This window comes from Halpernia frigidisoli, assembly GCF_900113805.1.
GTDB classification, from domain to species: Bacteria; Bacteroidota; Bacteroidia; order Flavobacteriales; family Weeksellaceae; genus Halpernia; species Halpernia frigidisoli.
In genome coordinates, this window is sequence record NZ_FOQT01000004.1 from 230,687 (window position 1) to 288,357 (window position 57,671).

Consider the following 57,671-nt stretch of genomic DNA (forward strand, 5'->3'; position numbering starts at 1 on the left):
AAAAGATTTAAAAAACCGTTGCAGCAGTTTTTTTATTGTCATAAAAAAATCTTTCAAGTTCTGAAAAGATTATTTTATCGAGAAGATAAATTATTAATGCCAAAATTACTGAGAATAAAGTAGATAAACGTGGCCAACAAAGTTTGTATTTGTTAAAATTTTTGTAAAATCATCTTCATCAAAAACTAGTTCTCTGTAGTTCGGATTTGCTTTAAGGATTGTTTTAAATTTTTTCTCACTTATTTCTTTGCCATCAAAATAATAAAAATCTGGAGGAGTCGGCGAAACTATTACAACTGCACCAATTTGAGTAGTACTTTCACGTAATGTTAAAGTTTTATTTAAAAATAGATCAGTTTTTTGTATTATTAAATGTTGCGAAATTGTGTCTCGAAATCTTTTTGAGGTTGAAAGGTTTTTTGAACTAAAAATGAGAATGTTTTTCTTTTCTATTTTTGTTAATGGAATTTCCATAGAAAAATCACCCAATTGATCTGAAGTTGTAGAAAATAATTTTCCAAGAGTTACAAATTCAACTGATGTATTTTTAATAATTGCTCCGTTTCCCGCCTTTAAATTTCCTTTAAATATCACATTTTGGTTTATTGATATTTCAGAATTTTTATTATTTTTAAAGTTTGTGGAACTAGCGCATGATACTAAACTTAAACTTGCAGAAAATGCTAAACTCGCAGCAAAATTAATTTTTGAATTTGAGATTCTACCGCATATATTTTTATTTGTTTTTAATATTTCTGATATTTCTAAATCATCTTTTTCAGTTAAATCCCAAACTTTTTTTTCACAAAATTGACAAAATTTTCCTCCAAAATCTTCGTTCATGGATTCCCAAGATTTTGAACAAGGTTTATCTATTTTAAAAGAAGAACGCATAATATTTAATTTAATATTTAACCAAAATATCCTTATTAAATGTAAATTTTCTAAAATCTAAAATCTAAAATCTAAAATTTAAAATCTGCTTTACATATTCCGTCTATATCTTCCGCCAACTTCAAAAAGTGCATTCGTAATTTCACCTAAAGAGCAATATTTCCCAGCTTCCATCATTACGGCAAACAAATTTTCTTGATTTACCGCCGCGTGTTGCAATTCTTTTAAGATTGCTGTGGATTTTTCTGCGTGCGCTTGTTGGTAATTTTTAACATTAGCGATCTGAATTTTCTTCTCTTCATCAGTAGAACGAATTACTTCTTTTGGCAAAACTGTTGGCGAACCATCTTTTCCTAAAAACGTATTTACACCGATGATCGGAAATTCACCCGTATGTTTCAGCCATTCGTAATGCATCGATTCTTCCTGAATTTTTGAGCGTTGGTACATCGTTTCCATTGCACCTAAAACGCCGCCACGTTCGGTAATTTTATCAAATTCTGCATAAACTGCCTCTTCAACTAAATCTGTCAATTCTTCAATAACAAAAGAACCTTGCAAAGGATTTTCATTTTTTGCTAAACCTAATTCTTTATTTATGATCAACTGAATTGCCATTGCGCGACGAACAGACGCTTCAGTTGGCGTCGTGATCGCTTCATCATAAGCGTTGGTGTGAAGCGAATTACAATTGTCATAAATCGCATAAAGTGCTTGAAGTGTTGTTCTAATGTCATTAAAATCAATTTCCTGTGCGTGCAAAGAACGCCCGGAAGTTTGAATATGGTATTTCAACATTTGGCTTCTTTCGTCTGCACCATATTTTATTTTCATGGCTTTTGCCCAGATTCTTCGCGCAACACGCCCAATTACCGCGTATTCCGGATCAACGCCGTTTGAGAAAAAGAAAGATAAATTGGGGGCAAAATCATTGATATCCATTCCGCGACTCAAATAATATTCCACATAAGTGAAACCATTGGAAAGCGTGAAAGCCAATTGCGAGATCGGATTTGCGCCCGCTTCCGCAATGTGATAACCGGAAATTGAAACAGAATAAAAATTCCGCACTTTTTCGTCAATGAAATATTGCTGCACGTCGCCCATTAATCTCAAGGCAAATTCTGTAGAAAAAATGCAGGTATTTTGCGCCTGATCTTCTTTTAAAATATCTGCTTGAACCGTTCCACGAACTGTTGCGATTGTTTTGGCTTTAATTTCTGAATATATATTTGAAGGTAAAATTTCATCGCCTGTTAAGCCTAACAATTTTAAACCTAAACCATCATTACTTGGTGGTAATTCGCCGGTGTAAGTTGGTCTTATTAAGTTTTTATCGTCGTATTTTTCTTTTAATTTTGCTTCAATTAAATGATCTAAATTATTTTCACTGATATATTTTTCGCAATTTTGATCGATCGCCGCATTCATAAAATACGCAAGTAACATTGGCGCAGGTCCATTGATCGTCATTGAAACCGAACACATCGCATTAACCAGATCAAAACCGGAATACAATTTTTTGGCATCATCCAAAGTGGCAATTGAAACTCCTGCATTTCCAATTTTACCGTAAATATCTGGCGGAAGCGCAGGATCTTGTCCGTAAAGCGTCACAGAATCAAACGCCGTCGAAAGCCTTTTTGCCGGAGTATCTGCGGAAACATAATGAAATCTTCGGTTGGTTCTTTCCGGTCCGCCTTCGCCTGCAAACATTCTCGTCGGATCTTCGCCGGTTCTTTTAAAAGGAAAAAGTCCAGCCGTAAAAGGAAATTGTCCGGGAACATTTTCCTGTCCTTTCCATTGAATTAAATCGCCCCAATCCTGAAATTTTGGCAAAGAAATTTTTGGAATTGCCAAACCTGATAAACTTTTAGAAGAAGTTTCCACTTTAATTTCTTTTCCACGTACGAAATAAGAAAAAGTATCTTCTTTCATTTCTTCTTTAAAACCTTTCCAGCCTTTTAAAAACCGCATGTTATCTTCGGAAAGTTCCTTTTTTGTTTTGATGAAAACTTTATCTAATTTTTCGGTAACCGCTTTATCATCTGTAATTAACTTTTTTGTCCCGTCGATGAGGTACATTTTTTTTGCGATCAGCGCCTGGTTTTTTACATCTTCATCATATTCGCGGTTATTATCCACAATTTCAGATAGATAACGAACTCTTCTTGGTGGAATAATGGTTGTTTCTTCCTGGTGATTTTGCTCAACATATTCATTAAAACCAAGTTCCGAGAATTTTAAATTTAATTTTTGAATTAAAATATTAAATAATTCCGTCGTTCCCCAATCGTTGAACTGACTTGCTTTTGTGGAAAAAACAGGCATTTCTTCCAGTTTTTTATCGAAAAATAAATGATTTCTCTGGTATTGTTTTCGAACGGCCTGAACGGCATCCAAAGCGCCCATTTTATCAGATTTATTTAAAGCAATCAAATCTGCATAATCAAGCATATCAATTTTTTCCAACTGCGTGGAAGCGCCATATTCCGGCGTCATCACATACATTGAAAGATCTGCGATTTCAGTAATTTCTGAACCGGATTGTCCAATTCCTGATGTTTCTAAAATAATAGCGTCCGGTTTTGCTAGTTTTAAAATATTTAAAGCCGAATGAATGTATGGCGAAACGGAACGGTTATTTTCTCTTGTCGCCATAGAACGCATGTAAACGCGTTTATGATTGATGGAATTCATGCGGATTCTGTCGCCTAAAAGTGCGCCGCCCGTTTTTTTCTTGGATGGATCGATGGAAATAATCGCAATCTTTCGGTCTGGATTTGAACGTAAAAATCGACGAACCAATTCATCTGTTAAAGAAGATTTTCCTGCGCCACCGGTTCCTGTAATCCCAATAATTGGAATTTTTGAATATTCTTGATTATCGGAAATTCTTTTATCAATTTCTTTTACTAAATCCTGTTTTTCATCAGAGAAATTTTCAACTGCGGAAATAACTTCTGCGATAGTTTTGGAATCGTCATAACTAATTTTATCAATGTCAGAAATTTGGATATCTCGTCCAGTTGGGAAATCAGATTTTTGCACCAAATCATCGATCATTCCTTGTAAACCCATTTCACGACCATCGTCTGGGGAATAAATTCGGTCGATGCCGTAATCCATTAAATCCTTGATTTCTTCGGGCAAAATTACACCGCCACCGCCGCCAAAAATCTTGATTTGAGGCGCGTTTTTTTCACGTAAAAGATCATAGATATATTTAAAATATTCATTGTGACCACCTTGATAAGAAGTTAAAGCAATTGCATTTGCATCTTCCTGAATCGCACAATTCACTACTTCTTCGGCAGATTTATCGTGCCCAAGATGAATAACTTCACAACCTGTTGCCTGAATAACGCGACGCATCACATTGATCGCGGCATCATGACCGTCGAAAAGTGCGGCTGCCGTTACGATTCTTACTTTATTTTTGGGAATATAATTTTCTTTTGACATAATTAATTTGGATAAAGCTCAAAGATAATGATTATATAAAAGACACTAAAGTATTTTCAGGCTTCATTTCCACGGCAGTTAAACTTTGAATAATCTTTTAATAAGTAATTGAATTAGTGGGTAAAACCAATCAAATCTTAGAATCTTACCTTTGTAAAATAATTTTCAAAAAAAAACCTGATGTTAAAAATAGAAACTTATACGCCCAGCGACAAACCTACAACTTCAGAAAAAGAAGCCATCGCTGAATTTTTATTTAGAAGCCTGGAGCAATATGGTGATCCAAAAGCAGACATTTTAAAATGTATGAATTATGCATTAAAGGAAACCAGCGATATTGGTGGTTTTATTTTCGTGGCTTTTTTAGGAGATGAAATAGTTGGCGCGACAATTATTAACCAAACAGGAATGAAAGATTATATTCCGGAAAATATTTTAGTATATATCGCAACGGACGCAGAAAAACGTGGACAGGGAATCGGGCGCCAATTAATGGAAAAAGCGATTGCAACAACAGAAGGAAATATTGCCTTACATGTGGAAGCCGATAATCCTGCAAAAAAATTATATGAAAAGTTGGGTTTTACCAATAAATATCTGGAAATGAGACTAGTAAAATAATGGCAACAATTACTTTACACCGCGAGAGATTGCGCTACAATTTTGAAAGACTGGATTATTTATTTAAAACTAAATATATCCATTGGTCAGTTGTGACCAAAATTCTCTGTGGAAACGAACTTTTTTTAAAGGAAATATTGGCTTTAAATCCAGCTCAGGTATGTGATTCACGCGTTAGTAACTTAAAGGTTATTAAAAAATTGAATCCTGAAATGGAAACAATTTATATAAAGCCAACGCCCGCCAGATCTGTTTCTTCTGTCGTAAAATATGCCGATATAAGTATGAATACGAACATCGAAACGATAAAATCTTTATCTGAAGAAGCAGTAAAACAAGAAAAAATTCATAAGATCATCATTATGATCGAACTTGGTGAATTGCGTGAAGGTGTTATGCGCGAAGATGTGCTAAATTTTTACAAAGAGGTTTTTGAGCTGCCAAATATTAAAGTCGTGGGACTTGGCGCCAATCTTTCCTGCTTATTCGGCGTTTTACCCAATACAGACAAATTGATCCAGCTTTGTCTTTATAAACAATTGATAGAGGCAACTTTCAATAAAATGATTCCGTATGTTTCCGGTGGTTCTTCTGTAACAATTCCTTTAATATTTAAAAAAATGTTACCTACAGGGATTAATCATTTTCGTGTGGGAGAAACGCTTTACCAGGGAACAGATGTTTATAAAGATGAAATAAGCAATCTTTTGAAACAGGATGTTTTTACTTTGCAGGCAGAAATTATTGAATTAATAGAAAAACCGATGGTTCCGGATGGTGATTTTGGAACCAATCTGGAAGGCGAAAGTTATCAGATTAAAGAAAATTTAATCGGAAAAACTTCTTTCCGCGCGATTCTAGATTTAGGAATTCTGGATCTGGACCGCGTTAATATTTTTCCGAAAGATGAAAGCATAGGTTATTTTGGTTCGAGTTCTGACATGATTATTTTGGATCTCGGTGAAAATAATCAAAACTATAAGGTTGGAGATTTGCTTGATTTTTCTATCAATTATATGGGCGCACTTCGAGCTATGAATTCTAATTATATAGAAAAAAGAGTAGTTTAAGTTTATAGCTTTTTTATCGTCCAGGTTCCTTTGAAATTATTTTGAACCCAGTTGCCGGAAAATGTTGTGTTTTGTGAAACCAAATTTCCGAGTAGTCTGAAGCCGGAATTTGGCGATGCTGTTCCGCTGAGAAGAGAACCGTTTAAAGTATCAATAAAAATATCGTCAGTATTGCTGACATTCGAATGCTTTGTTATTGTAACACCATCTTTGGAAGAAATTTCAACTTTTAAATTGCCGTTGTCATCGCCAGAAAATGAACCAACATAAGATCCTTTATATGGAGAAATGTAGCTGTCGTTTTTATGATTTTCGTAATAATTATTTGCGATTTGTTGACAGGACAACAAAGACAGTATGATAATTAGTAAAAGAGGTGTTTTTAGTTTCATATATAAATTCAAAAATAAATAAAATATTTAAAAATTCAATTTGTTATTTTTGTAAAAATATTTTTAATGAAGCGTGCAATTATATACTTTGTTTCAGGAACTTTACTCAGTTTTATTTTATACTACTTATTTGTAGATACACAAAATTTAGCGTTAAATCTTTACTACTCGCTAGCTTATGGTTCGGCGTGGGGACTGGCTTATTACCTTGATAATCCTAAATTTTCTTTGCCGTTAAAACTGGGAATTTCACTTTTGGCAATGGTCGTATTAGTTGTAGTAGGCTTCTTTATTTTTGATCTTAAACTTGCGGTTCCTTCAGTGATCAAGTTTTCAATTATTTTTGTAGCTTATTATTTAATGGCAAGTTTCAGAAGTTCCAAATCTTTGCGGGAATAAACTATTTTACCATTAAAAAACTTAATCCTATTAAGCAGACCAGAACGAAGCTAAATGCAAAAAAGTTGAGGATAAATAAAACGATCCCGATCAAAACACTAAATTTTCTGCCGGAATTATAAACACGGTGATGCGCCAAAAAGAAATAAATCAATGTGTAAATGGTAATCAAAAATATTGATAATCTTCTGATAAACTGAAAAAAACCAACACCTGAAAATGGTCTGAAGATTTTATCAATCACCCAAAATAGGGTGATAATTAGTAGAAGGTAAGAAAAATAGTGAAGTGTAAAAATCCCGTGGTCAAAATACCACCATTTCTTTTTATTATGAAAAATCCAGAGAAAAAAGGCGAAAAGGGGTAAATAAATGAAAAGTGCTTTTGGCAAATTGTGAAATGCGGTTTCAAGAAACCTGACAAGAATTTCTTTTTGGGGAATTCCCAATTCTTTTAATTCAAAAAATTTATCAGCAAATGGTCTTTTCAGGAAATTGGTCCATGAAGGATGTGATTTTTGATATTTATCGAATTCAACTTTTGTTTTTGCGCCGTAAATATTAGATTCTTCGCTCAATTTTTTACTTATATCTGCAGCTTCCAAAAGATTGTTAACTTTCGCAGAATCTCCAATAATTTTTCTTGCTTTTATCAGAGCCAATGAATCTTTCTTTGTTAAATGATTACTTCCAGCATTTACATTTCCAAGAACATCATTAGTTCTTATTGCATCCATGATCTCTTTTTGAGCCTCTTTTTTTGCTGCTTTGTTATCTAAAACTGATGGTGAAGAGATTGGTGATGACAATGAAAAAAGAAAAAAAGTAATAAAACTCATAAAAATATAGAGTTTCACAGGGACAACGTATTGCTGTCTTTTTCCGGCTAAATATTCGTTTGTTAATTTGCCGGGTTTGAAAAGCAGGTATTTTATGGTTTTCCAGAACTGGCCGTCGTAATGTGTGAAATCTTCTATGAAATGAGTGAAGAGATAGTGGAATTTTTGTTTCGGTTCGATATTTTCCTGGCCGCAATTTGGGCAGAATTTTTCTTCTACAATGCGCCCGCAATTGAGACAGTTATTGTCAAGGCGTAATTTTCCGTGGCTCATTAGTTTTTTTTCAAAAATAAAGAAATATTGATAATGTTTTCAGCAATTTTTTAATTAAATAAAAATTTAATGGTTTTTTTATTTGTCATTCTGAATTGAATAAAGTGAAATGAAGAATCTCAATTTTCAAATTTAGAGATTCTTCCTTCGTCAGAATGACAAACGAACTTTTCCCCTTTTATGAATTTTGAGGAGAACACTTATTTTATATTTTGGAAGTGTTGCTCTAGATCTTCGGACGAAAAAATAATCTTGAACCTAGCCCGGATTGCAGCGGCATCCTTTTTTGTTATTGCGATGAGATAAACCTTTCAACCGATTTCTCCTCTTTAATCGCAATGACGAAAAAGATATAGCGGAAAGCCGGACCATATTTGGAAAAAAGCGGTAAATTTGTTGCTTCTAAGATTTTATAAGTCGCTGAAACACAAAATCTTTTCAACTAGTTTATTTGTTTTTGCTTAAGACTTTGGTATTAATTTTCAGATTTCTCAATTATACTTTTTTGTCCCAAAAAATATTCCTACCTTTGCACACCCGTATTGGGGAAAATTATGTTTAATCGTAAACGATAAATTGTGAATACATTAAGTTACAAAACCGTTTCGGCTAATAAAGCTACTGCAAATAAAGAATGGGTTGTGGTAGACGCTGAAAATCAACCTTTAGGAAGGTTAGCTTCCAAGGTTGCAAAGATTTTGAGAGGTAAGCACAAAACGAATTTCACGCCTCACGCAGATTGCGGAGATAATGTGATCGTTTTGAACGCTGGAAAGATTACTCTTTCAGGAAACAAATGGGCAGACAAAACCTACATTTGGCATACTGGTTATCCAGGTGGTCAAAAGTCGATGACTGCTGAAGAGTTAAAAGCTAAAGACAGCTTAAAAGTTTTGGAAAAATCCGTAAAAGGTATGCTTCCTAAAAACAGATTGGGCAGTCAGTTATTCAGAAATCTTTATTTATATGAAGGTACTGATCACAAGCACGAAGCTCAGCAGCCAAAGGAAATCAATATTAACGAATTCAAATAATTAATATGTCTATAACTCATAAAATAGGAAGAAGAAAAACTTCTGTAGCTAGAGTTTACCTTAAGCCAGGTTCTGGTGTTATCACGGTAAACCGCAAAGATGTTACTGATTATTTCTCCACGGATGTGATGGTTTACAAAGTAAATCAGCCATTTTTATTAACTGAAACTGTTGGTCAATATGACGTAACTGTGAATGTTTTTGGTGGTGGAAACACAGGTCAATGTGAAGCGATCAGATTAGGAATCTCCCGCGCTCTTTGCGAAATTAACGCAGAATTCCGTTTGTTGTTGAAGCCAGAAGGTTTATTAACAAGAGATGCTAGAATGGTTGAAAGAAAAAAACCAGGACAGAAAAAAGCGAGAAAGAAATTCCAATTCTCAAAACGTTAATCAAAAAGATTCAAGATGCAAGATTCAAGATGCAAGACTTTACGAAGTTTTTATTTCTTGGTTCTCGGTTCTTGGCTCTATTTATCTAATCAAAAAATTGCCCGTTTAGTTTAGCACCCAAACTTTTCTCCCATCTAAAGAATTGTTGATTGCGTAACAGCGGAATGTAAACTAAAAAACAAAAACATGGCAAAAGCAAATGTAAAAGACCTTTTAGAGGCAGGCGTTCATTTCGGTCACATGACTAGAAAATGGAATCCAAACATGGCTCCATACATTTTTATGGAGAAAAACGGTATTCACATCGTAGATTTACATAAGACAGCGGTAAAATTAGAAGAAGCTTGTACAGCTTTAGAAAAATTAACTTCTGCTGGCAAAAAAGTTCTTTTCGTAGCAACAAAGAAACAAGCGAAAGAAATTGTAGCAAAACACGCTGCAGAACTTAATATGCCTTATATTACTGAAAGATGGCCTGGAGGAATGTTAACGAATTTCGTTACGATCCGTAAAGCTGTTAAGAAAATGAACCATATTGATAAAATGAAGAAAGATGGTACTTTCGAAACTTTATCTAAAAAAGAAAGATTGCAAGTTGACAGACAAAGAGCTAATTTAGAAAAGAATTTAGGTTCTATTTCTGACATGGTTCGTCTTCCTTCTGCACTTTTTGTGGTAGATATTATGCGTGAGCACATTGCAGTTACTGAAGCGAAAAGTTTAGGTATTCCTGTATTTGCTATCGTTGATACGAATTCTGACCCAAGAAAAGTGGATTACGTTATTCCAGGGAATGATGATGCTTCAAAATCTGTAGATTTGTTACTTACTAAAGTTGCAGAAGCAGTAAAAGAAGGACAATCTCAAAGAAAAGCAGACAAAGAAAAATCTAAAGAAGAAGGCGAAAAAGTATCAGCAGAAACTGATGCAGATTTTGACGAAAAATAAGATTTTTTCTTAAATATAAAATCCGGCTCAAATTTATTTGAGCCGGATTTTTTTTTGGAAAAGTAGTTTTAAAGATCTATTTTAAATTTAAAATCTTTTAATGTCATCAATTTTGCTCTTCTTTTAAGCCAATCTGAAACGCTTTCATTTTTATTTAGTAAATTATTTTTAATAAAACTATATAAATCTTCATCAGTTTTTACATTCGTAAGCGTTTCTTTTAAAAGTGTTAAGCCACCTTTTTCCAAGATAGCATCATCGATAATAGCACCTATTAAATAGTCAATTTGAATATCTTTTTCAAAATTATTTAAGTTAAAAAGATCAAGTGTGACGTTGGAATTTTGAATATAATAATTATTAAACTTCTGAAGTAAGGTTTTAAAATTATAATCTTTATGGACGTTTTCGCCTCCATTATAAATACTTAATCCAGTGTTTAAAAGATAGTGAGCCTGAGGATATTTTTTGTTTATTAGATGAATTAATTCGTGTTTATGAAATTCACCATAGAATTTTGAGGTGTAAACAATGTCATTTTTGATGTCATAAAATGCGCATTTTTCAGTATTTATATTTGGTGCAAAATCAAATCCTGAGATTTTAAAAACCTCCGCACACTTTTCTGCAATGAAATAATTTATTGAATTTGTTTTATCTAAATCAAAGGTTTTATTTAAGTTATTTAAAAATTTTGATGCTTCTTCTGCATTTTTAGACCTAAAATTGTATGTTTTAGGAAAATAGTAATTAATCAGACCAACTTTTTTACTTTCCCAATTTTTAGTATTTCTATTCAAATTGTCTTTAAAGTAATAATTGTCGCCAATTTTTTCTACATAAACTTTAACTATTGCAAAAGGATTTAATTCAGATTTTTCATTTATCATGTAAAAAATGGAGGATAATTCGAAACATTCATCTTCATTTTTTAAAATACTTAAAATCTGATTTTTAAAAGGTAATTTAAATAAAGAAGGATTATAGAAGCCTTGCGTTTGTAAAAGATTACAACCGGTTTTATTTAAATCTGATGTTTTCCAATATATGCAATTTCCGTCCGAATTTTCTCTAAATGAATTTACATAATCTTCCCAGTTTTGAGCGATCGTATTCTGTTCAGTAGTATAGGTTTTTTCGTATGGACTATTTTCAAAAGAAACTTGGGAATAAATAATGTTACTAATAAGAAAAAATATTAAAACTTTAATTTTCATTTAAATTTTGTCTGTGTAAAATTCTACTTCCTGTTCTCAAATTTATTTTCAGCAAAAGCTGAATAACCCAGACTGATAATTTGATTTTCAGTAAAAGATTTGGCACTATTATAAGGCGCGTCACAAACGTTTGCTGAAAGGTTATAATCTCCTTTTTTAATGATGATAAAATCTTCGCCGTGCGATGAAATGGCTAATTTTCCAGCTGAATTTCCGGTGTAATTTAAAATTAAATTGCAGTCTGATTGATTTTGGATCATTACAATTCTTTCGTCACTTTTCAGATCGGGATTGAAAAGGGCATTAAGCAAATTGACAGTTTTGGTCGTGTGTTTTGCTAAACTTTCCTGTTGTAAAGCTTTAAACTCTGCTTCATCCAAAAAGATCTTTGTTACTTCTACGATTGGTCTTGCTGTCATAAAATCTGCTGGATTTTTGCGCGTCATCCAACTTCTATTTTTTAATTCTACCAATCTTTTTTTACAAAGCTGAAATCTTGGATCTTCATGATTTGCCGTATCTAAAAATTCCTGAATTTCATCCATATTATTGGTCGTAATAATATAGCTGTATTTCTTTTTATCGGGGGATGTTTTTTTTTGGAGTAACCGGAGAATCCGATGGTAAAAATTAAAATAAAAAATAACTTATTGCTGTTTTTCATTTAGTTTAAACGGAATTTAATATACGTTATTGTTTTTCCTTTACTTGAAAAAAGATCTTCATAATAAGTCTGGATTTCTCTTAAAAGTGGCGTGTTTGCATCAAATTCCGGTGCGCCGTAAATATCGTGGTGTGCGGTAATTATTTCATGTCCTGCACCTTGAAGTAAACCTAAAGTATAGCCATGAAGAAATTCAGAATCGGTTTTTAAATGAATTATACCGTCTTTTTTAAGGAATTTTTTATAGCGTGCTAAAAATTCCGGATGCGTCATTCTGTGTTTCGTTCGTCGGTATTTTATTTGTGGATCCGGAAACGTGATCCAGATTTCGTCAATTTCATTTTCTGCGAAGAAATGGTCAACAAGTTCAATTTGAGTTCTGATAAAAACCACATTTTCCATTCCCGTTTCGTGTGCCTCTTTTGCACCAAACCAAAAACGTGCGCCTTTAATATCAATTCCAATAAAATTTTTTTCCGGGAAAGCTTTCGCCAAACCAACAGAATATTCGCCTTTTCCGCAACCCAATTCCAAAACAATCGGATTGTCATTTTTAAAAACCTCAGCGTTCCATTTTCCTTTTAAAGGATAGTCTGCCAAAGCTTCCGCTCTTGTTGGTTGAAAAACATTCGGCAATATTTTATTTTCGTCGAAACGTTTCTGTTTATTTTTTCCCATAATTTTTTGTGCGTGGCAAAAATAATTCTAATAAATCAGAATCCAAACTTATCAGAGAAAAAAATTAGTCTTAAAATTATTTTAAGCTAATATTTTGTGAAATGAGATCAGCCAGTTTTGAATATTCATTATTATACCGATGATTTCCAGGTAAATGTATCATCGAAAAGTGATCTAATTTTATTAATTTGTAGGGAAATCTGATCCCGATATTACTTAAAACCGCAAAAGTTTTGGGCACTTTCATCTTATTTATTTCCGGTAAAACTTCGTAATCACCTCGTGCGCCATCGAAAAGCATTCCCTGTAAGCTGACTTCGAAATCTGCAGTTTTGGAAGGATCTAATAATATGACAGATTCTATTTTATTTTGTAAATTTTGCGGTAATCTGTTGACAATAAATGATGTAACATCCGCACCAAAACTGTAACCCAGAATAACAATTTTCTGATTTTTTCTGCCTTTTAATTTTTGATTTAAATAATCAGCAATTCTTTTTGCAGTTTGTTCAGGCGTTTTTAGTTTCCAGAAATAAGCTTTAGAATTTAAAGCGGTGATGTCATAATTTCTTGCGAATATTTCATCACTTAGACTTTTTGAAAACGTATTAAAACCGGCATCACCACTGATATAAAATATTAAAGGACTGTCATTTTTTGCGTCCAGCTCGCGCACGGGAAAATCCTGTTCAGAAGAATTTTTGCAGGCGAAAAAAAATGCAAGAGAAAACAACAGTAAAATATTTAACTTCAAAGGTACTTTCATCATTCCTTCATTACTTTATTTAAGGCCGTTGGGATTTGAAGCAACTCAAAATCATTATTATAAACTAGATATTTGTTTTCCCAGACCGTTGCATATTTTTCTTTAAAAAATCTCAAAGTCTGAAAGTGTTTTAGACTTCCAACGCGGTGATAAGCGTATTTCATGATCTGTTCCACAGGATTGTCGGGTTCGTCAATTCCGCTCATTGGCGTAAGACCCATATTTAAATATTTTAAATTTTTCTCTTTAGAATATTCAATCAGTCTTACAATTAAAACATCCAAACAACCGCCTGGCGCGTCTTTTCGCTTTCTTATTAGATCGTAAGTACTTTCTTCGGGCGCAAAATCCGGGATAATATTTAAAAAAGCCTGAAGATTTCCATTTTCGTCTTTTATGGCAATGATCGGTTGGGTTTCTAATTCGTTTTCTTCAAAACTTCCCTGTGAAAAAACGCTTTCTTTTTTATCAAATTCCGTGAGCCATTCATCAGAGATACTTTTTAATTCTGACATTAATTCTAAAGAATGAGGCGGCAAAAAAACCTCAGAATTGTATCCTTTCTTCTGAATACTGTTAATTCCGTTTCTTAAAGATTTTCGGTCTTTTCCCTGCAAAGTGAAATTCTGAACATCCACCAAAGCTTCCTGACCGATCAGTAATTTTTGCTTTTTTAAAGTTTTAAATAAAAATAAATTATTTTCCGGAGCGCGGTAGTAAATCGGTTTTAAGCCTTTATTCCTGCAAAATTCTTCAAACTCTTTAATAATAAAAAACTGATCTTCTTCGTCACAAACTGGCTGCTCTAAAACGACAGCAAAATTATTAGCGATTTTAAACGAAACAAAACCTTCACGGCTTTCTGAAAAATAAATACTTTTATCCTTGCTAATCTTAAAGAAATCCAAAGCAGAATTTCCGTATTTTTCCAATAATTCCCTAGCAGAATTTTTTTCGTTTTCTTCATTTTTAAAATTAAATTTAAAAGGAATTAGAAGTGCGAAAATTAATAGTATCCAGGAAATAAAACCAAGAAACTTTGTGATACTAATAAAATCCCGACCAAAAGCTGTTGCTGGTTTTGGCAAATCTGTGTAAAAAAGCAGAAAACTTTGGAAGGTATAATAAATGGACTGACTCCAGGTAAAATCAATGCCAAAATGAGTAACATCGATAAGATAAAAACTGAAAAAATCGAAGACTAATATTGTTGAAAGGACTAAAATAATTGTGCCTAATCCGAGACGCAAATATTTAAAATTAGTCTTAATTAAGTATTGTTTTCTGGTAAAAATAAGAAGTAATATCGTTATTAAGGCGAATGAGGCTTCTTCATAATCAAACGCTTTAAAAACATTACCAATGATTGAAAAAAGAGAAAAAATAAGAGCTAAAAACCAGGCGCTTTTCAAGCCTTTTAGCAGTTGTGCTGAAATGATCAACAAACCAATTCCTAATACCAGAACAGCCAGTTTGGAAATATGGCGTGTTTCAAAAGGCAGATAATTTTTAATTATAGTGATTCGATCTGCCAATGGTGGCGTAATGACTGATATCAAATTAATTATCCCAAGAAAAAAAATGACAATAGCGGGAAATATTCTTGCAAAAAGTTTTCTGCCATTGTAAAGAAAAGCGAAAATTCCAAAAAATAAGGGCAGCCAAAATTCAAATATTCGGTAGAGTAGTGTAATCCCTAAACTCGTGCTGTTATTAAAACCAAACGAATTAAAAATATAAAGCATTGTAACTTCTACGGCGCCCAAACCTCTTAAAAAAGGTGAAATGATCATCAACAAAACAGAAACTGTGTAGCCAATTGCCGCAGCGCTGAAAGACGGTGATGCGCCAAGTGCAGCCATTGCAATAAATACATGAAAAATACCTACAAATTCCATAATAACGGAATAAAATACAACTCTGTAAAAATATTTTTTTTGTAGTTCTGCAGAAAAAATGGAATCCAAATAGGAAATGACTGTTGGAAATTTCTTATCTAAAAATTTATAAACAGATCCTTCATTCTTAATATCTTTAAATAATACAAAGAAAAGTAATAAAACAGCCCCAAGAATAACGATCGCGATCCAGGAATTTCCAATGTTTTTATGAGTAAATGCGCTGTAGGCCAAAACCGGAATTCCTACTAAAAATAAGGTGAAAAGGCCGACAAACCCGTAGATAACGCCGGTTTGATGAATTTTTCCGGTGTCATAATTTTTTCTTTTTAGCTCTGTTGGAAGATATGCTAAAGAAGTGACGCCGCCAGCAGGCAGGAAAACGCTGAGAAAATTTCGTTTTAAATATAAAGTGATCGCCTCAGAAATTTTAATTTTTAAACCAACAGCTTTAAAACTTTCAAAATACATTAAGGCCTGCAGAAATATGTATAGGAAAGTGGTCAAAACGCCGATAATGATCCAAAAAGAGTCTGCTTGTTTTAATTGCGGAATGATCTGGCGCATCTCATGTCTTTCACTACGGAAAAATACAAAAGCAAGCAGAATTACGAACACAGCTAATATTTCTTTCCAGTGCGAACGCGGTGAAAATTTTAAGAAATAGTGGTTGAGTTTCAACTTCATGACTTATGCAAAATTCTAAAAATTTAGCTTAGAAAATTACCAACAAAAGTACGTAAAAGTCCGAAATTTAAAATCCGAATACATGGTTTTGTTTATTTGGAAACTGGTTGAGAAATGATGTTCTGAAGATTGGAATTTTTTAATCTTGCGAGATAAATCGGTAAATATTTTTCAAAATAGATCTGTGTTGCTTCGTAATTATTGGAAAGCAAATAGGGCTTAAGATTATCGGAGCTGTAAACAAACTGCAGAAAATTTGGTATCAGGTTTTTTGGAATTTTCAGCCTTATAAAATACTCATCACCAAAATATTTCTGAATATTTGCCACATCTTTCGTCATAGATTCATATTCCTGAGCGCGTTCTTTCTTTTTTCGCTCGCCGGAAATAATATCAAAAATACTATCTAAACCAAAAGTAAGTCCGCCACCTGAAAATCCTGCTACCGGCAATTGCGTCGGCAATCCATCACCTTTTGGTTTTGGCAAACCTATCGCTTTTTGTAGTTGCTCTTTTTTCATGTCTGTTCGCAACGCTAAAACATCTTTCCGGAGATTTCCTGAAACTTTAAAATTTGGAATAATAACTTCCTCAATATCGGTATAGGATACCTTTAATTCAATTAAGTTACGGAAAGACTGCATCATATTTTCCGTGATCTGCACGTCTTTTCTATCTGTAACAATTGAGGTAAATCTGATTGTCTCACCAGTTTTAGCATCCAGTTTAAAGTTTCCGTTAAAATCTGCTAATACCGTTTTTTGTGTACTAAGGTTTGTAACGTAAACCTGATTCAAGTAAAGATTGGAATTGTCTTTTAGAAAGATCTCTCCGCCAAAAACCTGCGCGTTAACCTGCGAAATAATTGAAAGTAAAAAAAGGAAATACAGTTTCTTCATATTAACAGCAAAAGTAAAGAGAATTTGCGTATTCCTGCGGTAGAATTCTCTTTACTGGCGTTAAACTTATATTAAAGTTAAAGCATTAATTTCCTGTTTTAATTAAATGTTGTTAAAAATCCGAGTTTTTCAATAAAACCCATCCGGAAAACGTCCTTGTTGTTGATGTACCGAATTCCTGCCATTCCAAAATATACCAGTAAGATGAGGTTTCTAATTTTCTGTTGCTTAAAGTGCCGTCCCAGGTGTAATTATTATTTGCAGAACCATTAAATACCATTTTTCCATATCTGTCGTAGATTTGAAATTTTGGGTTGTCTTTTGTTTTAAGATCAGAATAATTAAAAGTATCATTAACGCTGTCACCGTTCGGCGTGATTACATTTGTTATGATGATCAATGCAAATTCTTTCGTAACCGGCGCACACTGATCGGCAGAAGTTACAGATATTGTATTTTTTCCGCTTTTTACATCATAAAATACATTGGATGTTTGTGGTGCTGAACCATTTAATGAATAGTAATACGGTGCATTTCCGCCTGCAACAGTAATTGTGACAGTTGATCCTTTGATATCAATTGCAGTAATTTTAGGCAAATCAACTTCTTTTACGGAAACTTTTTGACGGTAAATACAACCGTTTCCAGTTTCGAGATCTACATAATAATCACCTGCCGCTACATTGTCGATCGATGATGTTTTTTCACCAGCTCTGCTCCAGGTGTAAGACGTAAAGCCAGCGCCAGCATCAAGCGTTGTTGTGGTTCCCGGACAAACAGTCTTATCCTGCAAGACAGCAGAAACCCTGGCAACATCGATATTTACTGTTAAGGTTGCAATGACGGGACAAAATCCGTTTTCTGACAATCTTAAGTAATATGTTCCGGTTTTATTAACCGATACTGGATTTGCAATTGCATTTTGGGAATTTTGGGCGTTATTTAAATTACCATAATAACTAACTGTAATAGTGGGATCTGTTGTAAATTGGCTTAAATATTTAGACAAATCAACGCTTTTAATATTATCCAGATCATCATCACATTCTGAAACAGAAGTTTTAGTTTTCGTTAAAGGCAATAAAGTTCCCACCTTTAAAAGTAATGGTTGCACGATTGGCGGACAATACTGGGATTCTACCCGAACATAAACTGTTGTGTTCGTTTGATAAGAAAAATTATCGGCTAAAGGAGTGGCGCCTGTAGTATTTGCTGAAATTTGATCAGCAAAATATTTAACGGTAAATCCTGTACTGATCGGCAAAATAACCGGTGTGATATCTGAAAATTTCACATAAATATTTCCGTCAAAATTTGTATCACAATTTTCCGCTGTATAATCTGAGGTATTTAAAATTGCTTTCGGCGCTTCTTTTACTTCAACGGTCTGAACTAAAGAACAGCCATTTGTTGAGGTTAAAGTCACCGTGTAAATTCTAACGCCGGCATTTTGAATAGATGAAGTTGTTTCACCTGCTCTGCTCCACAAATAAGATGAAAAGCCCGGTCCAGCGTCCAGAGTTGTCGTAGATCCTTCACAAATAGTTACAGTTGAAGGTAAAACCGTTGATCTTGACGGTTGTAAAAATGTTAAATTTAAAAACCCAACATTGTCACAAAATCCCACTGCTGCAAATCTTAGGTAAATGGTAACATCTGCAGATATAGTATAGTTGGGAGGAATATCGGTCCCGGGAATATTTGCATTTGCGGCGGCTAAACTTGAGAAAAATTTAATACCAACGCTCGTATCGGCTGTAAAAAAATTGGCATAATCTGAAAGTATAATATTTTTACTGCTGTTTTCTGAACAAACAGGTTGCGTAACTGGTGTCATAATATTTACTTTTGCGCCAATCTTAAAGTTGATTTGTGCAGTTTTAAAAGGACAGCCATCAGGAGAATCTACTCTCACATAAACATTTGTATCAGTGCTATAGGACCAGATATTAGATAATCCCGGCGTTGTTCCTGCGTTTGCTTCTGCCTGTGTTAGATAATATCTCACTTGAAAATAAGTTGAATTTTGCAAAATTACAGGTGTTATTTTAGAAAAATCAATATTAATGATGCCGTCCAGATCATCATCACAATTAATAGCATTATACAGATTGGCATCTAAAACAATTTCCGGGAAAAATCCCAAAGTTATGGTTGCGATCTGACTACATCCTTCCGGTGTTTTTACAACAATATAAACATCACCGCCTGCTGAATTATAAGCCGTAAAATTTAATATTTCCTGAGTCGCATCCAGAGTTTGAGCAGCAGCTAATGTTTTGTAATAATTTTTTGTAACAGGTGTACTAGCAGTTACGTCGGCGTTGGAAAGATCAAAAATTCCCCCTGATCCTACTTTACAAGTTGTTAGGGTAGCATTTTTTATCGTTAACTGACCGATAGTAATATTTACAGTTACCACTTCACAATCTTCAAATGCACCATCACCGCAAAATTTATAAACAAAGCTGTCTGCGCCTACAGCACCTGCGTTTGGAGTATAAGTTATAACACCCGTGGTCGGGTTAATAACAGCCGTACCCTTTGTAGGTGCTGTTGAGATATTTACGGTGCTTAAAACAACATTTTGAGTTGAAGAGCCCAGTTTAGGGGTAAAATCAATACTGCTACAAATGCCTTTTGTAATTGTTGTTTGAGTTGGACAGTTTAATATTCTTATTGAAGTGGTAGTTACTTCAGGACAAGATCCGCTGCTGACTTTTACATAATAATTGCCCGGAGTGGTGGGTGAAAAAGTATTAGAGGTTGCTCCCGCGATCGGAATTGGGCTGTTTTCATTGTACCACTGATAGGTATCAAAACCAGCATTCACCTGTAAAACGATTCCAGGAATGCACGTTCCGGATTGCCGTACAACTGCTGGTATCGAAGAAAATCCAGCAAAATAGCCACCGTAACCAATGGCGCCATCACCAGCGGCAATACCTGCAGTCACGGCTTTTGTAGAAGTTACAGTAATATTTCCTTTAACATCCGGAATAGAGTAGGTTACCCAAACATTATTTCCTGATAATGGATACGGACCGAAAGCAGCGTTTGGAACAGCACCATTAACATTTACCGTAGCGCCGGCTTCAGTTATGATGTTAAGTTTAGTAGTAATATATAATTGTCCTCCTGGAAAAGAACCAGAGTAAGTCAAATTTTCATTTATTAGACCAATTTCGTCGATTATTTTTGGAAGATAGCAGCTTAAAGGTGGAATGTAGTTAAAACCACCGGTGGCATTAGAATCCGCACCTGCTAATAATTGGTAGAGATAAACATTTTTTGTAGCCTTTACGTACATGTTATAAATGTCATTCGGTTGCTGTTTGTAACTGCCTTCGGTAATTTTATAGTATTGTCCTTCATTTAAAGTTGCAACTGGCGTGGTTCCGTTATTTAGATAAATTTCAGTATTATCTTCTGTGGCAATTACGATTCCACCTTCCATATTAAGACCAATGCCGATAGTCCCATTTCCTTTTACAAGAGCGAACTCCTGCCCCAATCGTTCTACTGGAACAGATTGATCCATCAAAATATCACTGTTTCCAACGTTTCCTGAATATTGTCCGTTAAAATTTCCATTTGTAACTGAGACCGGTTTATCAGAAACTATTTTTGCACCGATAAATCCATCATTATTTAAAGAAGTCGTACCTCTGCCGTCAATGATATAAGATTGTCCTTTGTTTAAATTAAAAGTAATTGTTGCGCCCTGAGGAGAAGAAAATTGTAAATTATTTTTGTATCCCGAAACTGTTACTGAAGTATTATCTTCCGTCGCCATTACACCGGTCATAAAATTTAAAATAGAATTTCCGGCGTTATAAGATATTGGCGCCATCGCAGCATAAAATTTTGTACCAATTCCCGCTTTTCCTTTCGAGGTTAAAATTTCCGCGTGGTTCAATTCAGAAAACCTAAAATTAGCAAAAAAAGGCTTGTCTCCTTTACAGTAAAGTCCCAATGTGTTTGGCGTAAACAAGTCAGATTGGTTGATCGTTATAATATATTTCCGGTCGAAAGAAAAACTTTTTGGGTTTCCTTTGCTTATGGTTACGGTTCCAATCGCGATATTGTTGTTGTAGATTGTTACAGGAAAAGCCGTGGTAGAATTCGTAGAAAAATAGAGTGATTGTTGATAATTTCCATTCTTCACACGGTCCATCATCGGTGCAAACCAGTGCTCTGTATCTAATTGGGCAAAGCTCTTCACAATAAAAAATGTAAAAAAGAGAAATGCGAGAAATTTTTTCATGAGATTGTGTCTGCCACAAATTTATAATTAAATATTCATTTACGGTATATTTATATCCTGGGTTTTATTAACGATATAAAAGAATGCTTTTTAAAGATTTTCTTGCCAAATAACAATCATTTGAAAGTAAATTTTAGTTTTTTTAGACATAGCTTTAATATTTAAACAAAAAAAATCTCTGCTAAAATTTAGCAGAGATTGTATTTAAATTTTGATCAATTAATCGACCAAAGGGAAAAAATTAAGTTAAGCTTACTCTAATGAAGCCAACGACTTTTAAGTCGCTGTTTACAGATTTTACATAGTCTGCAACGCTCATTCCACTATCTTTAATGAAAGACTGGTGAACTAAAGTATTGTCTTTGTAAAATTTCTGCATTTTTCCTTTTAGGATATTATCGATAATATTAGCAGGTTTTCCTTCTTTTGTTAAAATATCTCTTTCAATTTCCAACTCAGTGTCAATAGTAGTTTGGGACACTTTTGTTTCATCCAAAGCAATTGGGTTCATTGCAGCAACCTGCATAGAAACAGATTTTGCAGCTTCGTCACCACCATCAGCTTTACCGGAAAGTGCAGATATTGCAGCAATTTTATTTCCTGCGTGGATGTAAGCTCCTAAAAATGGACCTTCAATTCTTTCAAAAGCACCAATTTCTATTTTCTCTCCGATCACACCAGTTTGCTCGATTAATTTTTCAGCAACAGTTTGTCCGTGGAAATCTGAAGCTAAAAATTCTTCTTTATTTGAATAAAAAACCGCTTGCTCAGCCAATTCATTTGCCAAAAGAACAAAATCAGCGTTTTTTGCAACGAAATCAGTTTCACAGTTTAATGCGATAATAGCACCCATTGTATTGTCCTCATTTACTCTCGCAATCACTGCACCTTCAGAAGATTCTCTGTCAGCTCTGTTTGCAGCCACTTTTTGACCTTTTTTTCTTAAAATTTCGATTGCTTTTTCGAAATCGCCTTCAGATTCTACTAAGGCTTTTTTGCAATCCATCATTCCTGCGCCTGTGGTGCTTCTTAATTTTGCTACGTCTGCTGCTGCGGGTGTATACATATCGAACTTTTTTATTTAAATTTATTGTAAATTATTGCTGTATTTTCAGCGCTGCAAAGATAATAAATTTAACGTAAACTAAAAATAGGCTTTTAACGTTTAATGTATTGTGAATAAAAAATAATATCTTTAAAAATGAAAAAATATCTATATCTATTTTGCCTGCTTATTTCTACACTGATGTGTTCTCAATCAAAATATACTGAGGCACAGGTGGAAAAAAGTAACGATCCACAGGTGATCGCCAATTTTATTAAATATAATCCGGATAATCCCAAAACGCCGGAGTTTAAAAGAAAACTCTATTCTATAATAAGTGGTGGTAATTCCGCCGTTGCAAAGCCAACCATTAAGCCTTTAACAACAAAAAAGTTAGAAAAAGATATAAAAAAAGATCTCAAGGACGGGACCAATGACAAGAATAAGCAAACCGCAGCGCTTCTAACGCATCTATTTAGTAACGATCCGAATGAAAAAGAAGCGTACATTCAGATTGAAAATAAATCTAAATGTAATCTTATAGTGAAAATTAGCGGTAAAAAGTTTTATAATCTGACGATTCCTGCTAATAATAAAAATTTTATTATGGTTGATAAAGGCACTTACAAATTGACAACATCAGTTTGTGATGCACAGTATTCCTCCGTGAAAACCGTCAATAAAGACATCGTTATCTCATTAAATTATCATAAGTAATAATAAAATTAAAGGCAAAAAAAAATCCGCTAAATTTATTTTTAGCGGATTTTTTATAATAAAAAATGATTATCCTTTAAACTGACCCATTGCAATAAATTTGTCTTGTCTTTGAGTCACAAGTTCTTTGTCAGTAAATTTCTTAAATGCTTTTATGTTTGCTAAAATAGATTTTTTAACATTCGCGAAAGTAGTTGGCTGATCGTAATGTGCGCCACCAAGCGGTTCTTCTATAATACCATCAATAAATTTCTCGCGAAGCATGTCGTTCGGTGTTAATTTTAAAGCATTTGCGGCATCTTCTTTATGCTCCCAGTTTCTCCAAAGAATAGAAGAGCAACTTTCCGGAGCGATCACTGAATACCATGTGTTTTCAAGCATGTAAACTTTATTTCCAACACCAATTCCCAAGGCGCCGCCACTAGCACCTTCACCAATAATTATCGTAATAATTGGCGTTTTTAAAGTGGTCATTTCAATAATATTTCTCGCGATTGCTTCTCCCTGTCCGCGTTCCTCAGCTTCCAAACCTGGGTAAGCGCCCGGTGTATCTACCAAAGTAATTACTGGAATTTTAAATTTTTCCGCAAGTTTCATCAGGCGCAATGCTTTTCTGTAACCTTCAGGATTACTCATCCCAAATCTGCGGTACTGTCTTTCCTTCGTAGTTCTTCCTTTTTGAGTTCCGATCAACATTACGCTTTGTCCGTCAATTTTTGCTAAACCACCGATCATTGCGGGATCATCGGCAAAATTTCTATCACCGTGAAGTTCCAGAAAACTATTTTCATCGACAATTCCTTTTATAACATCTAAGGTATAAGGTCTGTCCGGATGCCGTGAAAGCTGCACTCTTTGCCAAGGCGTAAGATTTCCGTAGATGTTTTTTTTGGTCTCTTCAATTTTATCTTCTATCTGGCTGCAGGCTAATTTCATGTCAACACCGCTTTCGTCGCCCACGAGCGAACATTTTTGGTATTGATCCATTAATTCTTTTACAGGCTGCTCAAAGTCTAAATATTCCATTTTATCTTTTAGAATTATCTTTCAAATTTATATAAATTTTTTGCATTTGAATTATTTTAATGTTTCAATCGCAAAATTTATTCTTTTTTCAGTTTCTGTCTTCCCTAAAATCTCCAAAAGATCAGGTACATCCGGACCTTTTAATTCGCCAACTAAAGCCAAGCGCAACGGCATCATTATTTTACCAAAACCTAAGGATTCTGCCGTTGCAAAATCATGAATTGCAGTCGAAATATCTTCTGCTTTAAATGAAGTTGCTGAAATTTTATTTAATAATTTATTTAAAATATCGGCTGTATTTTCATTCCAGGATTTTTTTGAGGCTTTTTCGTCAAAGGTTTTCGGCGCATTAAAAAAGAAAATTCCTTCGCTGTAGATATCTTTAATGAAAGTCGCGCGTTCCTTCATTAAACCAATGATTTTTAATAATTTATCATCTGAAATGGAGCTTTCTGAAATTTCTGACAGTTTTTTTAAATTATCTAAAATTTCATCATCACTTTTTTGTTGCAAATATTGGTGATTAAACCATTCCGCTTTTTCTTTGCTAAATCTTGCGCCAGCTTTGTGAACTTTATTTAAATCAAATTCCTTAACCATTTCTTCCAAAGAAATTATTTCTTTATCATCTGCAGGCGACCAACCAAGAAGTGCAACCATATTGATAAATGCTTCCGGCAAATAACCTTCTTCTCTGTAACCTTTGGAAATATTTCCTGTTTCCTGGTCTTTAAAATTTAATGGAAAAACTGGAAAACCAAATTTATCGCCGTCTCTTTTGCTTAATTTACCTTTTCCTTCCGGTTTTAAAATTAAAGATAAATGTGCGAATTGCGGTTTTTTCCAACCAAATGCTTCGTAAAGTAAAAAATGTAAACCTAAAGAAGGCAACCATTCTTCACCTCGAATCACGTGGGAAATCTCCATTTCATGGTCGTCCACAACGTTTGCAAAATGGTAAGTGGGCATTCCGTCCTGTTTTATTAAAACTTTATCATCTAAAGAATTGGTGTTCACATTCGATGTTCCGCGTATAATATCTTCCAAAATTAAAGTGCGGTCAACGGGCATTTTAAAACGGACAACGTAAGGTGTTTCATTGTCCAAAAGTTTTTTAACTTCTTCGTCGGATAAGGAAAGACTGTTTTTTAAGCGGTTTCTGCTTATATAATTGTAGGAAAAAACATCGCCTTTTTCCTCAAATTCTTTGCGGATTTCGTCTAATTCTTCCGGCGTATCAAAAGCTAAATATGCATAATCTGTTTTAAGTAGTTCTGCTAAATGTTTGTCATAAATATCACGTCTTTCAGATTGTCTGTATGGACCAAATTTTCCGCCATGTTTAGGGCTTTCATCCGGAATAATGCCGCACCAATCCAACGCTTCCAGAATATATTCTTCTGCACCTTCCACAAACCTTGCTGTGTCAGTATCTTCAATTCTTAGGATAAAATTGCCACCAGAACTTTTGGCGAAAAGATAATCATACAAAGCAGTTCTTACGCCGCCTAAATGTAATGGTCCGGTCGGACTTGGCGCAAAACGCACTCTCACTTTATTCATTAGAAATAATTAAGCTGCAAATTTAAGAAATTAAAGCCCTTTTTTCCGTTTTAAATAATTTAGTTTAAAGAAATAATTTAGATAGGGCAAAACTTATTAAAAATTTTTATTCACCGCAAAACAATTATAATATGTTTTTGATTTTTGATTTTTCATAGCAGTATAAATATTTTGATCTTCTGTAAAATTAGTTGAAATCTGAAAGTGAAACTGGCCACCGATGTGTAATTTTATAAACTCATACATTTTGTCAAAATCATTTTCCGCGCAGTGAAATTCGATATACATTTTATCGATAAGTGGGAAAATTTCTTTTAAATCAGGAACAACTTCGAATTCCGAACCTTCAATATCTAATTTTAAAAAATCTATTTTCTCATTTAAATTTTTCAAAAATTCTTTTAAACTAATTTTTTCAATTTTTGAGGTAAATTCATTTTGTAAATTTTCATTAACAATTTTACTTCCGGCATTTCCCAATTCTTCGAAATATTCATATCCATTTGCATCTGAAACCAATTTTTTATGGCAGAAAACAGATTTTTCCCAGCCGTAAGATTTTACATTTTGGACTAAATAATTATAATTTTTTGTGTCAGGTTCAAATGCATGAATTACTGCATCTGGATGAGTATGTTTAAAATAGAGAACGCTCAAGCCGATATTGGCGCCACAATCTATGATAACAGGTTTTTTAGTTTCAGTCTGAAATTTATAAAAATCAGTTGTAAAAACTTCATCAATTGTATAATAATTAACCTTTTCCAAGCCATAAAAAGTTGATCCCAAAATTTTAGCAGAAGTGTTATCAGTAATCAGATTGTCGTAAATATTAACAACATCCTTAAATTTTAAAATACCACCTTTGTAAAGTGTTTTTAAATGTGGATGTTTGAAAAAACGGTACAAATATTTTCGTGTAATAAATTTGCTGACAAGTGACATATTTTTTATAATTTTCTTTTGTTTAAAAGATTGTCCGATATATTTAGTAGAAAAAATCTAATGGGATACAGTTTTTTCATTTCCTGTTTGTGAAAATAAAATAATTCCTTCAAATCTTTATCAATTTTCTTTGAAATTAGCTCGTAATTTTTCTCTTGTAAAAGTATTTTATTTTTTTTAAAAGATTTTGATATTCGTTTTAGAATATATTTATAGGACGCGAACTTTTTGTCACTCACAGAAAAATCGAATAACTGGATCAAAAGATTTTTGTTTTTCTCATTTTTATCCAAAAAAACATCGCCCACCTGTTGGTTGTCATGAATTCTGTATTTAAAAAGTTTGTCCGGCAAAAATTGAAAAGTATTTTCCATGGAACTTTTCATGGCAATCCACGCATCATGATGAAAACCTTTAATGACTGGAAATGGCATAATTTCATTTAAAATTTTACTTCTGAAAGCCATACTTGCGCCGGTTGCAATATTTCCGGCAAACGCGATAATTTTATAGTAGTTGATCTCAATCTTTTTTTCTTTAAAAAAATGAGGAATGTCCCATAATGAATAGACGTCCAGCAAGTTATTATTATCATCAATACCAAAACCATTGGTCGCTAAAGCATTTATTTCAGAATGTTTGTTAAAATATTCTGTTATTATTTCTACTTTATTTTCAACCCAAATATCATCCTGATCACATAAAAAAATAATTTCCTTAGTACAAAGCGAAATTGCTTTCTCAAAATTCTTTACGCTTCGCAGATTTTTTTCGTTAATATAAATTTTAAATAAATTTGGAAATTTTGCCTGGTATTTATTTAAAATTACTGAAGTTTTATCGGTGGAACCATCATCGCAAACAATAATTTCATCCACAGCAACGGTTTGTGTTAAAATTGAATCGATTTGCTGTTCTAAAAATTTTTCACCGTTGTAGGTGCAAAGTGCAACTGAAGTCGTCATTTATTTTAATTTAAAAACAGTTTCTACCCAATTATCTAAAGAATATTTTTTATAAATGTCGTCAGATAAAGGTTCGTATAAAGTTTCAAAAAACATGGAATTCAAATTAGATAGATCTTTATTTAAAATTAAAATGTTTTCAGGTTTGTAGAAATCATAGTTTTTCAGCGCTTCATTATCGGTGATTATTTTTTTCCCCAAAGCCATAGCTTCGAAAATACGAAAGCTTAAACCACTTTGATTTTCACGTACCAAATCGAGCAAAACATTGCCTTTTTGGTAAAATGTGGGAATGTTTTTTTGCTGTACGCGACGTGTCTGGTATTTTTTTGAAATACTTTCACCCGTGAAACTTACCATTTTTAGAAGATTTTTCTTCCAGGTTTTTTTTCCAACAATCACATATTGGTATGTTAATCCCAACTTTTCTAACTTCGCTGTAATTTTGTACAGTGCCTTTAAACGTTCATCGTAAGAGGCCAGATAAACAAGGTCAAACTCAGGTTTTTTCTCGGATTTTAATTTTTCTAAATAATTATAATTATTGATTTTTGTAAAACCGTATTTTCTCACGTCTTCAGAATCAAAAGAATAGATCGTATGAAATAAGTGAAGAATGCTTTCTGCAGGACAACGAGCGAGGCTGTCATATAAATAGGCAATGTATCGCGAGGTGAATTTTTTTATTTCAAGATGAAATTTTTCTTCAATCAATTCCGGATTTATAATTAAAATTTGATCCTGATGTCCTAACTTTTTTAATTCTTCTAAAATAAACTGCTGTCTTCTTTCATTTTTAATGTTTTTTTGAAGAAAAACTTTAGAAAAAGTATTGGTAATTTTTGCAGAAAAATTCTTGTGTTTGTAAGCGCCAATGTTGATGTGATGCGCTTCTATCCCTTTTTTACGTAGTGTAGCGGCAATGTGCTCATCGTAATTCCAAAAATCAAAACTAATAATACAGATCTTCATTAAATCTCTTTTTTCTGAGAAAGCAAGTTAAGATTTATTTTCAACTTTTTTTAAAGATTTATAGGTTTCAAAAACACTCAAACTTTGCAGATAAGACAGTTGATAACCTTCTTTTCCATCTAGAAATCCTAATTTTAAAAAATAAGTTTTAAAAAATTTAAACCCGGTTTTTAAATATTGAGTTAAAAGACTAAAACGTTTTCCTTTTATAAATATTTCCTCACCTTTTAATTTTCCGTAATGGATCATTTTATCTTTATAGGATCGATAATCTTCAACAGAATAATGCAGTAATTTATGCTTTAGAAATCCAGTTTCACCGTTGACTTCCAAAGTTTCGTGTACTTTTTTATCTTCAACGTAGTGGCATTTACTTTTGCGGAAGAGCCTGAAATTTTTGTCGTTCTGTGTACCGGAAAAATTCACAGGTTTGCCAGCAAAGAAAAATTTTCGGTAAAAATAATACGCGTCTTTTTTATCTTCTTTTTGAAGTTCTAAAATAATTTCATTTTCCAATTCCGGCGAAATTCTCTCATCGCCATCCAGAAACAAAATCCAGTCGTTTTTTGCGTTTTTTAAAGCTAAATTCCGCTGTTTGGTAAAATCTTCAAACTTATTTTCAATGATTTTTACTTTAGGAAATTGCCGTGCAATTTCTACGGTTTTGTCTTTACTAAAGGAATCTACAATGATAATTTCGTCACAAAAAGAAAAGCATTTTAGAACATCATTAATGTTTTTTTCTTCATTAAAAGTGATCATCAAACCGGAAACCTTCGTAAAATTCATTTAAAATTTTAAATTAGATCAATTTTTTAAAGAAATTTAAATAGCAAAAAGTATGATCTTTTTAGAAATATTATTTTTTAAATTCTTTAAGCGTTTTCTCAATAATACTTACGCACTCTAAAATCTGTTCTTCAGTAATGACCAAAGGTGGCGCAAAACGGATAATATTTCCGTGTGTTGGTTTTGCCAATAAACCGTTATCTTTCATTGCTACACAAAGATTCCAGGCAGTATCACTTTCTGGTGAATCGTTAATAATAATTGCATTCAACAAACCTTTGCCGCGAACTTTTACTACAAGATCGGTTTCAGAGATAATTCGGCTCATCTCTTTTCTAAAAAGATGACCTAATTTTCTGGCGTTTTGAATTAAATTTTCCTCGTTGACAACTTCCAGCGCGGCGATCGCAACTTTTGCTGCAATAGGATTTCCACCAAATGTAGAACCATGTTGTCCAGGTTTGATAACTTCCATAATTTCATCATCTGCTAAAACTGCTGAAACTGGATAAGCGCCACCAGAAAGAGCCTTTCCTAAAATTAAAATATCAGGTTTTGTATAAGTTGACTGTTTTTCACATTGATTCTCACAATTACAATTTCCACAAACTGCTAAGAGACTTCCTGTTCTTGCGATACCTGTTTGAACTTCGTCAGCAATAAATAACATTCCATTTTCATGACAAACTTTCTGCGCTTTTGAAATAAAATCTTCATCTGGCGTGTAAACACCGGCTTCACCCTGAATTGGTTCAACCAAAAATCCGATGACGTTTTTGTCTTTCGCAACTCGTTCTAAAGCCTCGATATCATTATAAGGAATGCTTACAAATCCGCTTGTGTAAGGTCCAAAATTATCGCGTGCATTATCATCATCAGAAAAAGAAATGATTGTCGTTGTTCTACCGTGAAAATTTCCTTCGCAAACTACAATTACAGCTTGATTTTCTGGTGTCCCATTTTTTTCATAAGCCCATTTACGGCAAAGTTTAATGGCAGTTTCTACCGCTTCAGCACCCGTATTCATTGGCAAAACTTTGTCAAAACTAAAATATTCGGTTACAAATTTTTCGTAAGGACCAAGTGCATTGTTGTAAAACGCACGGGAAGTTAAAGCCAGAGTTTGCGCCTGATCGATCAAAGCCTGAACAATTTTCGGATGTGAATGTCCTTGATTTACAGCAGAATAAGATGAAAGAAAATCAAAATATTTTTTACCTTCAACATCCCAGACAAAAACGCCTTCACCTTTTTCTAAAACTACTGGAAGCGGGTGGTAATTGTGTGCGCCGTATTTATTTTCCTGCTCAATATAATATTGAGAATCTTGTTTTTGCAAAACGTCTGACATAGTGGTTTCTTTTTTGCAAATTTACTGATAATTATCCGAAGTAGTTAGCTTTAGAAAAGTTAGAATTCTATTACACGGCATCCAGGATTTCCAAATTAATTTTAAGGCAAAAAAAATACTGATGTTTAAAACTCCAGTATCTTTTTCTCTAATTATTAAATCTAATTATTTTCAAAATTTTTATCGATTACAAAATCTTCCATAAATTTTGTTGTATAATTTCCGGCTAGATAATCTTCATTTTGCATTAATTGCTGATGAAAAGGAATCGTGGTTTTTATGCCTTCAATATAAAATTCATCTAAAGCGCGACGCATTTTTGCAATGGCTTCATCACGCGTCTGGGCTGTTGTGATCAACTTAGCAATCATAGAATCGTAGTTTGATGGAATTGTGTACCCTGAATAAACATGAGTGTCAACACGAATTCCATGTCCACCCGGAATATTTAATTCTGTAATTTTTCCTGGTGAAGGACGGAAATCATTGAAAGGATCTTCGGCATTAATTCTACATTCTATAGAATGCATTCTTGGAAAATGATTTACACCAGTGATTGCGGTTCCGGAAGCTAAAAGAATTTGCTCTCTAATTAAATCATATTCAATAACCTGTTCCGTAATTGGGTGTTCCACCTGAATTCTTGTATTCATTTCCATGAAATAAAAATTCCTGTGTTTATCAACTAAAAATTCAATTGTTCCAACGCCTTCATAAGCGATATATTCTGCAGCTTTTACCGCGGCATCACCCATTTTTTGACGAAGTTCATCCGTCATAAAAGGTGAAGGCGTTTCTTCAGTTAGTTTTTGATTTCTTCTCTGTACGGAACAATCTCTTTCAGATAAATGACATGCTTTTCCGAATTGATCGCCTGCTATTTGAATTTCGATATGACGTGGTTCTTCAATTAACTTTTCCATATACATTGCGCCATTTCCAAAAGCAGCACTTGCTTCCTGAATTGCCGAATCCCAAAGTTCTTTTAGGTCTTCAGGCTTCCAAACAGCGCGCATTCCTTTACCACCGCCACCTGCAGTTGCTTTGATCATCACCGGATATCCAGTTTCTGCGGCGATTTTCACGGCTTCTTCGTAAGTATCTATAATTCCTTCAGAACCTGGAACACAGGGAATACCCGCTTCTTTCATGGTTTTTTTTGCAGTTGCCTTATCACCCATTTTTTCGATCTGCTCAGGTGAAGCACCAATAAATTTAATACCGTTTTTCTCACAAATTCTGGAAAAATTAGCATTTTCTGAAAGAAAACCATAACCAGGATGAATGGCATCAGCATTGGTAATTTCCGCAGCAGCAATTATACTTTGAATTTTTAAATAAGAATCTTTACTTGACGGTGGACCGATACAAACGGCCTCATCAGCGAATCTAACGTGTAAACTGTCTTTATCAGCAGTGGAGTAGACAGCAACAGTTTTGATGCCCATCTCTTTACAAGTACGTAAAATACGCATTGCAATTTCGCCACGGTTTGCTATTAATATTTTTTTAAACATCTTAGAAATTTTAAATTTTAAATTTTGTCCTTCGGCAAGCTCAGGATAACGACTTTGTAAATTATTTTAGATTGTTTATCTAAAATTTATAATCTATAATCTAAAATTATATTAAGAAGGATCTACTAAAAATAAAGGTTGGTCATATTCAACAGGTGAAGCGTCATCCACTAGGATTTTAACAATTTTACCAGAAACTTCTGCTTCAATTTGGTTAAATAATTTCATTGCTTCTATCACACAAACTACTTTTTCAGGTGTAACGGAATCTCCAACATTCACAAAAAGATCTTTATCTGGAGAAGGTTTTCTATAAAAAGTACCAATCATTGGTGATTTTATAGTGATGTATTTGCTGTCCTCTTCAGTAGATGATTTTTCAGCAGAAGCGTTCTCCGCTTTTGGTGCATCGAAATTTTGCTGTTGTTGTGCAGGCGCTTGTTGATACATTTGCTGTTGCGGAATATAGCTAACTGACTCACTTCCTGCCAAAGGAGTTTTGATGTTGATCTCAAAATCTTTTGTTTTGTATTTTACTTCAGAAACACCTGCTTTTGCGACAAATCTTATTAGATTTTGCATGTCTTTTATGTCCATAAAAAATTATATTGTTTATAGGCCAAAGATAGTAAAAATCACCAAAAAACAACAAAAAACCACTCAAATTGTAAAAATTTGAGTGGTTTTGAATGATTTTTGGCTTAAAACTAAATTTTAGTCTTCGTCAGAAGTTGCTACTTCCTTCTCTACTACAACCTTTCCTCTGTAGTATAATTTACCTTCATGCCAGTGCGCTCTGTGGTAAAGGTGCATCTCACCAGAAGTGGCGTCTTTTGCAATTTGAGGAACGATTGCTTTGTAATGCGTTCTTCTTTTATCTCTTCTTGTGGTCGATTGTCTTCTTTTAGGATGTGCCATTTTGTAAATTTTAAATTCTAAATGTTACTTTAAAATTATATTGTTTAATTTTTATTTTTTTAAATTTTTCAACGCGTTCCAGCGTGGATCTATTTCTTCTTCTTTCTCTAATTCATCTTGCGGACTAAACTTCTCAAGCAGCGAAATATCTTCTGCTGAAAGTTTTGGTGATACTTTTTTCATCGGAACCGTCAAAACGATATCTTCATACAAAAGTTGCGCTACGTTGAAAGCGTAATCTTGCTTGGGAATCGTTATTACATCAACATCACTGTCGTCATATTTATCTCCAAATTTTACCAAAACTTTTATTTGATTCTCAATTTGATAATCAAAATCTGTAGTGGTAATATCACAAACCAACTGAATTGTTCCTGCTACATCGATCTCAAGTTCCAAAAAATTCTCGTGTTTTACCATGAAAACATGTGCTGAAATTTTTGGGTTTGAAAACTCCTGTTCAGTCTCAAATAAATTAAAGAACGCTTGATCTACTTCAAATCTAAAGTCATGCTTTCCATCTTTTAAGCCGGAAAAGGCAATGTCGTAGTTTCTAAATTTGTCCATAAAATCGGTTTGCAAAAATAAATTAATTTTTTAATATAACAAAATGTTTTAGGCTTTAAAAATATTTAAATATTAAATTAAATATTTAGCGCTCTTCCCGATATCGGTTTTCTGAAGGTTGTTTTTTTATAAGAAGCCTGTTTTCACGAAGTTCCGCGTATTCTGTGCGGTTATTAAAAATTTTAATTCCTGTGAAAATAGCTTCAGAAAAAGATTGTTCATCGGCAATATTTTGTCCGGCAATATCATAAGCAACACCGTGATCTGGCGAAGTTCTGATAAATGGCAAACCAGCGGTATAATTAACGCCATCTTCGTAGGCAATTGTTTTAAAAGGTGCTAAACCTTGGTCGTGGTACATTGCTAAAACCCCGTCAAATTTCGTGTAGGTCGAAGGTTGAAAAAAACTATCTGCCGGATAAGGACCAAAAGTTAAAATCCCGTTCTCAGAAAGATCCTGAATGGCTGGTGTAATAATTTCTATTTCTTCTTTACCGATTGCGCCGCCGTCGCCTGCGTGCGGATTTAAACCTAAAACTGCGATTTTTGGTCTTTCAACGCAAAAATCTTCTATTAAAGTCTGGTTTAATATTTTGATCTGTTTTTTAATATTTTCTTTAGAAATGTTTTGTGCAACCTCAGAAACTGGAATGTGATGGGTGGAAACAGCGACTTTTAAATCTTCCGTCACCAAAAACATAACGCCTTTTTTGCCTGCTTTTTCTTCCAGATATCCTGTGTGACCTGCGTGCTGAAAACCTAATTTCAACATTTCGTCTTTGTTTATTGGCGCCGTTACCAAAATATCAATTTCCTTATTTAAAAGTGCTTCTGTTGCGGCTTCTAAAGAATCGATCGCCATTTTTGTGGATTCTTCAGTAGGAATACCAAAATTAACATTGACGTTATCTTTCCAAAGATTGACCATATTAATTTTTCCGTTCACGGCATCTTTTACATCATCAATGTAATTGAAGTTTACCTGAAGTTTGAAAATGTTTTTCTGATAAGTAAATAATTTGCCTGAAGCAAAAATAATGGGCGTAAAAAAATCTGTGATACTTTTGTCCTTCAAAGCTTTCATAATGATTTCCGGGCCAATGCCATTGAAATCACCAATTGAAATCCCTACTCTTATTTTATGATGTTTAGAACTCATTTATTTATCTTTGAAGTTGTATTTTAAGAGTACAAATTTAACAAAATTAATTTAGCACTTCAGGTTTGCATTGTCCTTTGAAAAAAAGAAGTAAATGAACTTTTAGCCCCGGGTGAAGCGGCATCCTTTTTTTTATTTCATGGTTTTCTTTCCTGAAAAAATTTTCTTGAAAAAAAAGATATAGCGGAACACGGGTAGAGTTTTGGATAATGGCATAAAACGTGGTGCTTCTAAAAAAAAGAATAAATGTTCACAGGAATTATTGAAGGAACGGGTAAAGTTCAAAATATTGAGCGAAATGGGAGTAATATTGATTTTACGCTGTCGTGTGATTTTACAAATGAATTAAAAATTGATCAAAGTCTGGCCCATAATGGCTGTTGCCTGACTGTTGTTGAGATAAATGGCGATAAATATAAAGTAACGGCGATTGATGAAACTTTAATAAAAACGAGTTTAAAAGAATGGGAAGTTGGTTCTGAAGTCAATCTGGAACGCTGTTTAAAATTTGAAGGCAGACTTGACGGACATTTAGTTCAGGGACACGTGGATGAAACGGCAATTGTAAGCAATATTCAAAACCGGGACGGCAGTTATTTCATTACTTTTAAAATGGATGAAAATTCCAAATTTGTAACGGTTCCGCAAGGTTCCATCACAGTGAATGGAATTAGCCTGACAGTCGCAGAAAGTAATGATAATGATTTTTCCGTCGCCATTATTCCATACACCTGGGAATTTACCAATATGAAAAATTTAAAAATTGGCAGTGAAGTCAATTTAGAATTTGATATTATTGGGAAATACATTACTAAATTAATGCAAAGGGATCATGCCGCTAACAAAATATAAAGGTTACAGCTTTCGAAACAGGATTTTTTGGGCATTTTTAACGATTTGCCTTTTGAGTATTATGGGAACAAGTGCTCTTTCATATTTTGTTTTAAAATCAAATTCAATAAAACAGAGCAGAACACAATTGCAGATCCAGTCCGAAGCTTCGATGGCGTATCTGGATTATGCGGTAAGTCATCAGCAGGTACAAACCGGTGATTTAAAAAATGTTTTAGAAAATAAAATTTACGAAATTTCCGATATTAATAAGCACGACGTTATTCTTTATGATCTTCAGGGCGATTATTTACTTTCCAATAAAGATGAAAATCTTATTCTGCAAAAAAAACTGCCGCTCGGTATTCTAAATAAAGTTTTAAGAAAGGATAAGCGCGTTGATATTGAAAGTTATGATGAAAAAAACAAATCTAATGTTACTTCATCTTATCTGGTTTTAAAAAACAACATGTTGGTTCCGATCGCGATAGTTTATTTACCTTTTTATCATAGTGACGGCAGCTATTTCGAACTTTTTAATAAATATCTTAATTTTTTCATCATTCTAAATGTTCTATTGATTTCATTTAGTGTTTGGTTGAGTCTGGTCATGTCTAAACAATTGACAGGCACGTTGACCAAATTTTCTGATTTGATCACACAGATCACTTTATTTGAAAAAGAGCTCAAACCAATTAAATATTTTCAAAATGATGAACTTAGTTCTTTGGTAAAATCTTACAATAAAATGATCTTGCAGATACAGAATCAAAAAGAGCATTTGAGTGCTATCGAAAAAGAAGACGCGTGGCGCAGTATGGCTAAACAAGTTGCGCATGAGGTGAAAAATCCATTAACGCCAATGAAACTCACCATTCAAAATTTTGAGAGAAAATTTGATTGTGAGGATCCTGATATTCACGAAAAGGTAAAAAAAATGAGCCAGTCCATGGTTTCACAAATTGATCTTGTAGCTTCTGTTGCGACGGCATTTTCTCAATTTGCACAATTGCCGGATAAAAATGATGAAGTCATAAATCTAAATCAACAGGTAAAAGAAATTCTCTATATTTTTAGTGACGAAAATATTTATATCCACGCTAATCAAACAAATATTGAGTTAAAGATTGACAAAATTTATCTTTCAAGAATTATTATTAATTTGGTTACAAATGCTGTTCAGGATAAAGTTGACGATAGAAAATCAATTATAAACGTCGATCTGGAGCAGATCAATAAGAGAATTAATATTACGGTTGAAGATAATGGTCGCGGAATTCCTGCGACAATGATCGATAAAATATTTGAACCTAATTTTACTTCAAAAAATACAGGAATGGGATTAGGTCTTACAATGGCAAAAAAAATGGTGTTAGAATATGGTGGAGATCTTGTGGTAACTTCAGATGAAGATCGGGGAAGCCGTTTTACAGTTACATTCCCTGTCAATGTTTAAAATTTGAAACCTTTTCAATTTAAAAGATTTAGTATTCTTCAAGATGATGAAGTGTTTCGTGTAGGAACTGACGCAGTTTTATTGGGTGCACTATCTTCAGCGGAAAATCATAAAAATATTTTAGAAATCGGCAGCGGAACGGGAATTATTTCCTTAATGCTTGCGCAAAGAAATTTGGATGCGAAAATAAAGGCAATTGACATAAATAAAAAAGCATCACAACTTTCCGCTATAAATTTTAAAAATTCACCGTATTTTTCCAGAATTTCTGCTGAAAATATGGATTTTAATGACTTTAAATCAGAGAATAAGTTTAATTTAATTATCTGTAATCCGCCCTATTTTGAGGCAACGCCGCAAAGTGATAAAGATGAAATCGCTCGGCAAAAAATTCATTTAAATTTCTCGCAACTAATAGAAAATTCTGCATATCATTTAAATGATAATGGAATTTTTAGTGTTATTATTCCTTTTGACAGTGCAGAAAATTTTGAAATCGAAGCTTTAAATAATTCTCTTTATTTATCTAAAAAAATAAATATTTTCGGTCGGCAGGATTTGAAGACAAAACGCGTTATTTTAGAATTTAAAAAAGAAATAACTTTAACAGAAATTTCTGAATTTATTATAGAAAAAAGTCCGAGAAAATTCTCAGACCAATATTTAGAAATCACGAAAGATTTTCATTTGTTTAAATGATTTTCAAATTATCTGCAGAAATTTATTTTACTCAAATAATTCTGCCGTATTCATGATCGACACTTTTCCATCTTCACATTTTATTGCTTCTCCAGGGAAATTCTGGATCATGTGATAATCATGTGTTGCCATCACAACAGCGCAATTATTTTCCAGCGCGACGCGTTTCAATAGAGTCATAATATCGTTAGAAGTTTCCGGATCAAGGTTTCCTGTCGGCTCATCTGCTAAGATCAATTGCGGATGATTTAAAAGCGCTCTCGCAATCGCAATCCTTTGCTGTTCCCCACCAGAAAGCTGATGTGGCATTTTGTGCTTTTTAGTTTTCATTCCTACGCTGGCCAAAACTTCATCAATGCGTTCATCGATTTTTGCTTTTTCATTCCAGCCGGTTGCTTCTAAAACAAATTTTAGATTTTTCTCGATATTTCTGTCTGTTAAGAGCTGAAAATCCTGGAAAACAATGCCTAATTTTCGGCGAAGATTTGGGACGTCGCCCGCGCGAAGTGTTTCAAGTTTAAAACCTGCAACATCGCCGCTTCCTACTTTCAACGGAAGATGACCATAAAGCACTTTCAAAAGTGAACTTTTGCCAGAACCGGTTTTTCCGATCAAATAGCAAAAACGCCCTCTTTGGATATGCAGATTGACATCGCTTAAAACCGTGAAGTTTTTCTGAACAATTTTAGCATTATTCAGATTAATGATACTTGCTCCGTCTTCGTTTCTGTGTGGCATAGGTGAAAATTAAGATTCTATATTTTAATAGCTTTCAAAAATAGATAAAATGTAATGCAATGCCTAAATTTTAGCAAATTTTAACAACAAAAAATGCCTGAAAAAGTTTTCAGGCATTTTATAATATTTTTAAAAAGGATTATCTTTTTGCACGTTGGGAAGAAACTGTAAGACTTCTTCTGCCTTTGGCACGTCTTGCAGCTAAAACTCTTCTACCGTTTGGTGTAGACATTCTTTCACGGAAACCGTGTTTGTTTCTTTTCTTTCTTTCGGATGGTTGGAAGGTTCTTTTTGGCATTGCTAATATTTTTAAGTAAAAACTATATCTTATTTTTCAGATTGCAAATATATAAATATTTTTAAAATCTACAAACCAAATCTCACTTTTTATTCTAAAAATTTCTGAAATTTTTTGGGCAGACATTTCCGCCTTCCGTTCCCAATCTTTTTACTTCGAAAAGTTTTTATAAATCGAAAAGTTTATTCAGGCAAAAAGGATTTTCACTAAAGTCGGGCTGCGAATTTACGCTTTTTTCAACTTTGTCGTTTCTTGATAGTTTATACAATTTTAGTTTCAATAAATTTAACAGAAACCTCAATTTGCTATAAGTCCTATCAAGTTTTCTTTTTAGAAAATCTATCTTTGTATCCTCCAAAAAAAATTTGAATAATGTTCAGTCTACAAGAAATTTTAGATATAAAAAAATTATTATCTCCGGATAAAAATATTGTCATCATTACCCATCATAATCCCGATGGAGACGCAATTGGTTCCTCTTTAGGTTTAAAAAACTTTTTAAAAAATAAAGGTATTGAAGCCACGGTTTTGGTACCAAATGATTTTCCGAAATTTCTAAAATGGATGCCAAATTCAAAAGATGTCGTTATTGCAGATTATAAAAGAAAAAAGGCGGGTGAAGCGATTTATCATGCAGATGTTATCTTTTGTCTGGATTTTAATACGGCGGCGAGAATTGGCAGTTTAGGCGATTGGCTCACGAAATCTTGGGCAAAGAAAATCCTGATTGATCACCATCAGCAACCGGATCAATTTGATTTTGTTTATTCTGATACAGAGGTACCGGCAACTTCTCAAATGATCTACCAATTTATTGAAGCGCTTGGCGAGGAAGAGTTTGTTGACAAAGATGTTGCAGAATGTCTTTACACCGGAATTATGACAGACACCGGCGGTTTCAGATACCGTTCTACAAGTGCTTTAACCCACGAAATTATCGGAAAATTAATCAATAAAGGCGCAGATCCGGCAATGATTTCTTCAAATACCTGGGATACAAATTCTATTTCCCGCCTGCATCTATTGGCTTTGGTTCTTGGAAGAGTTGAAACTGTTCAAAATGGGGAAGTGGCAATTATGAGTTTAACCCGGGAAGAATTAAAAAATTTAGGTTACCAAAAAGGTGATACGGAAGGATTTGTGAATTACGGTTTGAGCATAAAAGGCACAAAAGTGTCGGCGTTTTTTACGGAAGATCTTTATGAAGATTTTATTAAAATTTCTTTCCGCAGTAAAGATGATACTGATGTCAACCAGTTTTCCCGGAAATATTTCAACGGTGGCGGACATATCAACGCAGCTGGTGGTAGATATGACGACACTTTGGAAATTGCTATTAATGAATTTAAGCAGATCTTAGAAAAAGAAAATATTTAGCACAAAATGCTGAATTTATGACATTTTAAAATGTTTTTAATGAGGTTAAAAAAAACTCTTCAACTAAAATAAATCCACGTAAAAGTGGATTTATCATTTAAAATAATTTAATGAATCCAATTATAAATTTATTTAATTTTAAACAGAAAGTAGATTACAAAACTGAAATTCTTTCTGGTTTAACGGTTGCTTTGGCGCTTATTCCAGAAGCAGTTGCATTTGCTTTTATTGCAGGACTTTCCCCTTTAACAGGACTTTACGCCGCATTCATGATGGGATTTGTCACCTCGATTTTTGGCGGAAGACCCGGAATGATCTCCGGCGCAACGGGCGCAGTTGCTATTGTGATTGTGGCTTTGGCAAAAACGCACGGTGTAGAATATATTTTTGCAACCGTTATTTTAGCGGGAATAATTCAGTTTTTAGCCGGACTTTTAAAATTGGGAAAATTGATCCGTCTTGTGCCGCAATCCGTCATTTATGGTTTTGTAAATGGTTTGGCAATCGTGATTTTTATGTCGCAATTGGTTTCCTTTAAAGACGTTTCCGGGAATTGGCTAAGCGGAATTCCACTTTATAGCATTTTAGGTTTGGTACTTTTAACGATGTTGATCATCTGGCAAATGCCAAAATATACGAAAGCATTTCCTGCATCTTTAACAGCAATTTTGGTAGTTTTTGGTTTGGTTTTTTTCTTAAATATTCCAACAAAAACTGTCGGTGATCTTGCTTCCATTAAAGGCACTTTTCCACCTTTTCATATTCCTGATTTGCCTTTTAATTTCGAAACTTTACAAATCGTTTTTCCTTACGCAGTCATTGTTGCAGGAGTTGGTTTAATAGAAAGTTTATTGACTTTAAATATTGTTGATGAATTAACAGAATCCACAGGAAATGGAAATCGTGAAGCTTTAGCGCAAGGTGCAGCCAATATTTTTTCCGGATTTTTCTCTGGAATGGGTGGTTGCGCAATGATCGGTCAAAGTTTAATTAACGTTTCAAACGGCGCGCGTGCAAGACTTTCCGGAATTGTGGCAAGTGTCATGTTGTTGGTTTTCATCATGTTTGGAAGTTCGTTGATTGAGAAAGTTCCCGTTGCTGCGTTAACAGGTTTAATGATTATGGTTGCAATCGGAACATTTGAATGGGCGAGCTTTAAAGTATTTACGAAAATGCCTAGATCGGATATTTTTGTAATGGTTGTAGTTACTTTAATTACTGTTTTCCTTCACAATTTGGCTTTAGCGGTGATAATTGGCGTAATCATATCGGCATTAGTTTTTGCCTGGGATAATGCAAAGCGAATTCGTGCAAGGAAATATTTAGATGAAAATGGCGTGAAACATTACGAAATTTACGGTCCTTTATTTTTTGGTTCAACACAGACTTTTTCAGAAAAATTTGATGTTCAGGACGATCCGAATGAAATTATAATTGATTTTAAAGAAAGTCGCGTTGCAGATATGTCGGCCATTGAAGCTTTAAATAAATTGACAGAACGCTACAAAAAATTGGATAAAAAAATCCATTTAAAACATTTGATCAGAGATTGCAGAAATCTCTTACAGAATGCAGACAGTTTAATTGAAGTTAATATTTTAGAAGATCCTGATTATAAAGTAATGCCGAAATAAAATTTAACGCGATTTACCTATCTGTGGAAATCTGTGAAATCTGTGAGCAAAATACTGGCGCACAGATTTCACAGATTATTTTTAATATTTATCTCTGTGTCCTTAGTGAAAAAATCTCTGTGTTCTTTGTGTTTAAAAAAATCAAAAAACCAAATGTTTTGGCAAATGATGCAGTAATTCTGTATTAATAATTGCTGCGCAAATTTCAGGTTTTTCGAGTTGTCCCATGTGTCCGCAATCTAAAACATAAGATTTTATGTTTGTTTGATCTGGCAGATTTTTCAAGGTTTTTTCAGAATTTACTGCAGAATCATGTTTCCCGGAAATAATTAAAATTTTTGCGTCAAGATTTTTCAAAATTTCCAATTTATCAGTTCTTTCGATCATTCCTTTGACGGCTGCCAAAGCGCCAAGATTGTTTGTTGAAAACGCAATTTCTTTAGCAAAATTAATTTTTCCTTCAAGAATGTCTTTCTCGTTTGGATTAAACAAATTCGGTATTCCTGCGTTTACATAATGTTTAAAAGCATCTTTTATAATTCTAAAACTTTTTCTGCGCTGTTCTTTTTTATCTTCTTCGTCCGCTATATAAGTCGAGAAAAACAAAGTCAAACTCTTTAATTTTTGGGGAAATAATTCTGCAAAAGCGAGCGAAACATAACCGCCCATCGAATGTCCCAAAAGATGAATTTTTTCTAAATTTAATTCAGAAATTACTTTTACGACTTCTCTTGCCATCATTTCCATGCTTAGAATTTCTGAATTATTTTCAGATTTTCCATGTCCGGGAAGATCGATTTTTATAACTGTAAATTTTTCGGAAAGATGAGGTTCGAGAAATTTCCAGATTTTAGAATTTTCCATAAAACCGTGAAGTAGAACTAAGTTTTCTTTGCCGTTTCCAGTAATTTCAAAATGTAACATACTATTTGTAAATATCGATGTAATCTACAAAGCCTGAACCATTCACTTTATTTTGTAAGCGCCACACCTTTCCTTCTTTTTTGAAAGTATTATTTTCTTTTCGTGTAAATTGCTTTCCATCTTGCGCGATTTTTTGGATAATTTCACCGTCCAGATTCATGTAATCTTCAGAAACTAATTTCATAGTTCCATTAATTTTTAAACTATTTTTTCCTGCATTGATACTTCCCACAACTTTATATTCGTCTTTACCTGTTTTTTCAAAAGAGATTTCGCCATTTTTTGAAATATTATTGTGTGTGAGTTTATGTTTTCCACTCCAGTCGGTGTAGAAATTAGTATTGTTAATTTTTGTAATACTGTCGTTTTTCTTTGCAATTATTTATTTAAAGAATCGATTTTTGTTTCAGAATCTTTTGGACCTGCGTTTTTATTACAGGAAAAAATTGTAAAAAATAGAATTAGATAGAGAAATAGTTTCATTTAAAAATTTTAATAAAATTAATCATTCGTGGCGGTTGTTGAAATTTATTCTTTAATTATTTTTAAACAAAATGAGATAAAAATCTAAAATTCAATTTTTGTAAATTGCAGATCAAATAAAATTTAATTAAAATGAAAAATATAATCGTTGCATTTTTACTTTTATTCATCGTAAACTGTGAGCCAGCTGCCAAACCAATTGAAAATAATACCATAAATTCCACGGCAACTTTGGAGCAAAAGTTAGATAAAAATCCTTTTCTGGTAGATGTCAGAACTCCGGCGGAATTTGCACAAGGAAGTGTAAAAGGTGCTGTGAATATTCCTTTGGAAGATTTGCAGGCACGAATTTCAGAGTTTAAAGGAAAAGAAAATATTATTACATTTTGCAGAACCGGTCATCGTAGCGGACAAGCAATCGAAATTTTAAAAGAAAACGGAATCACTGATGTTACCAATGGAACGAATGCAGAAAACATTGAAGCATTAAATAATAAATAATAAATATTTTTTTTTGCAACAAAAAAAACAGCCAAATCAGGCTGTTTTTTTTAGCTATATTATTTGATTTTGTTTTCGTATAACTTTTTTTCCAGAGGTTTTATTTCTCCAATTCCATATCTTTCGCTTTTTGTAATCGCCATATTATCCAGCATATCAACGAAATTTTTATAATTTGCATCATCCGTAGGTTTTAAAATTACAGTGAAATATTCTTTTTTTTGGTGCAGTATTTTTAAAATCTGAAATAATTTTTGAAATTTTATTTCCATCAAAAGATGTTTCGTAAATATCATTTGCATTTAAATTATTCAAATCTTTTTGGTAATAAAACACCCGGTTATTTTCCCCAATAATAAATGTCACTTGATTTCTGAAATCAATGTCAACCTCGATATGATCAGGATTTTTTGGTGGATAACGGAGATCCATCACATTTGGTTTCGAGAAGTTGGTGGTAAACATAAAAAATGTAATTAATAAAAAACCCAGATCCACCATCGGCGTCATATCAACACGAATTTGTTTTTTACTTAATGAGCGTTTTCCTTTTTGTTCGTTTGTGGCAATATTTTCCATAATTTTAAAATTTAAATATTTAAGGATTGTGTAAATTAGATTAAATAATGATAATTATTTGAAAAATTTGTTACAAAAGTGATGCCTGTTTTCAATTTAAAGTAAATTAATCGTAAAAGCTTAAATGTATTGCATAAAAAAAGCTTTGATTAGAAATAATCAAAACTTTAAAATTTAAAATAAATTTCTATTTATTTTTCTTAAAATAATCAATTCCACAATTCAGGAATTTTTTAAAATCATCTTTCGACATATAACCGGAAACCGGCGGATTGATCACTTTTCCATCCGGCGTGACCAAAACATAATGCGGCTGGGAATTATTATTAAAATTGATCTGCTGAAACAAACTCCATTTATCACCAATTGTTTTCACTTTTTTAAACTGACCATTTCCCATATCAATTTTAATTTGCTGATCCAATGGCAATTCTTCCTTGTCGTCCACATAAACGGACGCTAAAACTAAATCATTCTGTAAGATTGGTAAAATATCATCTTGTGACCAAACAAATTCCTCCATTTTTCGGCAGTTTTCACAACCATAACCCGTGAAATCTATCAACACTGGTTTGTTTTCTTTTTTTGCTAATTCAATGGCTTTGAAATAGTCATTTTCCGGATGCATTCCGAGAATACCGTCTTTTTCATCGTGGAAATAACTCACATTTAAAGGTGGTAAAATCCCGCTTAGCAATTGCAGTTTCGGTCTGTCACCAGGAATTAATCCTTGAACTAAATAAATCACAAAAGCAATCCCGGCAACGCCTAATAATTTTCTACCCAAAGATATTTTAGGTTTTTTATCATCATGCGGAAATTTAATGATGCCGAATAAATATAGAACCAAACCAATCGTAATCACGATCCAAATCGCAATAAACAATTCTCTTTTAAGTAAAAAAGTTTTAGTTACTAAATCTGCTTTTGATAAAAATTTTAAGGCTAAACCTAATTCTATAAAACCTAGAAAAACTTTCACCGTATTCATCCAGCCGCCAGATTTTGGCAAAGATTGTAAGGCTTGAGGGAATAATGCTAAAAGTCCGAAAATTATGGCCCAAGCCAAACCGAAACCGGCTAAAGCAAAAGTCAATAACATTGGAACATTGGTAGAACCTGTTACGGCGCTTCCAAGCAAACTTCCTAAAATTGGACCTGTGCAGGAAAATGAGACAATTACTAAAGTTAAAGCCATGAAAAATATTCCTATAATTCCGCCGGCGTCTTCTGCTTTTGAAGATTTATTGGCAATGGAACTTGGTAAAGTTATATCGTAGTAACCGAAAAAACTTCCGGCAAAAAATATAAATATGATGAAGAAAGCAATGTTTAACCAAACACTTGTGGAAATTTGATTAAAAACATTTCCGGCAATTCCGTCAATTATATGAAACGGTACGCTCAATAAAACAAAAATTAAAAGGATAAAAAAGCCATAAATAAATGCGTCTCTTTTACCTTTTGCTTTATCTTTCATCCCTTTTGTAAAGAAAGAAACCGTCAAAGGAATCATCGGGAAAACGCACGGCGTCAATAAAGCAACCAAACCACCAATGAAACCAAGAAGCAAATATTTCCAGTAATTTTCAGAATTTTGTTGGGTTTGAGCCACGCCACAATCCGTCAAAGGATTTTTAAAATCTAAAGTCGAAACTTTTAAATCTGGAACTCCTGAAGAAATTGCAGTTGCAGTTTGCATTCTTTTTTCAACGGTTGAATCTTTCGTTAAAGTCGTAAGAACATCAGAATTTTCCGGTGTAACTTCTGAATTTTCAGTTGTAACTACGGTTGCATTCGCCGCAACAGATTTTTGAAATTCTAAAGTATTTGGTGCCAGACAAACTTTGTCATTACAAATTTGATAAGTGATTTCCGCAGAAACATTGGCTTCTTTTGCGGGATTTTTTAACTTAAATTTTTGTTTAAATAAAACCTGATCCGAGTAAAAAACAATTCTCGTCCCGAAAGCCTCAGAAAATTCGTCGTGCTTTTTGCCGACTTCGATTACTTTTCCGATAAGATCAATTCCTGCTGAGGAAGATAATTTCATCTCTGTCGGAATACCAGAATCTTCTGGTAAATCTTTAGAATAAATATGCCATCCTTTTTCAATAGATGCCGTTAAAACTGCTTCATACTGGTTATTTCCAAGATCAGTGATGTTATATTTAAACTTTAAAGGATCTTTTATCTGCGCCGATAAAAATTGCGTAAAGATGACAAGTAGGAAGAAAAAAAGTTTTTTCATTTTTATTTTTTAAAAGGACGTGCAAAGGTATTTAAAGCAAATCTAATTGTAGGTCTATTTTAATGTTTTCAATACGGCTAAAAGCATTTCGCCGGAAAGTCTGTGTTTATAATCCGGATTAATATACTCAAAAGTGATCTCGCCAGATTTATTTAGGAAAAATACAGAAGCAACCGGCAAAATCGGCGTTAATCCACCTTTTACTTTACTTGAAAGCATGGTTTCATAGTTTTCCGGCATTTTAAAGGCAATTCCCGTTTTTTGAATTAATTCTGCACCTTTATCAGAAAGAAGCGTGTAAGACACTTTATCTTTTTTCGCAACATCAGGAATATTTTGGAAATTTTCCGGACTGATCGCTATAATTTGATAGCCTAAATCTGTAACTTCTTTTTCGATTTGCGCCAGACCAGAAAGTTGCGCATTGCAATACGGACACCAACCTCCGCGGTAAAACACGACCACAGAAGGTTTCTGAGAAATTAAAGATTGCAGGTTGACATCTTTTCCATTGATGTTCTGAAGTGTTGCATCGGCTAATTTTTGACCGATCAATAATGGTTTCACCTCATTTGCAGTTGGATAAATTTGTGCTTTGCTTAAATTTGAAACTAATAAAAGTGATAAAGTTAGAAGGAAAAGTCTGGTAAATTTTGACATTTTTTTTGTTTTAGAATTAGTGTTTTTAGAAAATGATTTCAATAAAATTTTTGAGATTTTCATTGGCTACAAATCTGGAATCTTGCCGATAAGGTAAAATTCCTAGAACCTGATCTTTAGAATCTGATAAAATTTTAATTTTTTCTTCGTCAAAAGTAGATAATTTTAATTCCTTTATTACTTTAGAAACCTTCTTTTTGCCTATCATTCCAATCGGAAAAAGCAGGTCATCTCTTTTTACTTCCCTTATTTTTAAAGGCAATTTTATTTTTTCTAAATCTATTTTCCAGATCTCGTTGTTAAAATTGTCAGAAAGAAGAAAATATTTTAAATAGATTTGACTGATTTCAGGCAAAAGGATTTCTTTAAAATCTTCTTTTTCTAAATTAATTTTTTCAATAATTAATTCATTTCTGGCAATTTGAAGTTGATGACCTTTAGAATAAAATAAACTACTGTTTTCGGATTTAAAAATCTTTGAAATTTCGTTTGCATCATCAAAACCATAAGTTTTCAACAATTCAAATTTTACAAAATCCGATTCTTTATCAAGTTTTTCTTTGTTAAAAATGATTTTAGAATTAATTTTTTGGCTTAAATTTTTTCGTTTATTTTCAATTTCTGTTGAAATAAAATCTTTTGAATCATTTAAATACGTTAAACTTTTGCTAAAATTTTCCAGAAAACTTTCGTTGGTTTTTAAAAGTTGAGGCGTGATTTCATTTCTAATAAAATTTCGCAAATAATCTGATTTTTGATTGCTTGTATCTTCGCGAAATTCAATATTATTTTCCTTCGCAAATTTGTAGATTTCTTCTTTGCTAAATTTTAAAAGTGGACGTAAAATCTCATTCTCATTTTTCGGAATTCCACTCAAACCTTTTAAACCGGAAGCACGCGAAAGATTGATAATAAAAGTTTCCAGTTCATCATTCAAATGATGCGCAGTTACTATGAAATGGAGATTTTCTTCAGATTTAATTTTATTAAAATACTCATATCTCAAATTTCTTGCCCAAAGTTGAACGGAATTTTCCGGTTTTTTATCAATTTCCGAAACTTTATATAAATGAAATTTGACGTTATTTTTTAAACAAAATTTAAAAACAATTTTTTCATCAAGATCAGATTCTTCACCTCGAAGTTTGTAATTAATATGTGCGATTTGAAAGTTTAAATTTAAAGCTAAAAACAAGTTTGCCAAAACCATCGAATCTGCGCCGCCGCTTATTGCAAGTAAAAAAGATTTGTCCGCAAAATTTGGCAAAAGCAATGAAAGTTCGTTTTGTGCGTTTTGTTTATTAAGATACATTTAACAAAGATAATTCTTCTTTTTAAAATGATTTTGTAAATTTGAATTCCATATAGATCGATCTTTAGATATATATTGATGAACTTAATCTTAAAAAGGCAAACAATTAAATTATTATATATGAAAATTTTTAAAATGCTCGGCGTTGGAATCATCGCAATTACGATGACTTCCTGCGTGAGCAAAAAGCAATTTGAAGCATTGAATATCAATTACAAACAATGTATTGAAGGCGCTGCAGAAAATCAAAGAACCATTCAGGACCTGAACGGAAAAAATTCTGGACTTTTAAGCGAAAATAACTTGCTGAAAGATCAAAATAATTCTTTAAAATCGTCTTTAGATGCTTGTTTAAGCAACGCAGGAAAAGGTTCTGCAAACATTGACAAGTTGGTTGGTGAGATCAACTCTTCAAATTCTTACATCAAACAACTTATTGCTTCTAAAAGTAGAAATGATAGTTTGAATGTCGCATTATCTAATAAATTAAAAAGAAGTTTAGACAATATTGCTGACAGCGATGTTCAGGTAAAAGTGTTAAAAGGTGTGGTTTTAATTTCATTATCTGATGGAATGCTTTATAAAACGGGAAGTTTTGATGTGCAGCCAAGTGCGCAGGAAATTTTAGGAAAAGTAGCAAAAGTGATCAATGATTATGATAAATATTCAGTTTTAATTCAAGGTAATACGGATAATGTGCCGTTGAAAAGCGCCTCAGTTCCGAAAGACAACTGGGATTTATCTGCTTTGAGAGCAACTTCTGTGGCGAGAATGCTTCAGACGCAATTCGCAGTTGATCCTTCAAGAATTACAGCAGGTGGAAATTCTGAGTATCAACCGAAATCGACTAATGCGTCGGTTACTGGAAGAGGTGAAAACAGAAGAACAGAAATTATCATCATGCCAAAACTGGATGAATTTATGAAATTAATGGACATTGCGCCGGTTAATAAATAATATTTAATTCATTTTAAATATAATTCCCGAAAAGAAATTTTCGGGAATTTTTATTTTGAGTAAATTTGGAAAAATAAAAATTTTAATGAGTTTTTTTGAAGAAAATTGCCTGGAAATGGATCGTTATTTAGAATCTAAAACCTCGAACGAACCAGAAATTTTAAAAAAATTACGAAAGGAAACTTATCAGAAAACCACGCAACCGCATATGATTTCCGGTTTGCAACAGGGGAGATTGTTAAGCATAATTTCAAAACTTATTTCGCCGAAAAATATTTTAGAAATTGGGACTTTCACTGGTTACGCCACTTTATGTTTAGCGGAAGGTTTAGCGAAAGATGGAAAAATTTTCACCATTGATAAAAACGAAGAATTGGCGTATTTGTCGGAAAAATATTTTTCAGAAAGTGATTTTTCGTCCCAAATAAATTTTATTAAAGGAAATGCTTTGGATGAAATTCCTAAATTAAATATTGATTTTGATTTGATTTTTATTGACGCAGATAAATCCAATTATCTAAATTATTTTAATTTGATTAAACCAAAAATGAAAAGCGGAAGCTTGTTGTTAATTGATAATGTTTTGTGGCACGGAAAGGTTTTAGAAGAAAATCCAAAACTGGAATCAACAAAAATAATCAAGGAATTAAATGAATTGATCGCGCAGGACGAAGACTTTGAAAATCTTATTTTACCTTTACGCGACGGTATTCAAGTTGCCAGAAAAATTTAAATTATGGAAAAAGCCATTTGCAATGTTTCAGTTGCGCCAGTTCGTGCAGATTCTTCTGATAAAGCGGAAATCGTGACGCAACTTTTATTCGGTGAAAGCCTTTCTGTAATCGAAGTTAAAAATAACTGGACGAAAATTAAAATGGATTTTGACGGTTACGAAGGTTGGATGGATACCAAACAATATTCTGTGGTTTCAGACGAATATTTACAAAATAGAAGAACTAATTTAGTAACAGAAAACTTTCAGTCGCATATTTTAAAAGATGGAAAAATTCTTTTATCCATCGGCTCTGAAGTCGATTTTGAAACTATTTCTACGCAAAGAAGTGAAAATTTAAGACAAAATATAATCACAACGGCGAAAGAATTTCTAAACGTTCCTTACTTGTGGGGCGGAAAAAGTTTTTTTGGAATTGATTGTAGTGGTTTCACGCAATTGGTTTATAAAGTGAATGGAAAAAAAATTCCTCGAGATACGTATCAGCAGGGCGATTTGGGTAAAGTTTTAGATTTCGTGGAAGAAAGTCAGGCAGGTGATCTGGCATTTTTTGAAAACTCTGAAGGCAAAATTATTCACGTTGGAATTATGCTAAATTCTCATCAAATCATTCACGCACACGGAAAAGTGAGAATTGATGAACTGGATTCCACAGGGATTTTTAATAAAGAAAAAAATACGCACACGCATAAATTGAGGTTTGTGAAAAATTTGCTTTAAATTTTATAAATCTTTTTTCTCGCAGATTTTGCTGATGACGCAGATTTAATACGATACATTTTAATGACTGAAAACGAAATTACTTATATAATTAGAAAGGGAATTTTTAATGTTTATAATGGTTTAGGGCCAGGTTTATTGGAATCTGTTTATCATAAAATTTTGATTTATGAATTGGAAGATTTGGGTTTAGAAGTAAAGTCTGAAATTCTTTTACCTGTTAAATACGGCGAAGTTTTGTTTGATTGTAATTTCAGAATTGATTTATTAATTGAAGATAAAGTAATTGTTGAATTAAAATCCGTGAAAAATTTAGAAGATATTCATTATAAACAATTGAATACTTATTTGAAATTATCAGATAAAAAGTTAGGGCTTTTAGTTAATTTCAATACCGATAAAATTTTAGATTCTATAAAAAGAGTTGCAAACAATTTAGAACATTAAATCTGCGTCATCTGCAAAATCTGCGAGAAAAAATCAAAATTTAAAATCATCCTTTGAAGTACCTTTATTACCTATTTATCGAACTTTTAATTTCCGGAATGGAGATCTTTTCATTATTTAACGAAAAGACCAAAAAGGGAATCAGAGGCAGAAAGAAGAGTAACAGAATTGTAAAAAAAGCGTTCAGGAAATCCGACGAAATTATCTGGATGCACGCCGCAAGTCTTGGCGAATATGAACAAGGTTTGCCGGTTTTAGAACTTTTAAAAACGAAATTTCCAGATTATAAAATATTAGTTACCTTTTTCTCGCCAAGCGGTTACGACAATGTGATCAACAAAAATAATATCGCAGATGCAATTGTTTATTTGCCTTTTGATAAAAAAAAGTTGGTAAAAGAATTCACTTCGAACTTCACAACCAAAATATTTTTTACCGTAAAATACGATTATTGGTATAATTTACTGGAAGAATTAAAACTTCAGGGCGCCAAAACTTATGTGATTTCTGCATTATTTTACGAAACGCAGGTTTTCTTCAAAACTTATGGAAAATGGTTTTCCAGAGAATTGAGAAAAAATATTGATTTCTTTTTTCATCAAACTTATCACTCAACTGCTTTGGCAAAAAGTATTGGTTTAAAAAATTCTGTAACGACCGGTGATACGAGGTTTGATCGTGTAAAGGAGATTTCAAAACGTGATAATTTTGTTCCGTTTATCGAAGAATTTAAAGGCGAAAACCGATTATTTGTTTTTGGAAGTTCGTGGGAAAAAGAAGAAAAAATTGCGGGAATTATCTCAAAAAAATCAGAAAAAGCCAAGATTATTTTAGTGCCGCACGATTTAAAAAGAATTCCTGATATTAAAGAAAATTTTCCAGGTGCAATTTTATATTCTCAGACTCAGGATTCAGGATTAAAGATTCAGGATTTTCAAATTTTGATTATTGATTCGATTGGGATTTTATCAAAAATTTATTCTTATGCAGATCTAGCCTTTATTGGTGGCGGTTTCCATTCGAGAGGTTTACACAATATTTTAGAAGCGGCGACTTTTGGAATTCCCGTTTTCTTTGGAAATCAGTACAAGAAAAATCCGGAAGCCGATGATTTAGTGAAAAATAATGGCGCTAAATCTTTTGAAAATGAAATTGATGCTGCAGATTTTTTAATTAAAATTTTAGCAGAAAAATCTGGTGAAACTTTAAAGAAAATGGGCGAAAATTCCGCGGAATTTATTCATCTGCAGCCAAACGCAACGCATTTAATTATTGAGAAAATTACGGAACAACCTACTTTAAAAGTCCCTGAAGTTTAAGATCTTTCACGATTTCAGCCATATTTTCCGGAATATTTTCTGTTTGAAAATAATTGGTATTCAACTCATTATTAAAACAAAGATTCTGCATTTTTTGATTATCCAAAATTTCATCTAAAGTTTCCTTTAGAATTTCATCAATTTCCATAAAATAATCTTCATCTAATTTTTGACTTAAAACCATACAACGAAAAATCTTATTAATTAAATAAAGATAAAGTTTATATGTCTGCTCGAAATTCTGGCGCTTTAATTTTTCTTTGTATTCTTTTAAAATGGTTTTTACGAGAAATAAATTGACGTAAACTTCACCAAATTTATCGGTCGTCACTTTTACGTGAAGCGTAATTTCACCGCTTAATTTGCGGATTAAAACCAAGAAATATTTCGGATTGGTGATTGTTTTTGCGTAATAAGAAACCCGTTCTTCGATGTGTTTTTCTAAATCATCGCGTTTTTCGTCAACAGAAACCGTTTCAATTAATTCAAAGTAAAGTTTTTGTGATAAAATTTTATCTTTTTTCAATAATCTGAAAATCAATTTGTCCTTTTCTTTGTCAGAAAATTCGCTCAAGGCTTCTTTAAATTCTTTAGAATATTCCATTAATTAAAAAGTTTTGAGTATTTCAAGAAACCATTAATTGCCCAATACGCCGTGTAATACGACGATTTTAGAGTTGAAAATCCCATATAATCTTTGTAAACCAAATATTGGTCTTTCATAATATTTGTTTTTTTTCGGGAGATGCTGTTTGGATGCATTCTGTATTTCGCCATCGTTTTTGCCAAAGGTTTCCCCACAGGAATTTTCTTCAATAAATTCAGCCACATTACATGATCTTCGCGCTTACTTCCTTCGGGGAAATATTCTTTGCCAACACTCTCTGAGTCGTACATTGAACTCAAAAGCGACAATCTGCAAGTCTTCAATAAATTATGAAAAGTTACATTTTTATCCGCTTTAAAATCTTCAATTTTTGGGTTTAAATTTTCATCGCAACGCGCATAATTTGAATACGCCAGTTCTGCGTTTTCTTTCTTCATAAAAGAAACCATTTCTTCCAAAAAATTCGGTTCCCAAACGTCGTCTGCATCAAGAAAAGTGATGTATTTTCCCGTTGCATTTTTAAGAGAAATATTTCTCGCGTGTCCTGCGCCACCGTTTTTTTCGGCTACAAATAATTTTATGCGAGCATCTTTTAAATTTTCAATTATTTCCACTGAATTATCTTTAGAAAAATCATCAGTAATCAACCATTCCCAATCTGTAAAAGTCTGATTTAAAACCGATTGAACAGTTTCCTGCAAAAACTTTGAGGAATTATACATCGGCGTAATAATAGAAACTTCGGGCATTTAGAATTTTTACAAATATAAAATTATATAAATAAAATGCTATTTATTTGCAGCAAGACGATTTTGCATCTTTAGAAATGTCTTCCCGTGTTCCGCTATATCTTTTTTTGCTTTCAATATTTCATATAAAAAGATATTTTATTTAGAGCAAAAAAAGGATGTCGCTTCACCCGCGGCTAAAAATTTAGATTATTTTTTATTTTGAAGCGAATAGATTTGTCTATAATTTTCAAGTTTTTAAAAAGTCTCGCAGATTTAGCAGATAACGCAGATTTTGATGCGGTAAAATCTGTTAAATCAAAAAAATCTGCGAGATAAATTTATTCACATTAATTATATAGAATTTTATAAAATTAAATTTTTTCATTTCAAAATCTTAAATTTGTGCCGCAGATTATAATTTAAAATCTATAATCCATAATTTAAAATCAAACTAACGCATGTTCTACGACCACCAAGCCATCGAAAAAAAATGGCAAAAATTCTGGAAAGACAACGAAACTTTTAAAACTTCGGATGATACAAATCTGCCGAAATATTATGTTTTAGATATGTTTCCATATCCTTCTGGCGCAGGTTTACACGTTGGTCATCCATTAGGTTACATCGCTTCAGATATTTATGCAAGATATAAAAGACACGAAGGTTTTAATGTTTTGCACCCAATTGGTTACGATTCCTTCGGACTTCCGGCGGAACAATATGCAATACAAACCGGGCAACATCCCGCCATTACAACGGAAGAAAATATTACCAGATACGAAGAACAATTGCGTAAAATCGGTTTTTCATTTGACTGGAGTAGGGAAGTAAGAACTTCAGAACCCAATTATTATAAATGGACACAATGGATTTTTATTGAATTATTTCATTCCTGGTATAATAAATCGACGGACAAAGCTGAAGCAATTTCTACTTTAATTAATCATTTTGAGAACTTCGGAACAGAAAATTTAAACGCGGCACAAAATGAAACATTAAATTTTACTGCGGAAGAATGGAAAAATGGGGACGAAAATTATAAGCAGGATATTTTATTAAATTACAGATTGGCTTACAGAGCGGAAACAACTGTAAACTGGTGTCCCGGTTTGGGAACTGTTTTAGCAAATGATGAAGTAAAAGACGGAAAATCTGAACGCGGCGGATTTCCGGTTTTTCAAAAAAAAATGATGCAATGGAGTATGCGGATTTCTGCCTATTCTGAAAGATTATTGCAGGGTTTAAAAACAATCGATTGGCCTCAACCTTTGAAAGATTCTCAGGAATACTGGATCGGGAAATCAATTGGAGCGCAGGTCAGTTTTTCGGTTGATAGTTTACAGTTGTCAGTTGACGGAAATATAAGTTCCGACAACCAACAACCAACAACTGACAACCAAATAGAAGTTTTTACGACGAGGCCAGACACCATTTTCGGCGCAACATTCATGGTTTTAGCGCCAGAAAATCCTTTGGTAGAAAAATTGACAATTCCAGAACAAAAATCTGAAGTTGAAAATTACATTGAACAAACTTCTAAAAAAACAGAACGCGATAGAATGTCTGATGTAAAATCAGTTTCCGGTGCTTTTACAGGAAGTTTTGTTGAAAATCCTTTTTCGGGTAAAAAAATGCCGGTTTATATTTCAGATTATGTGTTGATGGGTTATGGAACTGGCGCTGTGATGGCGGTTCCGGCGCATGATGAACGCGATCACCGTTTTGCGAAAAAATTTGGGTTGGAAATTTTAAAAGTGGTAGAAACTGAGGAAGATATCCAGGAAAATTCTTTTGATTCGAAAGATTCTGTTTGCGTGAATTCTGAATTTTTAAATGGTTTAAATTATAAGGAAGCGAAAGAAAAAATCATCGCAGAAATTGAAAATAAAAAGATTGGTTTTGGAACGATCAATTACCGACAAAGAGATGCGATCTTTTCCCGACAAAGATATTGGGGAGAACCAGTTCCGGTTTATTATAAAAACGGATTTCCGTACACTTTGCCAGTTTCCGCTTTGCCTTTAGAATTGCCGGAAGTTGAAAAATATCTGCCTACAGAAGATGGCGATCCACCTTTGGGAAATGCAACTGCTTTCGCCTGGGATGAAGAAAAGTTGTCAGTTGTCAGTTCTCAGTTGATAGATAATAATACTGTTTTTCCAATTGAACTTTCTACAATGCCTGGTTGGGCGGGAAGTTCCTGGTATTTTTTACGTTACATGGATCCGAATGATGAAAGTGCTTTTGTTGCGAAAGAAAAAGCAGATTATTGGGGACAGGTTGATTTATATATTGGCGGAAGCGAGCATGCAACAGGACATTTATTGTATTCCCGTTTTTGGAATAAATTTTTAAAAGACCGCGGCTTTATTGAGCAGGAAGAACCTTTTAAAAAACTGATTAACCAGGGAATGATATTGGGAATGAGTGCGTTTGCATTTAGACTGAAAGCAAAATATTGTGTTAAGTTTTCCTGCGAAAAAAATAATTCATCTGATTTGAAATATTACGTTGAAGAATTGTTTTTATCAAAAAAAGAAAAAGATCAAACTTTTGATGTTTTCAATAATGTCTTTCTAAAACAAGTTGAAGGAAAATTTATACAAGAGTATCCTCATCAAAAAGACTATAAAATTGAATTTATTGAATCTGATGCTTTACAAAAAATCCACGTTGATGTTTCTTTATTAAAAGGAACATCAGATGAATTAGATATCGAAAAATTTAAAAACTGGCGTTTAGAATATGCTAACGCAGAATTTATTTTAGAAGATGAAAAATACATCGTAGAAAGAGAAGTCGAAAAAATGTCGAAATCCAAATATAATGTTGTTAATCCTGATGAGATTTGTGAAGAATTTGGCGCCGATTGTTTAAGACTTTATGAAATGTTCCTTGGTCCTTTAGAACAATCAAAACCTTGGAATACGCAAGGTTTGACGGGCGTTTATGGTTTCCTTAAAAAATTCTATAACTTATATTTTAACGAAGATCAATTAGAAATTTCTGAGGAAGAACCCACGAGAGCGGAATATAAAACACTTCATACTTTAATCAAAAAATTAAGTACAGATCTGGAAAATTATTCTTTCAATACTTCTGTTTCTTCTTTCATGATCGCGGTCAATGAATTTCAAAAATTTAAAACGAATAAAAGAAATATTTTAGAACCACTTGCAATTTTAATTTCGCCTTATGCACCGCACATTGCAGAAGAATTGTGGTCGAAATTAGGTAAAGAAAAAAGTATCGAATTTGAAACCTTTCCAGTCTTTGATGGGCAGTATTTAGTGGAAGATAATTTTGATTATCCAGTGAGTTTTAATGGTAAAATGAGGTTCAAAATATCGTTGCCAACTTCACTTTCAAGAGAAGAAATAGAAAAATCTGTTTGCGAGGAGGCTAAAACCGGAGAATATTTGGCTGGAAGTACACCAAAAAAGATAATTATCGTGCCTAATAAAATAGTTAATATCGT

General features: G+C 33.1%; 52 protein-coding genes and 1 pseudogene (1 of these 53 cut by a window edge). 19 read left to right on the forward strand and 34 right to left on the reverse strand.

What is annotated here, in order from left to right; all coding sequences use genetic code 11:
* Positions 1-105: 105 nt before the first annotated feature.
* Positions 106-894 (reverse strand): hypothetical protein, encoded by a 789-nt coding sequence (locus BM238_RS11385; protein WP_090081004.1) that lies wholly within the window; start codon positions 892-894, stop codon positions 106-108.
* Between the two features lie 90 nt (positions 895-984).
* Positions 985-4,359: a methylmalonyl-CoA mutase family protein gene (locus tag BM238_RS11390; RefSeq protein ID WP_090081007.1), complete on the reverse strand. Its 3,375-nt coding sequence runs from the start codon at positions 4,357-4,359 to the stop codon at positions 985-987.
* 180 nt (positions 4,360-4,539) lie between these two features.
* Between BM238_RS11390 and BM238_RS11395 the strand changes: the two genes are divergently transcribed.
* Positions 4,540-4,980, forward strand: a complete 441-nt coding sequence (locus BM238_RS11395; protein ID WP_090081010.1) for a GNAT family N-acetyltransferase — start codon at positions 4,540-4,542, stop codon at positions 4,978-4,980.
* Positions 4,980-6,050: an alanine racemase gene (locus BM238_RS11400; RefSeq protein WP_090081012.1), complete on the forward strand. Its 1,071-nt coding sequence runs from the start codon at positions 4,980-4,982 to the stop codon at positions 6,048-6,050. The genes BM238_RS11395 and BM238_RS11400 overlap by 1 nt, the downstream gene beginning before the upstream one ends.
* A 2-nt stretch (positions 6,051-6,052) precedes the next feature.
* Here BM238_RS11400 and BM238_RS11405 read toward each other — a convergent pair whose 3' ends face one another.
* Positions 6,053-6,442: a hypothetical protein gene (locus BM238_RS11405; protein ID WP_090081015.1), complete on the reverse strand. Its 390-nt coding sequence runs from the start codon at positions 6,440-6,442 to the stop codon at positions 6,053-6,055.
* 66 nt (positions 6,443-6,508) lie between these two features.
* Between BM238_RS11405 and BM238_RS11410 the strand changes: the two genes are divergently transcribed.
* Entirely contained in the window at positions 6,509-6,841 is a 333-nt protein-coding gene (locus BM238_RS11410) for a hypothetical protein (protein WP_090081017.1), read from the forward strand.
* Position 6,842: 1 nt separating this feature from the next.
* Here the strand turns inward: BM238_RS11410 and BM238_RS11415 are convergent, their stop codons facing one another.
* Entirely contained in the window at positions 6,843-7,952 is a 1,110-nt protein-coding gene (locus BM238_RS11415) for a DUF3667 domain-containing protein (RefSeq protein WP_090081020.1), read from the reverse strand.
* A gap of 578 nt (positions 7,953-8,530) precedes the next feature.
* Here BM238_RS11415 and rplM point away from each other — a divergent pair.
* The 3 genes from rplM to rpsB all read left to right on the forward strand — a co-directional run bounded on the left by rplM (position 8,531) and on the right by rpsB (position 10,326).
* Positions 8,531-8,986, forward strand: coding sequence for a 50S ribosomal protein L13 (gene rplM, locus BM238_RS11420; protein WP_090081022.1), 456 nt, complete (start codon positions 8,531-8,533; stop codon positions 8,984-8,986).
* A gap of 5 nt (positions 8,987-8,991) precedes the next feature.
* Positions 8,992-9,378 carry a 30S ribosomal protein S9 gene (gene rpsI, locus BM238_RS11425; protein WP_090081025.1) on the forward strand — a complete coding sequence of 129 codons (387 nt, stop codon included), beginning with the start codon at positions 8,992-8,994 and terminating at the stop codon, positions 9,376-9,378.
* A gap of 186 nt (positions 9,379-9,564) precedes the next feature.
* Positions 9,565-10,326, forward strand: a complete 762-nt coding sequence (gene rpsB, locus BM238_RS11430) for a 30S ribosomal protein S2 (RefSeq protein WP_090081028.1) — start codon at positions 9,565-9,567, stop codon at positions 10,324-10,326.
* Positions 10,327-10,394: 68 nt separating this feature from the next.
* Here rpsB and BM238_RS11435 read toward each other — a convergent pair whose 3' ends face one another.
* From BM238_RS11435 to tsf, 8 genes are all read right to left on the reverse strand, one after another.
* On the reverse strand, positions 10,395-11,543 hold the full coding sequence (locus BM238_RS11435; RefSeq protein WP_090081030.1) for a hypothetical protein: 1,149 nt from the start codon (positions 11,541-11,543) through the stop codon (positions 10,395-10,397).
* Between the two features lie 23 nt (positions 11,544-11,566).
* Positions 11,567-12,088 (reverse strand): DUF6759 domain-containing protein, encoded by a 522-nt coding sequence (locus BM238_RS11440; protein WP_090081033.1) that lies wholly within the window; start codon positions 12,086-12,088, stop codon positions 11,567-11,569.
* 119 nt (positions 12,089-12,207) lie between these two features.
* A complete protein-coding gene (gene trmB, locus BM238_RS11445) occupies positions 12,208-12,885 on the reverse strand; it encodes a tRNA (guanosine(46)-N7)-methyltransferase TrmB (RefSeq protein WP_090081037.1) in 678 nt (225 codons plus the stop codon).
* A gap of 76 nt (positions 12,886-12,961) precedes the next feature.
* Positions 12,962-13,654, reverse strand: a complete 693-nt coding sequence (locus BM238_RS11450; protein ID WP_090081039.1) for an AcvB/VirJ family lysyl-phosphatidylglycerol hydrolase — start codon at positions 13,652-13,654, stop codon at positions 12,962-12,964.
* Positions 13,651-16,236 carry a flippase-like domain-containing protein gene (locus tag BM238_RS11455; RefSeq protein WP_090081042.1) on the reverse strand — a complete coding sequence of 862 codons (2,586 nt, stop codon included), beginning with the start codon at positions 16,234-16,236 and terminating at the stop codon, positions 13,651-13,653. The genes BM238_RS11450 and BM238_RS11455 overlap by 4 nt, the downstream gene beginning before the upstream one ends.
* Positions 16,237-16,328: 92 nt before the next feature.
* Positions 16,329-17,135, reverse strand: a complete 807-nt coding sequence (locus tag BM238_RS11460; protein WP_090081045.1) for a hypothetical protein — start codon at positions 17,133-17,135, stop codon at positions 16,329-16,331.
* Positions 17,136-17,247: 112 nt separating this feature from the next.
* Positions 17,248-21,402: a T9SS type B sorting domain-containing protein gene (locus BM238_RS11465; RefSeq protein WP_090081049.1), complete on the reverse strand. Its 4,155-nt coding sequence runs from the start codon at positions 21,400-21,402 to the stop codon at positions 17,248-17,250.
* Positions 21,403-21,643: 241 nt separating this feature from the next.
* Positions 21,644-22,468, reverse strand: a complete 825-nt coding sequence (gene tsf / locus BM238_RS11470; RefSeq protein WP_090081051.1) for a translation elongation factor Ts — start codon at positions 22,466-22,468, stop codon at positions 21,644-21,646.
* Positions 22,469-22,603: 135 nt separating this feature from the next.
* Between tsf and BM238_RS11475 the strand changes: the two genes are divergently transcribed.
* Positions 22,604-23,164 (forward strand): DUF6759 domain-containing protein, encoded by a 561-nt coding sequence (locus tag BM238_RS11475; RefSeq protein ID WP_090081054.1) that lies wholly within the window; start codon positions 22,604-22,606, stop codon positions 23,162-23,164.
* Between the two features lie 69 nt (positions 23,165-23,233).
* On the opposite strand, the gene BM238_RS11480 is transcribed toward BM238_RS11475, so the two are convergent.
* The 12 genes from BM238_RS11480 to pdxA all read right to left on the reverse strand — a co-directional run bounded on the left by BM238_RS11480 (position 23,234) and on the right by pdxA (position 34,936).
* Positions 23,234-24,190, reverse strand: a complete 957-nt coding sequence (locus tag BM238_RS11480; protein ID WP_090081056.1) for an acetyl-CoA carboxylase carboxyltransferase subunit alpha — start codon at positions 24,188-24,190, stop codon at positions 23,234-23,236.
* A 51-nt stretch (positions 24,191-24,241) separates the two neighbouring features.
* Positions 24,242-25,753: a glutamate--tRNA ligase gene (gene gltX, locus BM238_RS11485; protein ID WP_090081059.1), complete on the reverse strand. Its 1,512-nt coding sequence runs from the start codon at positions 25,751-25,753 to the stop codon at positions 24,242-24,244.
* Positions 25,754-25,849: 96 nt separating this feature from the next.
* Entirely contained in the window at positions 25,850-26,698 is an 849-nt protein-coding gene (locus tag BM238_RS11490; RefSeq protein WP_090081062.1) for an FkbM family methyltransferase, read from the reverse strand.
* A 5-nt stretch (positions 26,699-26,703) separates the two neighbouring features.
* On the reverse strand, positions 26,704-27,663 hold the full coding sequence (locus BM238_RS11495) for a glycosyltransferase family 2 protein (RefSeq protein WP_090081064.1): 960 nt from the start codon (positions 27,661-27,663) through the stop codon (positions 26,704-26,706).
* Entirely contained in the window at positions 27,664-28,635 is a 972-nt protein-coding gene (locus tag BM238_RS11500; RefSeq protein ID WP_090081067.1) for a WaaS/CpsH family glycosyltransferase, read from the reverse strand.
* A 27-nt stretch (positions 28,636-28,662) separates the two neighbouring features.
* A complete protein-coding gene (locus BM238_RS11505; protein WP_090081071.1) occupies positions 28,663-29,424 on the reverse strand; it encodes a glycosyltransferase family 2 protein in 762 nt (253 codons plus the stop codon).
* A gap of 70 nt (positions 29,425-29,494) precedes the next feature.
* On the reverse strand, positions 29,495-30,775 hold the full coding sequence (gene rocD, locus BM238_RS11510) for an ornithine--oxo-acid transaminase (RefSeq protein ID WP_090081074.1): 1,281 nt from the start codon (positions 30,773-30,775) through the stop codon (positions 29,495-29,497).
* Positions 30,776-30,936: 161 nt separating this feature from the next.
* On the reverse strand, positions 30,937-32,292 hold the full coding sequence (accC, locus tag BM238_RS11515) for an acetyl-CoA carboxylase biotin carboxylase subunit (RefSeq protein WP_090081077.1): 1,356 nt from the start codon (positions 32,290-32,292) through the stop codon (positions 30,937-30,939).
* A gap of 111 nt (positions 32,293-32,403) precedes the next feature.
* On the reverse strand, positions 32,404-32,889 hold the full coding sequence (gene accB, locus BM238_RS11520; RefSeq protein ID WP_090081079.1) for an acetyl-CoA carboxylase biotin carboxyl carrier protein: 486 nt from the start codon (positions 32,887-32,889) through the stop codon (positions 32,404-32,406).
* A 117-nt stretch (positions 32,890-33,006) separates the two neighbouring features.
* Positions 33,007-33,210 (reverse strand): 50S ribosomal protein L32, encoded by a 204-nt coding sequence (rpmF, locus tag BM238_RS11525; RefSeq protein ID WP_090081082.1) that lies wholly within the window; start codon positions 33,208-33,210, stop codon positions 33,007-33,009.
* A gap of 51 nt (positions 33,211-33,261) precedes the next feature.
* Positions 33,262-33,777: a YceD family protein gene (locus BM238_RS11530; protein ID WP_090081084.1), complete on the reverse strand. Its 516-nt coding sequence runs from the start codon at positions 33,775-33,777 to the stop codon at positions 33,262-33,264.
* Positions 33,778-33,862: 85 nt separating this feature from the next.
* On the reverse strand, positions 33,863-34,936 hold the full coding sequence (gene pdxA / locus BM238_RS11535; protein WP_090081087.1) for a 4-hydroxythreonine-4-phosphate dehydrogenase PdxA: 1,074 nt from the start codon (positions 34,934-34,936) through the stop codon (positions 33,863-33,865).
* A gap of 246 nt (positions 34,937-35,182) precedes the next feature.
* Between pdxA and BM238_RS11540 the strand changes: the two genes are divergently transcribed.
* The 3 genes from BM238_RS11540 to BM238_RS11550 are packed head-to-tail and all read left to right on the forward strand — an operon-like array spanning position 35,183 to position 37,922.
* On the forward strand, positions 35,183-35,788 hold the full coding sequence (locus tag BM238_RS11540) for a riboflavin synthase (protein ID WP_090081104.1): 606 nt from the start codon (positions 35,183-35,185) through the stop codon (positions 35,786-35,788).
* The gene (locus BM238_RS11545) at positions 35,769-37,223 is read left to right on the forward strand and encodes a sensor histidine kinase (protein ID WP_090081107.1); all 1,455 of its coding nucleotides are present in this window, start codon (positions 35,769-35,771) and stop codon (positions 37,221-37,223) included. The genes BM238_RS11540 and BM238_RS11545 overlap by 20 nt, the downstream gene beginning before the upstream one ends.
* Positions 37,224-37,226: 3 nt before the next feature.
* Entirely contained in the window at positions 37,227-37,922 is a 696-nt protein-coding gene (locus tag BM238_RS11550) for a tRNA1(Val) (adenine(37)-N6)-methyltransferase (protein ID WP_090081109.1), read from the forward strand.
* A 27-nt stretch (positions 37,923-37,949) separates the two neighbouring features.
* On the opposite strand, the gene BM238_RS11555 is transcribed toward BM238_RS11550, so the two are convergent.
* Positions 37,950-38,660 (reverse strand): cell division ATP-binding protein FtsE, encoded by a 711-nt coding sequence (locus BM238_RS11555; RefSeq protein WP_090081113.1) that lies wholly within the window; start codon positions 38,658-38,660, stop codon positions 37,950-37,952.
* A gap of 139 nt (positions 38,661-38,799) precedes the next feature.
* Complete coding sequence (gene rpmH / locus BM238_RS11560) at positions 38,800-38,958, reverse strand: 50S ribosomal protein L34 (RefSeq protein WP_090081115.1); 159 nt, start codon at positions 38,956-38,958, stop codon at positions 38,800-38,802.
* Between the two features lie 372 nt (positions 38,959-39,330).
* Between rpmH and BM238_RS11565 the strand changes: the two genes are divergently transcribed.
* Together BM238_RS11565 and BM238_RS11570 are read left to right on the forward strand one after the other, a co-directional pair.
* Entirely contained in the window at positions 39,331-40,335 is a 1,005-nt protein-coding gene (locus BM238_RS11565) for a DHH family phosphoesterase (protein ID WP_090081118.1), read from the forward strand.
* A 110-nt stretch (positions 40,336-40,445) separates the two neighbouring features.
* Positions 40,446-41,969: a SulP family inorganic anion transporter gene (locus tag BM238_RS11570; protein WP_090081119.1), complete on the forward strand. Its 1,524-nt coding sequence runs from the start codon at positions 40,446-40,448 to the stop codon at positions 41,967-41,969.
* 141 nt (positions 41,970-42,110) lie between these two features.
* Here BM238_RS11570 and BM238_RS11575 read toward each other — a convergent pair whose 3' ends face one another.
* Both BM238_RS11575 and BM238_RS11580 read right to left on the reverse strand, forming a co-directional pair.
* Positions 42,111-42,893 (reverse strand): alpha/beta fold hydrolase, encoded by a 783-nt coding sequence (locus tag BM238_RS11575; protein WP_090081122.1) that lies wholly within the window; start codon positions 42,891-42,893, stop codon positions 42,111-42,113.
* A gap of 1 nt (position 42,894) precedes the next feature.
* Positions 42,895-43,077 carry a hypothetical protein gene (locus BM238_RS11580; protein WP_177205464.1) on the reverse strand — a complete coding sequence of 61 codons (183 nt, stop codon included), beginning with the start codon at positions 43,075-43,077 and terminating at the stop codon, positions 42,895-42,897.
* Between the two features lie 431 nt (positions 43,078-43,508).
* Between BM238_RS11580 and BM238_RS11585 the strand changes: the two genes are divergently transcribed.
* A complete protein-coding gene (locus BM238_RS11585) occupies positions 43,509-43,877 on the forward strand; it encodes a rhodanese-like domain-containing protein (protein WP_090081128.1) in 369 nt (122 codons plus the stop codon).
* Positions 43,878-43,936: 59 nt separating this feature from the next.
* Here the strand turns inward: BM238_RS11585 and BM238_RS11590 are convergent.
* The 4 genes and pseudogenes from BM238_RS11590 to tilS all read right to left on the reverse strand — a co-directional run bounded on the left by BM238_RS11590 (position 43,937) and on the right by tilS (position 48,679).
* Positions 43,937-44,456: pseudogene (locus BM238_RS11590) on the reverse strand (ExbD/TolR family protein).
* A gap of 187 nt (positions 44,457-44,643) precedes the next feature.
* A complete protein-coding gene (locus tag BM238_RS11595) occupies positions 44,644-46,707 on the reverse strand; it encodes a protein-disulfide reductase DsbD family protein (protein ID WP_090081131.1) in 2,064 nt (687 codons plus the stop codon).
* 54 nt (positions 46,708-46,761) lie between these two features.
* The gene (locus BM238_RS11600; RefSeq protein ID WP_221404936.1) at positions 46,762-47,367 is read right to left on the reverse strand and encodes a peroxiredoxin-like family protein; all 606 of its coding nucleotides are present in this window, start codon (positions 47,365-47,367) and stop codon (positions 46,762-46,764) included.
* A 25-nt stretch (positions 47,368-47,392) separates the two neighbouring features.
* On the reverse strand, positions 47,393-48,679 hold the full coding sequence (gene tilS, locus BM238_RS11605) for a tRNA lysidine(34) synthetase TilS (protein ID WP_090081137.1): 1,287 nt from the start codon (positions 48,677-48,679) through the stop codon (positions 47,393-47,395).
* 120 nt (positions 48,680-48,799) lie between these two features.
* Between tilS and BM238_RS11610 the strand changes: the two genes are divergently transcribed.
* From BM238_RS11610 to BM238_RS11630, 5 genes are all read left to right on the forward strand, one after another.
* Entirely contained in the window at positions 48,800-49,636 is an 837-nt protein-coding gene (locus tag BM238_RS11610) for an OmpA/MotB family protein (RefSeq protein ID WP_090081572.1), read from the forward strand.
* A gap of 85 nt (positions 49,637-49,721) precedes the next feature.
* Positions 49,722-50,369, forward strand: coding sequence for an O-methyltransferase (locus BM238_RS11615; RefSeq protein ID WP_090081575.1), 648 nt, complete (start codon positions 49,722-49,724; stop codon positions 50,367-50,369).
* A gap of 3 nt (positions 50,370-50,372) precedes the next feature.
* Positions 50,373-51,089 carry a C40 family peptidase gene (locus tag BM238_RS11620; protein WP_090081141.1) on the forward strand — a complete coding sequence of 239 codons (717 nt, stop codon included), beginning with the start codon at positions 50,373-50,375 and terminating at the stop codon, positions 51,087-51,089.
* A gap of 63 nt (positions 51,090-51,152) precedes the next feature.
* Positions 51,153-51,536: a GxxExxY protein gene (locus BM238_RS11625; RefSeq protein ID WP_090081144.1), complete on the forward strand. Its 384-nt coding sequence runs from the start codon at positions 51,153-51,155 to the stop codon at positions 51,534-51,536.
* Positions 51,537-51,589: 53 nt separating this feature from the next.
* Positions 51,590-52,855, forward strand: a complete 1,266-nt coding sequence (locus BM238_RS11630) for a 3-deoxy-D-manno-octulosonic acid transferase (RefSeq protein WP_090081145.1) — start codon at positions 51,590-51,592, stop codon at positions 52,853-52,855.
* Here the strand turns inward: BM238_RS11630 and BM238_RS11635 are convergent.
* Positions 52,830-53,459: a deoxyuridine 5'-triphosphate nucleotidohydrolase gene (locus tag BM238_RS11635; protein ID WP_090081146.1), complete on the reverse strand. Its 630-nt coding sequence runs from the start codon at positions 53,457-53,459 to the stop codon at positions 52,830-52,832. The two genes, BM238_RS11630 and BM238_RS11635, sit on opposite strands and share 26 nt — an antisense overlap.
* Positions 53,459-54,211 carry a glycosyltransferase family 2 protein gene (locus tag BM238_RS11640; RefSeq protein ID WP_090081149.1) on the reverse strand — a complete coding sequence of 251 codons (753 nt, stop codon included), beginning with the start codon at positions 54,209-54,211 and terminating at the stop codon, positions 53,459-53,461. The genes BM238_RS11635 and BM238_RS11640 overlap by 1 nt, the downstream gene beginning before the upstream one ends.
* A 440-nt stretch (positions 54,212-54,651) precedes the next feature.
* Between BM238_RS11640 and BM238_RS11645 the strand changes: the two genes are divergently transcribed.
* On the forward strand, positions 54,652-57,671 hold the 5' portion of the coding sequence (locus tag BM238_RS11645; RefSeq protein ID WP_090081152.1) for a leucine--tRNA ligase. Its footprint extends 7 nt past the window's final position; 3,020 of the gene's 3,027 nt are visible here — the first part of the coding sequence; the start codon lies at positions 54,652-54,654; its stop codon lies beyond the right edge, outside the window.

What these genes read in the sequence shown, in the direction of transcription:
- BM238_RS11385 (WP_090081004.1), bottom strand. Translation starts at nt 894, where the DNA reads ATGCGTTCTTCTTTTAAAATAGATAAACCTTGTTCAAAATCTTGGGAA.
- BM238_RS11390 (WP_090081007.1), bottom strand. Translation starts at nt 4,359, where the DNA reads ATGTCAAAAGAAAATTATATTCCCAAAAATAAAGTAAGAATCGTAACG.
- BM238_RS11395 (WP_090081010.1), top strand. Translation starts at nt 4,540, where the DNA reads ATGTTAAAAATAGAAACTTATACGCCCAGCGACAAACCTACAACTTCA.
- BM238_RS11400 (WP_090081012.1), top strand. Translation starts at nt 4,980, where the DNA reads ATGGCAACAATTACTTTACACCGCGAGAGATTGCGCTACAATTTTGAA.
- BM238_RS11405 (WP_090081015.1), bottom strand. Translation starts at nt 6,442, where the DNA reads ATGAAACTAAAAACACCTCTTTTACTAATTATCATACTGTCTTTGTTG.
- BM238_RS11410 (WP_090081017.1), top strand. Translation starts at nt 6,509, where the DNA reads ATGAAGCGTGCAATTATATACTTTGTTTCAGGAACTTTACTCAGTTTT.
- BM238_RS11415 (WP_090081020.1), bottom strand. Translation starts at nt 7,952, where the DNA reads ATGAGCCACGGAAAATTACGCCTTGACAATAACTGTCTCAATTGCGGG.
- rpsI (WP_090081025.1), top strand. Translation starts at nt 8,992, where the DNA reads ATGTCTATAACTCATAAAATAGGAAGAAGAAAAACTTCTGTAGCTAGA.
- rpsB (WP_090081028.1), top strand. Translation starts at nt 9,565, where the DNA reads ATGGCAAAAGCAAATGTAAAAGACCTTTTAGAGGCAGGCGTTCATTTC.
- BM238_RS11435 (WP_090081030.1), bottom strand. Translation starts at nt 11,543, where the DNA reads ATGAAAATTAAAGTTTTAATATTTTTTCTTATTAGTAACATTATTTAT.
- BM238_RS11440 (WP_090081033.1), bottom strand. Translation starts at nt 12,088, where the DNA reads ATGGATGAAATTCAGGAATTTTTAGATACGGCAAATCATGAAGATCCA.
- trmB (WP_090081037.1), bottom strand. Translation starts at nt 12,885, where the DNA reads ATGGGAAAAAATAAACAGAAACGTTTCGACGAAAATAAAATATTGCCG.
- BM238_RS11450 (WP_090081039.1), bottom strand. Translation starts at nt 13,654, where the DNA reads ATGATGAAAGTACCTTTGAAGTTAAATATTTTACTGTTGTTTTCTCTT.
- BM238_RS11455 (WP_090081042.1), bottom strand. Translation starts at nt 16,236, where the DNA reads ATGAAGTTGAAACTCAACCACTATTTCTTAAAATTTTCACCGCGTTCG.
- BM238_RS11460 (WP_090081045.1), bottom strand. Translation starts at nt 17,135, where the DNA reads ATGAAGAAACTGTATTTCCTTTTTTTACTTTCAATTATTTCGCAGGTT.
- BM238_RS11465 (WP_090081049.1), bottom strand. Translation starts at nt 21,402, where the DNA reads ATGAAAAAATTTCTCGCATTTCTCTTTTTTACATTTTTTATTGTGAAG.
- tsf (WP_090081051.1), bottom strand. Translation starts at nt 22,468, where the DNA reads ATGTATACACCCGCAGCAGCAGACGTAGCAAAATTAAGAAGCACCACA.
- BM238_RS11475 (WP_090081054.1), top strand. Translation starts at nt 22,604, where the DNA reads ATGAAAAAATATCTATATCTATTTTGCCTGCTTATTTCTACACTGATG.
- BM238_RS11480 (WP_090081056.1), bottom strand. Translation starts at nt 24,190, where the DNA reads ATGGAATATTTAGACTTTGAGCAGCCTGTAAAAGAATTAATGGATCAA.
- gltX (WP_090081059.1), bottom strand. Translation starts at nt 25,753, where the DNA reads ATGAATAAAGTGAGAGTGCGTTTTGCGCCAAGTCCGACCGGACCATTA.
- BM238_RS11490 (WP_090081062.1), bottom strand. Translation starts at nt 26,698, where the DNA reads ATGTCACTTGTCAGCAAATTTATTACACGAAAATATTTGTACCGTTTT.
- BM238_RS11495 (WP_090081064.1), bottom strand. Translation starts at nt 27,663, where the DNA reads ATGACGACTTCAGTTGCACTTTGCACCTACAACGGTGAAAAATTTTTA.
- BM238_RS11500 (WP_090081067.1), bottom strand. Translation starts at nt 28,635, where the DNA reads ATGAAGATCTGTATTATTAGTTTTGATTTTTGGAATTACGATGAGCAC.
- BM238_RS11505 (WP_090081071.1), bottom strand. Translation starts at nt 29,424, where the DNA reads ATGAATTTTACGAAGGTTTCCGGTTTGATGATCACTTTTAATGAAGAA.
- rocD (WP_090081074.1), bottom strand. Translation starts at nt 30,775, where the DNA reads ATGTCAGACGTTTTGCAAAAACAAGATTCTCAATATTATATTGAGCAG.
- accC (WP_090081077.1), bottom strand. Translation starts at nt 32,292, where the DNA reads ATGTTTAAAAAAATATTAATAGCAAACCGTGGCGAAATTGCAATGCGT.
- accB (WP_090081079.1), bottom strand. Translation starts at nt 32,889, where the DNA reads ATGGACATAAAAGACATGCAAAATCTAATAAGATTTGTCGCAAAAGCA.
- rpmF (WP_090081082.1), bottom strand. Translation starts at nt 33,210, where the DNA reads ATGGCACATCCTAAAAGAAGACAATCGACCACAAGAAGAGATAAAAGA.
- BM238_RS11530 (WP_090081084.1), bottom strand. Translation starts at nt 33,777, where the DNA reads ATGGACAAATTTAGAAACTACGACATTGCCTTTTCCGGCTTAAAAGAT.
- pdxA (WP_090081087.1), bottom strand. Translation starts at nt 34,936, where the DNA reads ATGAGTTCTAAACATCATAAAATAAGAGTAGGGATTTCAATTGGTGAT.
- BM238_RS11540 (WP_090081104.1), top strand. Translation starts at nt 35,183, where the DNA reads ATGTTCACAGGAATTATTGAAGGAACGGGTAAAGTTCAAAATATTGAG.
- BM238_RS11545 (WP_090081107.1), top strand. Translation starts at nt 35,769, where the DNA reads ATGCCGCTAACAAAATATAAAGGTTACAGCTTTCGAAACAGGATTTTT.
- BM238_RS11555 (WP_090081113.1), bottom strand. Translation starts at nt 38,660, where the DNA reads ATGCCACACAGAAACGAAGACGGAGCAAGTATCATTAATCTGAATAAT.
- rpmH (WP_090081115.1), bottom strand. Translation starts at nt 38,958, where the DNA reads ATGCCAAAAAGAACCTTCCAACCATCCGAAAGAAAGAAAAGAAACAAA.
- BM238_RS11565 (WP_090081118.1), top strand. Translation starts at nt 39,331, where the DNA reads ATGTTCAGTCTACAAGAAATTTTAGATATAAAAAAATTATTATCTCCG.
- BM238_RS11570 (WP_090081119.1), top strand. Translation starts at nt 40,446, where the DNA reads ATGAATCCAATTATAAATTTATTTAATTTTAAACAGAAAGTAGATTAC.
- BM238_RS11575 (WP_090081122.1), bottom strand. Translation starts at nt 42,893, where the DNA reads ATGTTACATTTTGAAATTACTGGAAACGGCAAAGAAAACTTAGTTCTA.
- BM238_RS11580 (WP_177205464.1), bottom strand. Translation starts at nt 43,077, where the DNA reads ATGAAATTAGTTTCTGAAGATTACATGAATCTGGACGGTGAAATTATC.
- BM238_RS11585 (WP_090081128.1), top strand. Translation starts at nt 43,509, where the DNA reads ATGAAAAATATAATCGTTGCATTTTTACTTTTATTCATCGTAAACTGT.
- BM238_RS11595 (WP_090081131.1), bottom strand. Translation starts at nt 46,707, where the DNA reads ATGAAAAAACTTTTTTTCTTCCTACTTGTCATCTTTACGCAATTTTTA.
- BM238_RS11600 (WP_221404936.1), bottom strand. Translation starts at nt 47,367, where the DNA reads ATGTCAAAATTTACCAGACTTTTCCTTCTAACTTTATCACTTTTATTA.
- tilS (WP_090081137.1), bottom strand. Translation starts at nt 48,679, where the DNA reads ATGTATCTTAATAAACAAAACGCACAAAACGAACTTTCATTGCTTTTG.
- BM238_RS11610 (WP_090081572.1), top strand. Translation starts at nt 48,800, where the DNA reads ATGAAAATTTTTAAAATGCTCGGCGTTGGAATCATCGCAATTACGATG.
- BM238_RS11615 (WP_090081575.1), top strand. Translation starts at nt 49,722, where the DNA reads ATGAGTTTTTTTGAAGAAAATTGCCTGGAAATGGATCGTTATTTAGAA.
- BM238_RS11620 (WP_090081141.1), top strand. Translation starts at nt 50,373, where the DNA reads ATGGAAAAAGCCATTTGCAATGTTTCAGTTGCGCCAGTTCGTGCAGAT.
- BM238_RS11625 (WP_090081144.1), top strand. Translation starts at nt 51,153, where the DNA reads ATGACTGAAAACGAAATTACTTATATAATTAGAAAGGGAATTTTTAAT.
- BM238_RS11635 (WP_090081146.1), bottom strand. Translation starts at nt 53,459, where the DNA reads ATGGAATATTCTAAAGAATTTAAAGAAGCCTTGAGCGAATTTTCTGAC.
- BM238_RS11640 (WP_090081149.1), bottom strand. Translation starts at nt 54,211, where the DNA reads ATGCCCGAAGTTTCTATTATTACGCCGATGTATAATTCCTCAAAGTTT.